Origin of the sequence: Mycobacteroides sp. H003 (genome assembly GCF_001440135.1) — a bacterium.
Classification (GTDB): Bacteria; Actinomycetota; Actinomycetes; order Mycobacteriales; family Mycobacteriaceae; genus Mycobacterium; species Mycobacterium gwanakae.
The window spans coordinates 222,488-273,199 of sequence record NZ_LJYL01000019.1 but is presented as its reverse complement, the minus strand read 5'-3'; the positions used below and the strand labels follow the sequence as shown (position 1 = coordinate 273,199).

Below are 50,712 nucleotides of genomic sequence, written 5' to 3'. Positions count from 1 at the left end.
GGTTTCAGCATCCACCCGCGTCGCCAAATGCACCGGAATACCGTGCTCACGCGCAAGCTCATCAACCGGCGCCGACCAAATCGCCTTATACGCTTCCTCACTAGAGGGATGCGTAACCGCCAGCACCACCTCATGCCCCAGATCGATCAACGCCTGCAAAGTCCGGTAACCCCAGACCTGATACCCGAACGACACGACACGCACTACACGACCCCTTAGCTTTTAAGCGCTGGTCAGGGGCTTGAGCCCACAATTGAACACCACTGGCAGATCAGCTTAAGGGTTTTCTCAGGTTATGCAAGCCTTCCCTAAGCCGCGCAAGGACCCTAGCATCCCGTCGCTGGCCGCCCAATTGCCCGCGGGTGAACAAGAAGCGCCGCACACCTCAGTGGTTGATATTTACCACCACTGCCCGCGGTAGAAAAATCGCCGGGATAACGGTAACTACCGCTAATGCGACGGCGACAAGAAATACCGTTGTGTACGCATGTGACAGCAATTGAGATGCATCACCCGCAAAATCTGAATACGAGTTCATCGGTGAGCCATCCGCCATTCCGGCGGCACCGGTTTCGCCACCCGATACCGCCGTCGGATCCGGCTCAATTCCGCCCCCGACACGGTTGAACTGAGTGGTCAACAACATTGCCATCAACGCGGCCCCAACCGACCCCCCCACCTGGTCGTTGACACTCAACAGTGTGGTACCCCGCGCCACCCGCGCAGGTGCCAGCGACTGGACGCACGCCGCTGAAAGCGGCGTCGACGTGCAGCCAACACCCATGCCCATGATCAGTAATCCGATCAGCAATATCGCCGAGTGAGCCTCGGGCCGCGCGACTCCGTAGGTGAATACCCCCAGGCCCACCGCGATCAGGGGCAGCCCGATCAAGACGATCGTGCCCGGACCGCGCTTGTCCATGAACACCCCTGCCAGGGGCACGGTCAGTACGAGACCGATTCCCATGGCCACCATGGACATCCCCGACTGCATCGGCGTCTGATGCAGAGCCACCTGAAAGTAGCTCGGCACAAGCAACCCGGCCCCCACAAATGTGGCGGCGAAGGCGAACTGGGTGATGTTGGCCCACCGCACCACCGGGTTTTCGAACAGCCCCAGGTCGATGAGCGGGTGGGACGCACGGTTTCTGGTGTGCACCACGAAGGCGAAAATCAATGCGGCGCCGATAGCTATAGGTAGCAGGACATGCGGGTCGGCGAGGCTGTCGCGCCCGGGTATCGCCAACATGCCGGCAAGCAACGTGGCCACGCCAGGTGAGAGCAACAGCGCGCCGACGACGTCGAGTTTCTCGGAAGGCTCGGGACGGTCTTTCGGGAACATGAGCGCCGCCAACAGAAAAGCGCTCAATCCGATCGGCAGATTGATCAGGAAGATCCATTCCCAGCCATAGGTGCCGATCAGCCATCCCCCCAGGATCGGCCCACCGATCGGGCCGAGCAAGAAGGGAACAGCCCCTATCGCGATAACGCGTCCAAGACGTTTCGGGCCCGCTTCTCGGGTCAGGATCATGAAGCTCAACGGCATCAACATGCCGCCGCCAACTCCCTGGATTACACGGAAGATGATGAGCAGCAATATATTCGGCGCTACTGCGCACAGCAGCGAGCCAACCGTGAACACCAGGACCGCGGCCAGGAACAGCCGCTTGGTGCCGTATCTGTCGGCTGCCCAGCCACTCATCGGGATCACCGTCGCGAAGGCAAGCATGTAGCCGGCGATGGTCCAGGAGACCATGGCCTGACTGGCCCCGAATTGGGTGACGAACGTGCGTTGGGCGACGGTGACGGCCGTGCTGTCCAAGAAGGCCATCACACTGGCCAGACCGCATATGCCGGCGATCCGGAGCAGCGAGGCGTCCAGCTTGTCGGGATGGGCGGGCGCCTCTACATCTGGCCGCTCGGCAGGCCCGCTCGGCGCACCGAGGGTCGTAGGCACGCTGTCCATAAGTCGGCGAGTATATCGACGCGGCGGACTCAGTTGGGGTCTACCGCCAACGCGCCCGATACCACTTCGGCAGAGATATCCGCCCTCCTGCCACCACCGGAATACCAACGGTAGTAATCGCTCTGCACCCGGCTGACGATCCCGGGCAGAATTCGGTACGAATCCCGGTACAAGACGCCCAGCGGGTTGTTCACCTCGCGGCTCCGCCGCCGGATCGCATCGACGACCATGTCGACGCCCTCCTCCAAAGTCAGCGACGCGTATTGACTCCAGTCGGTCGGAGCGATCATGTCCGTTGCGACAAGCGGTAGGTGGATGTTGGTGACCCGCACTCCGTCGGCCCGGCTTTCGATGCCCGCGATGCGCAGCACCGCGTCCATGGCCGCCTTCGATCCGACATAAGCGGAGAATTCAGGGAGATTACCTAGCACGCCGATCGACGAGCTGTGCACGATATGCCCTGAGCCACGGGCGCGCATGCCCGGCATCAGGCGCAGCACCAGGCCCACACCGCCGAGGTAGTTGATCGCCACCGTCCGCTCGTAGTCGTGCAGCCGGTGTTCGGACTCCGCGAGCGACCGCATGATCGACCGCCCGGCATTCAGCACCAAGATATCCGGCGCCCCAAAGCGTTCCAGCACCTCGGTGGCCACCGCTCCCGCGCCCTCGCCCGTCGACAAATCGCCGGATACGGCGTAGGCGGCCCCGCCTCGCGCGGTGATTCCCCGCACGACGGCGTCGAGCTCGTCGGCCCGGCGTGCGGTGACAATCGCAGTCCCCCCGGCATCTGCGACCCTTTCCGCCAGTCGCCGCCCGATCCCGCTGGAGGCGCCGGTGATCAACACCGTCCGGCCGCTCACACGCTCGGTCAGCGAGGGAGTCCACGGGTAGCTGACCCTGACGGGCTTAGTAAGAACATTGATGACATGCCTGACCGCCCGCATCGGGTCTCCCATAACTCGTGTGCTGCTGACTGTTTCGCGTTACGCCAAGAGACCGCGGCGTTTCGGCCCAGGGCAATGATCATGTTGACATCGTCCGTTGTCAAGATTGCCTCCGCCTGGCCAGTTTCGGCATCCCGCCGTCGTATTGTTTGCTATCGTTTCTGATAGGTGCCAGCCCTAGGGGTCGTATGCGATTCAGCGCGACAGTCTTTCTCCTCGCGGCACTCCTGTGCGCCTGCGTGTCCCCCAGTAGCTCAGCCCGGCACGACCAATGGTCCTCACTCGTGGCGATGCTCGCCGACCAGCAGAAGGCCCTGCACGAGAAGGACCCTCTATACGGCCTTCCTGGCCCGCTCCAGCCGGCAACACGCAAGGACATCCGCGCGCAGGAACGCCAGCGGGGCCTGTATCTCGACGCCGATCACCGGGAACTGCTCCAGATTTCCGACGGCCTGCGCTTCTTCTGCGGCTTCGATGACTTGTTCTCATTCGCGGACTCGATGCCCGGCTCGAAGAACTGGGAGGGCATGAAGGCGTACATCGAGGGCGCGTCGCTGACTCCCGAATACTTCGGTGCCCACTCCTTCAACCAACTGATTCCCGTCCTCGGCACTGAGGACGATTACGTCATGACCATCGCCGTTGCCCACTCATACTTCAGCGACGAACCCGGCACCGTCTTCGAACTTGGCGGTGACGGCCCCAACGGGATCGGCCAGTACCCGACGTTGATGGACGCAGTGAGAAGTAAGTCGGAGTGGTACCAGAAAGAGCTGCGGAGCATGAACGAATAGGACGGCGGGAACCAAAACGAATGCGCAATCGTCTGACCTAACAAGAAGCACATCCGGGGGGGACACATGACATCGGCACCGGCGTTGCCTGCGCGGCATCCGCTAACAGCTGCTGCGTATCCTGATCTCGCCGGTTCCGCGCGCTCAACAAGGTAACCAGATAGGTTGAATGTCATGTCCGATCTGCCCACTCGTACCTATATCGAGTTTCCCGGAATTAGCACCCGCGCCTGGGAGCACCCCGCGGACCGGGCCGCTCTGCAAACACTGCGTAGTCTCAAGGGCTTCGACACCGTCCTCAAGGCGCTGGCCGCACTGTTGCGCGAACGCCAGCATCGGCTGATGTACCTGGCCACCGCCATCCGCGTCGACGACCGTCAGTTCAGCTCGCTCAACGACACCCTCAATGATTGCGCCCGCATCCTCGACGCCCCCGAAATCCCCGAGCTGTACGTCATTCAAGGGCCGTACGCCAACGCGTTCACCATCGGGATGGACCGGCCGTTCATCGTGCTCACCTCCGGCCTATTGGACCTGATGAATGAACAGGAGCTGCGCTTCGTCGTCGGCCACGAACTCGGGCACGCACTGTCCGGGCATGCCGTGTATCGCACAATGCTGCTGCACCTGATGCGGCTGGCCGGGAATCTCGGCTGGATGCCGATCGGCGGGTGGGCGCTGCGCGCCGTCGTCGCCGCGCTCATGGAATGGCAGCGCAAGTCCGAACTCTCCGGCGACCGCGCCGGAATGCTCTGCGGGCAGGACGTGGATACCGCCATCCGCGTGGAGATGAAGCTGGCCGGCGGGTCACGCCTCGACGAGATGGATACGCAACGCTTCCTGGCGCAGGCCGCCGAGTACGAGCGCACCGGGGACATGCGTGACGGCGTGCTCAAATTGCTGAACCTGGAATTGCAATCGCACCCCTTCTCGGTGCTGCGGGCCGCCGAACTGAGCAAGTGGATCGACCGCGGCGAATATGGCGCGATACTCGGCGGAAACTACCCGCGGCGCGAAGACGACGCACAGTCCGATTTGGGTTCTGATTTCCGTTCCGCGGCAAGGTCATACAAAGACAATTTCGACTCCTCGACCGATCCGCTGATCTCCGCACTACGCAACTTCGGGTCCACCCTTGACGGCGTCGTGAACGTCGTCGGACAAGGGGTCACCGATGTCGCCAGCGACGTGCGCCGCCGATTTTCGGAGTGGCGCAACAACTCCGACGACGAGCCACGCGATGGCGACGCCTGACCTCGGGCATCAACCGTGAACGACCCGAGCTACATGAACTTTTTCGCGGAGCGAGCCGCATCTGATGCGGCGGTGGTGGCGGCCTGCACCAGGGCAAGCGGATGTGCACTGGAGTCAGACGGCCATACCATCGATGACCCGCAGGGATACGTGCAGATCACCGAGTACACGGATGGATTCAGGATGGGGCTGTGCATCATCGCGGCGCCCGATGTGCCGGTGACTCGGTCTCACGAGGCGGTGGCGCAGGCCATCGCTCGTGAACTACGTCAGCGGGTGCTCTTCGACATCGAGGATCCCAGCACCGCTTCGGGTGAACGATGGATCCTGGCGATGCCCGATGGCGCGGTCTCGACAGTCGACATCGTGGAGTACGAGGACGGTGTCGGCCTCGCTTGACCACAGTGGCGCCGCCGGTTATTCGGTGGCCGATACCGTTCGCCACCCCATAGGCTCCAGACCTCATGACATCGACCCACGACCCCTACGTGCTGCGCGCGACCATGCGCGCAGATCTCTCCGTAGCGATGAAGACCCGCGACAGCCTGGCCGTCAGCGCACTGCGGACGGCGATCGCCGCGATCGACAACGCCGAGTCGGTGGACGGTGCCACACAGACAGTGCAGAACAACACTCATATCGCCGGCGCGGCAAGCGGTCTCGGATCAGCGGAGGCGGCCCGTAGGGTGCTCTCCCCCGCAGATGTTCGCGCGATTCTGCACTCACAGATCGAAGACCGGGCCACCGAAGCCGCACGCTACGAGATGCTCGGCCAGGCCGGGGCAGCGGAGCAACTGCGTGAGGAAGCCGCCGTTATCGCCGGCTATCTGTAGCCGATGCGTAGCGCCTGGCAATGCCGTCGCACAGGATCTCGACACCCTTGACGATCACCTCGCGCGGATTGGTCACCTGCGGCAGGTCACCCACCCCCACCAGCGCGGCCAGTCGCGGGGACTCCGGCACACCGACGTTGCCATCGATCAGCTCCGACAAACCCGAAAAGTCCGTACGGGCGCCCGGGGAGACAAGCTGCCCGCCAACCGCGCCCAGGCCGACACCCTGCGAATAGCTCCACACCTGAAACGCCAATTCCGCCGCCTCGGGCACGGGGACCCCGAGGTGGCTGAAGGTCTCCAGCAACCAATCGAAACACACCAGAGTTTCGGGTTGCATGCCGTTGCGCGGCACCGCGTACGCCAACAGCACCCAGGGGTGAGTGCTGTACAGATTGAAGTCGTACTCGACGGCGACGCGTACCCGTGTACGCCAGTCCGGGTCGCCCATCATCTCCTGGGGATAGGCGAATCGCCGGGTGACCTCAGCGGTCATCTCGACCAGCAGCGCATCCTTGTCGGCCACGTGACGGTATAGCGACATCGCCCCCACCCCGAGGGCATCGGCGATCTTGCGCATGGAGACACCGGCCAAGCCATCCGAGTCGGCGATCGTAATAGCCTGGGCAACAATCGATTCCAGCGTTAGACGCGGATCGGTCACGGCACTCCTGTCATAACTCGATTGACCACCTTCGCCAATTTGCGTACAGTGTACCCAGTCTACTGCGTACGCCGTACGCACACAAATATCATCCGGAGCGATACCCCATGACCAGCTGCAAGAGCACAGCGACCGAAAACGCGACGCCTGAAGGCGCCCGCGCTGGACGCCGTACCTGGTTCGGGCTCGCGACCCTGCTACTACCGGTCTTCCTGGTCTCCATGGATGTCTCGGTGCTGTTCCTGGCGATGCCACGGCTGTCCGAGTCACTCAACCCGACCGCGGCCGAGCAGCTCTGGATCCTGGACGTGTACGGATTCCTGCTCGCAGGTCTGCTGATCACCATGGGCAATCTGGGTGACCGGTGGGGCCGGCGGCGCCTCATGCTGTGGGGGGCGACGCTTTTTGGTCTCGCATCGGTGATCGCGGCGTTCGCACCCACACCGCTGACCCTGATCGCGGCCCGCGCCCTGATGGGTATCGGCGGAGCCACCCTGCTGCCTGCCAGCCTGGCGCTCATCGGTGTCATGTTCCCCAATGCGCGCCAGAAGGCGCTCGCGGTCGGCATCTGGGCCGCAGCGTTCTCCTTCGGTGCGGCGGTCGGCCCCGTCATCGGTGGCCTGCTGTTGCATCACTACTGGTGGGGCTCGGTATTCCTCATCAACGTCCCGGTGCTGATCGTGCTGCTGCTCACCGCGAACGCACTCATTCCCGAATACCGAAACCCTGTGCTGGAGCCGTTCGACCTCGCCGGCGTCGCGTTGTCCATGGTTGGCATCATGGCCTTTGTCTACGCCGTGAAAGTCATGGCCACACATGGCTTTTCACCTGCGGTGGCGATCACCGGAGCTATCGGCGTACTGACGCTCGCGGCATTCGTCCGCCAGCAGATGCGGAATCCTCATCCCCTGTTGGCACTCGACTTGTTCCGCAATCGGACCTTCACCGTGGCAATCGTCGGCACCATCGCCGCGATGGCCACCTTCGGTGCGACCACCTACCTCACCGGGCTCTACCTGCAGTCGGTGCTCGGTTTCGACGTGCTGGCCGCCGCGTTCCTGGGACTGCCGATGGCGCTGACCGTCGCCTACTTCTCGATGGACGCCGCACGCATCGAGCGGCTACTCGGCGAGCGTTGGACATTCGTGACGTCTCTGCTGGCCATGGCCGTGGGCAACGCGGTACTGCTCGCGCTGGGCCCCCATGGGCCGGTCGGCGTCTACATCGCGGCAACGGTGATCGTCGGCGCCGGAGCCGGCGTCATGTTCACCTTCGTTTCGGCGGTGGCGCTGAATGCCGCCCCGACCGAGCGCGCCGGGCAGGCCACGGGCATCTCGGAGATGAGCTTTGAACTCGGGACCGCCTTCGGGCTCGCGCTGTTCGGCGCCCTCGCCTCGGCGATATTCGCCGCACGCACCCACATGCACGAGACACTCGGGCAGGCCATGGCGCGCGCCAAGGATCTCGGCGGCGAGGCCGGCGCCACCGCGGCCGAACTCGCCAGAACCGGATGGACGGACGGAATCCATGCGGTCGCCGGGGTGTCGACGCTGCTCCTGGTCGCCACCGCGCTCGCGGCAGCCCTCGTGATGCGTCACACCGACACCTGATCGGGAACCTTCGGCGCCCCGGGCTCGTAGAACACATATGACCCGCGAGATCCGAGACATCGACTCCACCAATGAAGCCGTTGCCCACCGCGTGATCGCCACGGCATTCGCAGAGGATCCCGTGGTCCGATGGGTGAACTCCGACCCCCGACGAGACGTGGCCATCTTCCGTGGCATCTCACTGGCGCTGCACGGCTCCGGTCAGGGCGAGTACCTGCTCTACGAAGACGGCGTGGCGGTCGGAGCTGCCCATTGGGACCCTCCCAGCTGGGAGCCGCCCGCCGCACAGCGGATGCGGGCCATCCCGCTGCTGCTCGGAGCGATCCGGCTGGGCGTGGTGCGTGGTGTTGCCCTCGCGCGCGCCGCTGCCGCCGTCCGTCCCACACACCCGCACTGGTATCTGGCGACCATCGGCGCCGCCATCCCCGGCAAAGGCATTGGGTCCGAACTCCTCAAACACCAGATCGACCAGCTCGAGGGGCCCGCGTATCTGGAGAGCTCGAACATCCGCAACAACCCGCTCTACGAACGCTTCGGATTCAAGGTCGTCGATGAGATCAAACCGGTGTCCGACGGCCCCACCCTGTGGGCGATGTACCGAGACTGATTGCGTCCCAACATCGCTGACGGCAGACATGCAGTACTACTGAGAATCGGTAACGACCATGACTACCCTGGCGATGGAATACCTAGAGTTCGGTATCTATTAGTGCTGATAGTTGTCCCTGCCCGACGTGACAGGGACGCCGGTAGTGCAGAGGGTTGACATGACGATTGTTCCGCCTCCCGTCGAGGACACGGCGATGCGGGCTTGGGAGAACCCCGAGGAACATCCCGAACCGGACGACCGGTGGGGCAAGTACGTGCCCGGCGAACCACAGCTGCGCGCGGCAGCCTTCGGGACACTGATCGGCCTGCTGGTCGCGGTGCTTATGGGCGCGGCCTACGGCGCCGAGCCCGGCGATTCACTGTGGGCGCTGAACAAAACCGTCTTCACCGGCCACTCCCAAGACGTCGCGATACGTGCCGTGGTCGCCCCACTCAAGAACGCTCAGGACATCCTGAGCACCGGCAAGCAACCCTCGCCCGATCAACTCACCGACGCCCGAACCTCGCTCAACGAGGCCAAACAGGGAATGGAATTCATCTCCGCCTCCAATGAGCGCACCACTCTGCAGAACCTCTATCTGCAACTGACGCAGCAGCTACGCCAGTACACCCCCGAACAGGCCCAGCAGCTTCCCGCGCTGCCCGCGCCTCCGGAGGTGAACACCGACGCGAATCTGGCCGCCAACGTGGGACCCGCCGCACCGGCATCATCGCCGCCGAGTTGGGGATATGCGGCCGCAGCGAGCGCACCCGTTCCCAATGCGCCGCAGTCTTACTCCACTCCGCCGCCTCCCGGGATTCCGGTCGATCCCGTCGCCGACTGGCCGGCTCCCGTCGCCCCGCCCCTGACTCCCAACCTGCTCGATCTGGGCGGCTACGACCCATCGTGGTCGCTGCTGTACGGATACAACGTCCTGGACTGGTTCAACTGGGGGCTATCCGGCTTCAACCGATACGGATATGACTTCATGGGGTTCGACCGTTGGGGTTATGACCGGTGGGGCTATGACCGATGGGGGTATGACCGAGCGGGCTACAACTGGGATGGCTACAACTGGTCGGGCTACAACCGTGACGGTCGCGATCGTGACGGGCGCAACGAGTGGGGTCAGTTCCGCGACGACGACCCCCGTGACCAGGCTTGGTACGACAGGTACCACCCGTATCGGCAGTACTACGACTGGAAATTCCAGAACACCAACCCGGTGTACAGCCGCAATCTCTGGGACCAGTCCCATGGAATCAACCCCGCTGAGTACCGCGATTGGAATCTCAATCGCGGCTGGGACAACCCCTTGGAGCGTGACTGGTCGCCCGTTGCCCGCATCACCGATCGCCCGGCCCTGGCCGAGCCCGTGGTGAACCTCGATGCGTCCCTGGCGCAATTCCTGACCGAGGACAAGTCCGCCCGCCCGTCGCAAGATCTCATCAAGGACCTCTCGACCAAGTCGGTCCGAAACTTCAGTAAGGAGCTCGCAGCCCCGGCGCCGGCTCCCGAGAAGTCACCGACATCGACATCACCCGTCGACGTAAAGCCTTCCGCTCCACCGGTACTGACGGTGCCCGCACCTACCGCACCACCCAAGCTGGTGCCCGAGGACTTCACTCCCCCGTCGCTGCCTACGGTCCCGCCCCTGACTCCTGCACCCTCCTCGGAGCCGCGTGCGACCTCCGGTACGACGAGCCCGGCACCCTCGACCGAACCGTCACACGAACCGACGCCGACATCGGGGCCCCCGGGCGGCGCCACGACCAGTGCACCGGCCCCCTCCACCACATCTGTGGCTCCGGCGCCCACCACCCCGAAGGACGAGACCTCCGCACCGGCGAGCACGCCGGCCACTCCGACCCACGAGACACCGGCGACTTCTACGCCACGCCAAACCGTCTCGACACCGCAACCATCGGCGACGGCCGAACCGTCCGCCGCGCCCGAGCCCACCAAGCAACGCAGCACGCCGACGTACGAAGCTCCATCGTCCGAGGCACCTGCCCCGCGGACGACAGAGCCCGCCCCGCAGCCAACCGCCGAGGCGCCGGCGAAGCAGACACCCGTCGAGCGCGAAACGCAGCCGTCGCGCGCATCGGCCCCAGAAACCGTGGCACCCACCCGCGAAGCGCCCACACGGGAGGCACCGACCTACAGCACTCCAACGCAAGCACCCAGTGCGGGTGGCGGATACGGCGGTGGCAGTAGCAGTGGCAGCGGTAGTGGCCACCACTAGCGAGAGCCCCATCGCCACCTAAGTAAGGGTACCCTTAGTTCATGCCTACGACATGGATGGACACCGTGGTACGCCAGGTGCGCCGGGTTGGCGACTTTCCGTTTCCGCACCAGGCGGCATTCATTCTCGACAATCCGATTCATCGCAAGTTCGTCAATCCGGCAGCCGTGGCCGAGCGGCTGGCACTACGGGGCGACGAACGGGTGCTGGAGATCGGCCCTGGTCCGGGGATCTTCAGTGTGCAGATAGCCCCGCGACTCCCCGCCGGCCACCTCGACCTGTTCGACGTACAGCCCGAGATGCTCGACAAGGTCAAACACAAACTCGACCGGGCCGGGTACCGGAACGCGGAATTTCACTCGGGCGATGCCAGCAATGGACTTCCTTTCCCGGACAAGTCTTTTGACGTTGCGTTCCTCGCCAGCGTGATCGGCGAAGTCCCCGACAAGACGGCGTGCATCCGCTCACTGCACAAGGCACTCAAACCCGGCGGGCGGCTGATCTTCCAGGAAATCTTCCTCGACCCCGATCGCCTCGGCATCTCCGAGCTGCGGGCCCTGGCCGAACCGGAGGGCTTCGACTTCGCCTCGGCTACCGGAAGCCGGTGGCGCGACATCGTGGAGTTCACCCGTACCGAGCGCTAGCAGTCGCCTCCGCACGCTTCTCTGGCAGCAACCACCATCCGCGCCACCATGCCACCTTCCCTGGCAGGTAGCGCACGGTCATGCCACGCATCGCACACTTCCCGTGCAACCGCCTCACGGTCAACTCATCTGACGAGTTTGCGCCCCCGACGATGGCGGACGATTGTGAGGAATACCATATCTGGATATATCGTTAGTTTAGGTAATCTACTTTTTAGACTTCCTAAGAACACTCTGTTGATGTGAGGCTGCCCATGACCGTGAACAACGACATCGACCCGCAGCTGGAGCAGCTGACCCGTCGTATCGAGAATCTGCGCGAGAGCGATCCCCAGTTCCGCGACACCCTGCCCGACCCCGCGGTCGCCCAGCAGGTGTTGCGCCCAGGCCTACACCTCTCCGAGGCCATCGCAACCTTGATGACCGGATATGCCGCGCGCCCCGCACTGGGCGAGCGGGCACGTGAATTGGTCACCGACCATGACGGCCGGACCATCCAGCGTCTGCTCCCCCGTTTCGAAACCACCACATACGGTGAATTATGGTCCCGGACAAAATCTGTCGCCGCGTCGTGGCACCATGACCCAGCCCACCCGGTCAAGGGTGGCGATCTGGTGGCGACCCTGGGATTCACCAGCATCGACTACACCGTGCTGGATCTGGCGATCATGATTCTCGGCGGAGTGGCAGTGCCACTGCAGACCAGCGCGCCGGCTTCACAGTGGACCACCATCCTTGCCGAGGCCGAACCCAACACCCTCGCCGTCAGCGTCGAATTGATCGGCGTGGCACTGGAATCCGTACTCGCGACCCCCTCGATCAAACAGGTCGTGGTGTTCGATTACACCCCTGAAATCGATGCGCAACGCGAGGCCTACGAGGCCGCCGGGGCACGGCTTGCGGGAACCGGTATCGCCATCGAAACACTCGATGCGGTGATCGCCCGCGGCTCCGATCTTCCCGCGGCCCCGCTCTACGCGCCATCCCCCGGCGACGATCCGCTGGCACTGCTCATTTACACCTCCGGAAGCACCGGGGCCCCGAAGGGCGCCATGCACAGTGAAAACATCGTGCGCCGCTGGTGGATTCGCGAAGACGTCATGGCTGGCACCGAAAACCTGCCCATGATCGGCCTGAACTTCATGCCGATGAGTCACATCATGGGCCGCGGAACACTTACCTCCACCCTGTCCACCGGTGGCCTCGGCTATTTCGCCGCATCCAGCGACATGTCAACACTTTTCGAAGACATGGAGCTGATTCGTCCCACCGCTCTTGCCCTGGTCCCCCGGGTCTGCGACATGGTCTTCCAGCGGTTCCAGACAGAGGTGGACCGTCGCCTGGCCGGTGATCGCACCGCCGATGCGGATGCGGTGGCCGCCGAGGTCAAGGCCGAGATCCGCAACGGCCTCTTTGGTGGCCGCGTGCTGGCGGTCATGGTGGGCTCTGCGCCACTGTCCGATGAGCTGGGCGAGTTCATCGAGTCCTGCTTCGAACTTCATCTGACCGACGGTTATGGATCCACCGAAGCCGGCATGGTGTTCCGCGATGGAATTGTGCAGCGGCCCCCGGTCATCGAGTACAAGCTCGTCGATGTGCCCGAGCTGGGCTACTTCTCCACCGACCAGCCGCATCCACGGGGCGAGCTGCTGCTGAAGACGGACGGCATGTTCCTCGGGTACTACAAGCGCCCCGAGGTCACCGCGGGCGTCTTCGACGAGAACGGTTTCTACATGACCGGCGATATCGTCACCGAGCTCGCACATGACAACATCCGGATTGTCGATCGCCGCAACAACGTTCTCAAGCTGTCCCAGGGCGAGTTCGTCGCGGTCGCGACCCTGGAAGCCGAGTACGCCAACAGTCCAGTGGTGCATCAGATCTACGTGTACGGCAGCAGCGAGCGGTCCTACCTGCTGGCGGTCGTCGTACCGACACCTCAGGCCGTCGCCGCCGCCAAGGGTGACGAGACGGCACTCAAGGCGACCATCGCCGAATCCCTGCAGGACATCGCCAGAGAGCTGCAGTTGCAGTCCTACGAGATCCCGCGCGACTTCATCATCGAGCCGCAGCCGTTCACCCAGGGCAACGGACTGCTGACCGGTATCGCCAAGCTGGCTCGCCCGAACCTCAAGGCACACTACGGCGATCGTCTGGAACAGATGTACGCCGACATCGCCGAACAGCAGGCCGCCGAGTTGCGCGAGCTGCACAGCGTCGATCCCGACAAGCCTGCGCTGGAAACAGTACTCAAGGCCGCGCAGGCCTTGCTCGGCGTCTCGTCGGCCGAGCTGGCCGCGGACGCGCATTTCACCGATCTGGGTGGCGATTCGCTCTCGGCGCTGTCCTTCTCAGATCTACTGCGGGACATCTTCGGTGTCGAGGTTCCCGTCGGCGTCATCGTCAGTGCCGCCAACGACCTCGGCAGTGTCGCGCAATTCATTGACGAACAACGTCATTCAGGCGGTACACGTCCCACCGCCGACACGGTGCACGGTGCCGGGCACACTGAGATCCGCGCCGCCGACCTGACCCTGGACAAGTTCATCGACGAGGCCACCCTGCGTGCCGCCCCCGCGCTCCCGAGGGCGACCGGAACCCCACAGACCGTGCTGCTCACCGGCTCGAACGGTTACCTGGGCCACTATCTGGCCCTGGAATGGCTTGAGCGCCTGGACAAAACAGACGGCAAGCTGATCGTCATCGTTCGCGGAAAGGATTCCGACGCCGCGTACCGCCGCCTGGAAGAAGCGTTCGACACCGGCGACGCCGGACTGCTGACGCATTTCCGCGCACTGGCCGACAAGCACCTGGAGGTGCTCGCCGGCGATATCGGTGACCCGAACCTGGGACTGGATGCCGACACCTGGCAACGCCTGGCCGACACGGTCGACGTCATCGTGCATCCGGCAGCTCTGGTGAACCACGTGCTGCCCTACCGGCAGCTGTTCGGCCCCAATGTCGTTGGCACCGCTGAAATCATCAAACTGGCACTGACCACCAAGATCAAACCCGTCACCTACCTGTCGACGGTGGCGGTCGCGGCGTACGTCGATCCGAGCACCTTCGATGAAGAGTCCGACATCCGGCTCATCAGCGCGGTGCGCCCCGTGGACGAGCTGTATGCGAACGGATACGGCAACAGCAAGTGGGCCGGTGAGGTACTGCTCCGGGAGGCACACGACCTGTGCGGTCTGCCGGTCGCGGTGTTCCGCTCCGACATGATCCTGGCCCACAGCCACTACACCGGCCAGCTCAACGTCCCCGACCAATTCACCCGACTGATCCTGAGCCTGATCGCCACCGGCATCGCACCCGGCTCGTTCTACCAAGCACAGGCAACGGGCGATCGCCCACGCGCCCACTATGACGGGCTACCGGGTGATTTCACTGCCGAGGCGATCACCACGCTGGGCACTCAGGTGCCGGAGGGCCCGGAGGCGTATGTGACCTACGACTGCGTCAATCCGCATTCCGACGGTATCTCGCTGGACAACTTCGTCGACTGGCTCATCGACGCCGGATATCCCATCCAGCGCATCGACAACTACGGCGACTGGTTCGACCGCTTCGACACCGCCATCCGCGGCCTGCCCGAAAAGCAAAAGCAGCACTCCCTGCTGCCACTACTGCACGCGTTCGAGCAGCCCTCCGGTGCCGAAGACCACGGCGTGGTTCCGGCCAAGCGTTTCCAGCACGCGGTGCAAGCCGCCGGAATCGGTCCGGTCGGGCAAGACGGCACCACGGATATTCCGCATCTGTCGCAGCAGTTGATCGTCAAGTACGCCACGGACCTGGAACAGCTCGGGCTCCTGTAGGTCCAGGTGAGCCCGCGCACTTACAGAATCCAGGGTTTCGTAAGCTGCCCGATATGACGATCGAAGCCACCGCTGCCAATACCAAGGAAGCACGTCGTCAGCGGTTGGTTGACCGTGTCAGGCGGCTCTTCACCGAGGATCCACAGTTCCGGGCCGCCAAACCCGATACTGCGGTAGACGCCGCGGTCGCCGCGCCCGGTCTGCGGCTCGCTCAGGTAGTCGCCACCATCATGGATGGATACGCCGATCGGCCGGCCCTCGGGCACCGGGTGCAGGAACTCATCACCGATGAGACAGGTCGGTCGGCACTTCGTCCCCTACCTGAGTTCGAGACCATCACCTACGGGGAACTGTGGGGCATGGCCCGCGCGCTGGCTTCGGCGTGGCATCACGACCCGAGTACTCCGGTGTGCGCGGGCGACTTCGTCGCGATGCTCGGCTTCACGAGCGTCGACTACACCGCGGTCGATCTCGCGTGCATCCATCTTGGCGCGGTGGCGGTACCGCTGCAGACCAGCTCGGCCGCATCGAACTGGACCGCAATCCTCGCCGAATCAGAGCCTTCGGTACTGGCGGTGAGCGCCGAGTTATTGGATGCGGCAATAGAATCAGCGCTCGTCACGCCGTCGCTGCGGCATATCACGGTCTTCGATTACCACCCCGGTGTCGATGCGCAGCGCGACAGTGTCGAGTCGGCGCAACACCGGATAGCCGAGGCCGGCCTACCGATCTCGGTCGAGGTGATGTCCGCGGTGATCGGGCACGGTCGTGCCCTTCCCGAGGCGCCGTTGTTCACCGCCGAGGACGGCACCGACCCGTTGGCGCTGGTGATCTATACCTCTGGAAGCACGGGCACCCCCAAGGGCGCGACGTACACCGAGAAGATGGTCGCCAAACCATGGCTAAGGGCCGACACCCTGAGCTCCAAGGCCGAGATTCCGTTGATCAACCTCAACTTCATGCCGATGAGCCATGTGATGGGACGCGGCAGCCTGGTCACGGCCCTGGCCTGTGGTGGTCTGGCGTACTTCGCGGCATCCAGCGATATGTCCACCCTGTTCGAAGACATCACCCTCACCCGGCCCACGGTGGTGACGCTCGTTCCCCGCGTGTGCGACATGCTCTTTCAGCGATACCGCAACGAAGTCGAACGCCGTGCGGGGCTGGACTCCGCGGCCGACCTGGCCGCCCTCGATGCCGAAGTCAAGAGCGATATCCGTGAAAACCTTTTCGGCGGACGCGTTTTGACAATCGTCTGCGGATCGGCACCACTATCCGAAGAACTGGCGGCATTCATCGAATCCTGCCTGGACGCCCGCATCACCGACGGCTACGGCTCCACCGAGGCCGGGGTCATCGTCCGGAACGGACGCATCCAGCGTCCCCCCGTCATCGACTACAAGCTGGTCGATGTGCCCGAGCTGGGCTACTTCTCCACCGACAAGCCGTACCCGCGAGGTGAGCTGCTGGTGAAGGCCGAGTCCGTGTTCGGTGGCTATTTCAAGCGTCCCGACGTCACCGCCGATGTGTTTGACCCGGACGGTTACTACAAGACCGGGGATATTGTCGCCGAGCTGGAACCCGACAAGATCCAGATCGTCGACCGGCGCAACAACGTGATCAAGCTTTCCCAAGGCGAGTTCGTCGCGATCGCCAACCTCGAAGCCGAGTATGCCAACAGTCCACTGGTGCAACAGATTTGTGTCTACGGAAGTAGCGAACGGTCCTACCTGCTGGCCGTGGTGGTACCTACCGCCGAGGCTTTCGAGCAAAGTCATGGAGATGACGAACTACTCAAACGCCTGATTGCCGAGTCGCTACAGCAGGTCGCCCGCGAAGCCGAGCTGCAACCGTACGAGGTACCGCGCGACTTCCTGGTGGAGACCGAACCATTCACCGCCGCCAACGGCCTATTGACCGGTATCGCCAAGCTGGCCCGGCCGAAGTTGCACGAGAAGTACGGCGCCCGTCTGGAACAGCTGTATTCCGATATCGCGAGTGCCCAGGCGCTCGAACTACAAGCCCTTCACGCCGCCGGACACGAGGGCAAGCCGGTCCTTGAGACCGTGCAACGTGCGGTGACAGCATTGCTGGGCCTATCCGTAGCCGAGGTGGGCCCGGACTCGCACTTCATCGATCTCGGCGGCGATTCCCTTTCGGCGCTCTCCTTCTCAGATCTACTGCGGGACATCTTCGGTGTCGAGGTTCCCGTCGGCGTCATCGTCAGTGCCGCCAACGATGTGGCGGCCATCGCGAACATCGTCGAAAGGCACCGCGACTCGGGATCACTCCGGCCCACCGCCGAGTCCGTGCACGGCGCCGGGCACACTGAGATCCGTGCCGCTGACCTGACCCTGGACAAGTTCATCGACGAGGCCACCCTGCGTGCCGCCCCCGCACTCCCGAGGTCGACCGGGACCCCACAGACCGTGTTACTGACCGGAGCCAATGGCTATCTAGGACGGTTCCTGGCCCTGGAATGGCTTGAGCGCCTGGGCAAAACCGGCGGCAAGCTCATCGCTGTCATCCGCGGCAAGGACTCCGACGCCGCCTACCGGCGCCTGGAAGAAGCATTCGATAGTGGCGACGCCGGACTGCTGACGCATTTCCGCGCACTGGCCGACAAGCACCTGGAGGTGCTCGCCGGCGATATCGGTGACCCGAACCTGGGACTGGATGCCGACACCTGGCAACGCCTGGCCGACACGGTCGACGTCATCGTGCATCCGGCGGCCCTGGTGAACCACGTGCTCCCCTACAACCAGCTGTTCGGCCCCAATGTCGTTGGCACCGCGGAAATCATCAAACTGGCACTGACCACCAAGATCAAACCCGTCACCTACCTGTCCACCGTCGCCGTGGCGATCTCGGTGGACCCCAAGGTGTTCGACGAGGACTCCGACATCCGCACCATCAGTGCGATCAGGCCCCTCGACGACGGATACGCCAACGGATACGGCAATGCCAAGTGGGCCGGCGAGGTACTACTGCGGGAAGCACACGACCTGTGTGGCCTGCCGGTCGCGGTATTCCGCTCCGACATGATCCTGGCCCACAGCCACTACACCGGCCAGCTCAACGTCCCCGACCAATTCACCCGACTGATCCTGAGCCTGATCGCCACCGGCATCGCACCCGGCTCCTTCTATCAGCCACAGGCGACGGGCGATCGCCCACTTGCCCACTATGACGGGCTACCCGCCGATTTCACGGCATCGGCGATTACCTTCCTCGGCATCGCGGTCGCCGCGTCGGAAAGCTTCCACACGTACGACTCGGTGAACCCACACTCCGACGGCATCTCGCTGGACAACTTCGTCGACTGGCTCATCGACGCCGGATACCCCATCCAGCGCATCGACAACTACAGCGACTGGTTCGACCGCTTCGACACCGCCATCCGCGGCCTGCCCGAAAAACAGAAACAGCACTCCCTGCTGCCGCTACTGCACGCGTACCGGTATCCGCAGCACGCACACAACGGTGCATTCCTCCCCGCCATTAGGTTCCGCGAGGGTGTTCAGGCCACCCAGAACACCGACATTCCCCACCTCACCCGGGATCTCATCGTCAAGTACGCCACGGATCTGCGGCAGCTCGGACTGCTGTAGACGCACGAATTTCTGTGCGCCGCTTTCAATTCCGGCTTGATACCGCCGAAAGCCCGGATCCAGAATGAACCGCGGTGTTAGGGTCCCGCCATGGGACAGTGGTCACGCGACGAGCTGCAGAACATGTTCGACCATCACCTTCGGGTGGTCGATGAGATCGGCCCCAAGGGCGAGTGGGCCAAGTACGCGGATCTTTTCGCCGAGGACGCCAGTTACATCGAACCGACCTACGGCACCTTCGAGGGCCGGGAGGCCATCCGCGAGTCCATGGTCAAGACCATGTCGGAGTTCCCCGGGGCTGAGATGCCGCACTACTTCTCCAACTGGCATGTCGTCGACGAGGAACACGGCTGGGTCATCTGTGAGCTGGTCAACCGGATGAAAGACCCCGGCGACGGAAGTATCTGGGAAGCAACGAATATCAGCATCTTTCGCTATGCCGGCGACAACCATTGGGCCAACGAGGAAGATGTCTACAACCCCATGCAGTTCATGACAGCGATCCAGGGTTACGTGCAGCGCAGCAGCGAGCTGGGTTCGTTGTCCCCCGCCGCCCAGACCTTCGGGAAGAACATGGGCTGGCTCGGCTAACTCGCGGCCAGGAACCTGCCCGCCTTGACCGTACTGCCGAAGCCGTCTACGAACGTGCCGTAGGAGTACACCCGCTGGCCACCGACAACCGTGGCCGCGATCGCCTTGTCGTTGCGGCACACCTGCCGGGACACTCCGAACTCCTCCATGTACTGCTCATGGTAATCCTCCAGCGAATCATCAAGGCCCGCAGGATCAATCACCGCGATATCGGCGGTGTCGCCGATACGCAGCCGCCCGGCGTCCAGTCCATACCATTCACCGAGTTCGCCGGTAAGCCGATGCACCGCGGCTTCCAGCGGCATGAACGGAGCACCCGCCTCTCGGGCCTCTTTGACACGCTTGAGTAACCGCAGCCCCGCGTTGTAAAAGGACATGTTGCGCAGGTGTGCCCCGGAGTCGTTGTTACCCAGCTGGAAATAGCGGTATTTGATGGCCTCGTTGAGCACATCGGTTCGGTCATTGGCGATCGTGGTGTGCCAGCGCACCTTTCCGGGGTACTCGGACACCAGGTCCAGGAAGGCGTCGACCGGCTGCACCCCGCGCGCGTCGGCCACCTGACCGAACGACTTGCCCACCACAGATTCATCGGGGCACCCGACGATCTCGGTGTCGTACATGTCGCGGTTCCAGGCCACCACTCCGTATTTCTGGGCCATCTCCTTGCGGAACCGGCGACGATATCCCTCATCCTTGATCAGGTCGACCCGCTGGAGCTGATCACGAATATCCAATGCCGCCGTGCCCGAGGCGAACTCCTCAAAGATCACCAAATCCATACCGTCGGAATACAGATGGAAAGGCACCGCCAGGAGCTGGAAGTTCACCTGGGAGCGCAGCAGCGGGTTGAGGCCACCGGTGGCCGCCTTGAGAAGCTTGATCACCGACCTGTTGCTCTTCAGATCGAAGGCCGCCAGCAGCGTGGTCTTGAGCGAACGACGCCACGGGCGCGCACCGCTGAGCAGGAAGTGCATGACGGTCTCGGGGCGCTTCTCCACGTCGAGATTCGACTGCACCACGGCGCCACGCCGGCGCACCACGTCATACAGTGCGCCGTACTCGCGCCAGGTCGCGTAGGTAGACGGCAATTGCCGACCAGCAAACCGGGTGCCCTCCAGCTTGGAGAAGCGCAGCCGGTCGGTGGACAGGCCGACGAAACCCGCGTCGAGCGCATCGGTCACCATCGTGCGCATCCGCGCCAGTTCCTCGGATGTGGGGCGCTCGTCGTAATCGGTTGCCCGCGCAAGTCCCATCACCGCGGCACGGATATCAGAGTGTCCGATCAGCGTTGCGACATTGGCGCCCAACGGAAGTGACTCGATGAACGTGCGGTAGCCGCGTGGCCCGTCCCAATCCTTGTGCTCCTTGAGCGCCGAGTGAACCGCGTCCCACGGCAGGGCCTCCACCCGGGCGAATAGATCTGCGACATCCTCGGGATCGGCGTACACCGCGGACATGGAGCAGTTGCCGTAGATGACAGAGGTGACACCGTGCCGCACCGACTCGCCCAGTCCCGGACTGACCAGCACCTCGGCGTCGTAGTGGGTGTGCACGTCGACCATGCCGGGAATGACCCACTTGCCGTTGGCATCGATGACCTCGCCGGCCTCGGCACTCGAAAGATCTGGTGCCATGGCCACCACTTTGCCGCCGCGCACCCCGACGTCCAGCACTTGGCCAGGCGCACCCGTCCCGTCGAACACCAGGCCCCCGCGTACCAGCAGGTCAAATGTCGCCATAGTCGATCCACCTCATCCGATCAGCAGGTCCTCAGCTTATCCCTGCTGATTCATGCCCACCCGTGAAGGCCCGGCTGCGCCTTCGCGGGTGCGCCACAACGCGCGAGGTCCTTGCTCACGCATCGAAGAAGATGTGCACCCGATCGGATTCCGGGAGCGTCTGGCACGCCAGCGTGAACCCCTCGGCCACCTCGCTGTCGATGAGAGACTCGTTCATCAGCATCCTCGTCTTGCCCGATCGCACCGAGCACATGCAGGTGGCGCAGGCGGATTCGCGACACACGTACGGCGCGTCGATGCCCGCATCCAGCAACACGTCGAGCAGCTTCTTACCCGGCGGCCAGTCCAGAACGTGTGTACTGCCGTAGATTTCGACCTCCAGGACGGTGCTCCCGGCGACATCGCTACTGGCGACTCGGATCGCTTCGGCCGTCACTGGCCCACCGCGCGACGACCCGGCAGTCGATCATTCAGCTCACCCTCAGAACCGAAAAGGATTCCCTGCCACTTTTCGAGCAGCTCCTCGGTATCCACATCGTCCGGATGGAATCCAGGCCGCATGTATTCGGCAATATCCCGCATCAAGCCCTTGACCAGCGGGCCGCGGTACACATCGATGGTCTGCCGCAGCACCGCCAACGGCTTCCATCCACTCGGATCGGTGAGGATCGATGCCAGAACGGCCAGCGTCATCAAGGGCAGCGTGCCCGCCCAGATCAGTGACATCACACCGATGCGTACCGACTCCGGGCCACCCACCGAGCGATACACATCGAAGGCGACCGACTTATGCTCCATCTCCTCCATGGCGTGCCAGTTCAGCAGGTGGTGAATCTCTTCGGACATCGGAATCTCTTGTAGCTCAGCACTGGAAAGCACCCGCTGAGCCAATACCGCCGTGTAGTGCTCGGCGGCCGCCGTCATGGCCAGGTGCGCAATTTTGGGTGCGCGTTTCTCCAGCGCGATGAGGAACTTCTCGCGCCGGCTGCCCTCCTCGAAATTCATGATCCGGACCAAGGGGTAGCCCATATCGATGATCTTCTCGTTGAGCTTGCGATGTTCACGGCCGTGCATGGCCTCCTGCCCGATGAAGCCCGCGACCCGCTTCTTCAACACCGGGTCGGTGATCTGATCGGCGTAGTTGCGCACGGACCTGATGAAGGATTCCTCGCCGGGAGGAAACGCACCGGAAAGCAGCGAAACCAAGTGACTGAAGACGATGTCGCCCTCGACATAGTGCTTCTTCATGGGAACCGGCTCACCGAACCGGAAGTTCATCCGGCGCACCTTGGGCAACTCGCGTGCCGCGACACCTCGCCGGCCCTGCTCGACAACAGCCATGACGGAACTCCTTCCTGAGACGTCTCCATTGACGTCTGACCTGGCGATTCACGATAGTACTCTGAGTACTACTGGTAGTATCCATATCGCACCGCGTGAGCACAATAGGCAGCAGACGTGTGTCGTCCGAACCGGCGAACCACGGGCCTGGCACACGTACCATCACTGGTGATGAGAGGCGTGGAGAGTGTGAGTACAGCCATCGCGTCGAAAGTCGGCCCCGGCGCCGCGCGGCGTGGCGACCGCCGCAAGGTTGCCCGAGAAGAATTGTTAGACGCCGCTTTTCGCGCCATCGACGCGACCGGCTCCACCGTCAGCATGGACGATATCGCCCGCGAGGCCGGAGTCGCCAAACCCAAGCTGTATCGGTACTTCGAAGACAAGGCCGATCTGCACAGCGCCGTACTGGAACGCGTGCAGGACATGGTGTGGAACGCGGCCATGGACCGGATCAATCTGATGACCGACTCGGCTCGCGAGTTGGTTGAGCATGGTGCCAACGAGTACGCCCGAATGATCTCCGATCACCCGAACGTGTTGCGCTTCATCGTGCATGGTCACTTCGTCAATTCCAGTGACGGCACCGAGCGTCTGGTGGAGACCGCGCAGCAGATGACGCACGACATCGCGGAGATACTGTCGAACGCGATCGACGACGAGACGGTGGACATCGACGATGCCGACCTTGCAGTCACCTCTGCCGCGGGCGCCATCGGCACCGCCACCGAATGGTTCCTGGGCCCCAATCAGCAACGTGCCGAACCAATGCCTATCGAGAGGTTCGTGGAGTACCTGACCACCGTGCTGTCCGGACTGGCCGCCTCCATCGCCGAGTTCAACGGCCTGACGCTTGATCCGGACCAGCCGCTACATCTGGCATTCACCAGCACACGCGGGGGCACCGCATGACCGACGGGGTACCCCTGGCACGCATCACCCGCGGCCGGGCGCTGGGCAAGCTGGCGGCCGGGCAGGCGGTGCGTACCGCAAGCAATCGCATCTCCATGATCGGGCGATCCGAAAAGGCGCGCGCGCTGCTCGCGGAACGATCCACCCTGCAGGCTGCCGATCAGCTCGTAACCGTGCTCGGCAGCCTCAAAGGTTCGGCGATGAAGCTCGGCCAGCTGCTTTCGATGCTGGAAGTCGACATGGTGCCGGAGGCCCATCGCGAACGCTTCCGGCAGAAATTGGCCCGGCTGCGCGATCAGGCTCCACGTGAGCCCTTCACGGTGATGCTGCCGATCATCGAGTCCAATCTGGGCAAGCTGAACAAGAACTTCCGCGATTTCGACGAGACTCCGGTCGCCGCGGCGTCCATCGGCCAGGTATACCGGGCAGTGCTGCACGACAACCGCGAGGTCGCGGTGAAAGTCAAGTACCCTGGCGTGGACGACGCGGTACGCGCAGACATGCAGAATCTTGCACTCTTTACCAAGTTCTGGCGCAAAGCGGTACCGACGCTGTCGAATTCGGCCTTCATGGAAGAGATCTCCATGAATTTGGAAAGCGAACTCGATTACCTGCGAGAGGCACGCACGCAACACGAGATCGCCGAACGCTATCGCGGGCACCCCTTCATCGTGATCCCCGACTGTGTCTCCGAATTGTGCACATCACAGGTTCTCGTGACGGAGTTCCTGGACGGCCAGTCGTTCCCTGTCATGCAGACGCTCCCCGACGACGAGCGCAACCGGATCGGTGAGCTGATTTTCCGGTTCTATATCGGATCGCTGTTCCAGGACAACGACTTCTGTGGCGACCCGCACCCGGGGAACATCCTGCGGGCGGCCAACGGCACCCTGGGATTTGTGGACTTCGGCTTGTACAACCGGATGAACCCCGAACACGTTGACTTCGAACGACACATCATGCGCGCCGCCACCGAGGGCCGCGCCGAGGACATGTATCAGGCGATGGTGGCGCGCGGGATCATCGACCCGCATGCAGACGTCAGCCCTCAGGACTGTCTGGAGTACTGCCACGCGGCTTCGGGGTGGAACCTCGTCGACGAGGAGATGACCATTACCCCGGAAATTGCCTCCAGTGCAATGATTCTCGCCGTCGACCCGCGTTCCGGCGAGTTCTCCGGAATGCGCCGCCAAAACCTGCCTCCCGAGCACATCTTCTCGCGCCGTGCGGATTTCTACACCTTCGGCGTACTCGGACAGCTCAATGTCACCGGCAACTGGCATCGCATCGCCCGCGAATGGATCTACGGCGAGCCACCCGCCACGGAGATCGGAACCGCCATCGCCAAGTGGCGCGCCGAGCGTTAGCGCAACAATCCGTCGATCGCGCGGCCGAACATCCACTGCCCGCCCATCTTCGCCAATCGGTCGAAGACCCGGGGCAGACCTCGAATGTTCACATCCTCGGTCCAGATCACGCGTGCACCACTGCCCTGGGCACGTACCTCGATCTCGGCCCACCCCAGGATAAGGCTCCCCGTCTTCTCCAATCGGCAACGGCCGGGACTCCCCGATCGCGGCGGCTCCCATCGGGTAACTGTCATCGGGTCGTCAAAACCTATGGCCCCTAGCCCTGTTCGCCCCACAAATGTGGTGCCGACCCGCGCCGGCGGATCGCTCGTCACCGACACCGTTGTCAGGGGGATGTGCTCGCTATGCCGCGGCCAGTCGGTGATACGCGCGAACGCTTCGGCGACGGGCAGCGCGGTGGTGCGCTCTATTCGGAGAAGGGCCATAAGCCAAACAACTTCGAGGTGGCCTTCTGTCTGCGCAACGCAATGATGGTGTCCGCCAAAGTTTCTCCCGGATCGCGGTAGGTTATCCCGAGTTCACGCTCGCTGGGCGAGTCGTCAGACGCGGGCATCTGTGTGTAGTACTGCATGCCTGCCTCGGTCATCGGGGTACCCAGCGGCACATACCGGCCGAGCTGATCCATCACCGTTCCCGCCACACGCAGCACGGAATCAGGCACCGGAACGGCCAGCACCGTGCTGCCCGCCGCCTCGGTCAACAGATTCACCAGCTCATCCACCTCCAGCCGATAGCCCCCCGCGGTGTAGCGCCGGGGGCCGTGCCCGGTCTCCAACAGAGCGGCGTGCAACGCGGCCAGGTCCCGGACGTCGACCACCAACCATGCCGCACTGCGTCCCGGGACCGACCTCATCAACAGGGCCCAGCGCACGCCCTCGGCCGCCTCGCCGAACTGATCCCCGGCGGGAGGGCCGAGCACCATGCCCGGGTAGGTGATGGTCACCGGTGCGCCAGCGGCCTGCAGCTCGCGCACATAGAGCTCGACCCGCGCCTTGGACTGCCCGTATCCGTCGCTGCCTCCCGCCGCGGGCAGGTCGGCCGCGAACGTCCGCAGACCGGGCCGGAACAGCGCGGTGATGCTCGAAACGTGCACTATCGGGTCCAGACCACGATCAACAGCCGTGCCAAGAACGTTCTGGGTGCCCTCCAGATTGATGGCCATCATCCGATCGGCCTCGGTGGGATCGGTGCTGACCATGGCCGCGCTGTGCAGCACCGCATCGCACCCGTCGAGCGCGGTCTCGACCGACTCCCGGTCGGTGATATCGCCGACGGTGTAGTCGGATACGTCGACCCCCAGCGTCGCCACCGTGGTGTGCAACCGGGCTTCCTTACGCACCAGAAAACGGACCTGATGCCCGGCATCGGCAATAGCCTTCGCCGTCCATCCGCCCACGAATCCGGTACCGCCCGTGACCAATACGCGCATCCTCACGTCCCCTCATGGCTTGGCGGACCGCTCCAATCAGGACATGGTAGGTCGTCGGCGACTTCCTACCGGGCGAATACGGAAGAGCCATGTGGCACCGTCCCCGGTACGGCGTGTGCCAAGATCGCTGGGTGCGTCTACGCCCCGCTCTCCAGCTCCTCGCCGTCCTCGCCGCCATCGCCATGGCCTGGGCACCGGCCGCGACTGCGCAACCCGAGCGCGTGGCGCCCATCGGGCACATCGGCGAGACGCTGCATTTCGATTACGGCACCATCGGCGCCGACGTCACCGTGCACAACATCGAACCCACCGGTATTCCTGCCGGAATGGCTCCCCCGCGCGGCATCATCTGGAAGGCGTACGTCACCATCCGGCCGACCAAGGTGCCCAACGCGTACGCGTTGCTGATGGCACTCAAGCTGGGCGGCATCTCACCGGAGACCGGCGATGCCTACGAGCCCCAGCGCACCGATGAGCCTGACGATCTGAACTACGCGCTGCGCAACGCCCCGCAGGGTTCGACCGTGAGCGGAGCGGTGTACTGGGATGTCTACCGCGGGCCGGTGCGCCACATCGTGCTGCGGTCGGCTCAAACCCAGGTTCACCTGGCCCAGTGGGACCTCTGAGACATCGCGCGCGAGCTGCTCAGCGGGGCTGGAACAGGTAATTCCGGAAGGTCTCAGTGACCTTGTCCACGGGCCGCCAGGAGTCGGCGCTCCACACAGACATCCGGTAATCCCGCGCCGTGAACCACGCGACAATGTCCTCGGCGGTGCGCCCGAACCGCTCCATGTGGCGATCTTCGACCTCCAGCATCATTGCCGGTCGGGTGCGCTCAAGGGTCTTCTCGCCGCTGACCAGAACGTCGAGTTCGGCGCCCTCGACATCGATCTTCACGAAATCGATCCGCTTGATGCTCAGCCGGTCACAGAACCCGTCGAACGTCTCGGTGTCGACAACCACCCGGATGTGCTCATCGAACTCGGCGTTTGAGCCCAGCCCGTCGGCCCCGGCATCGACAAAGGACCGGCCGGTAATGGGCTTGCCGTTGCGCAGCGGAACGCTCATGACCTGTTCACCAGGATTGGTACCCAGCGCCACGGCGTGCCGACGCACGTTCTGCGCACTGCGCAGACCCAGGGCCGCCGACGAGGTGGCGTGGGCAAACCGCAGCGGCTCCAGGCTGTACACCAGACCGTCGGCACCCACCAGACGCGCCAGCTCCGCCGTATAGAAACCGGCAGCCGCACCCACGTCCAGGCACACATCCGCGGGCTTGACCACCTGCGCGATACCCACCAGCTCGGTTTCCACCCAGGGTGTGGTGCGGGCGAGTGTGCGCAGGCCCTGCCCCACCACGGCGTCACGAATCTCGCCGAAGGCCGTCACGCGCCGCGTCATATGGTGCTCCTCAGGGTTGGTCATCAACATGGGTCGCAGTCTCGGAACCGCGCCAAGTATAGGTAGCGTGCCGGTCATGCCGATTCAGGTCAGCACCGCGACGGCTGCCGACAGCGCAGAAGTCGCGGCCGTCGCCGCCCGCACCTTCCCACTCGCATGTCCACCCTCCTCAACGCCGGAGGACATCGCGGCATTCATCGCCGCCAACCTCAGCACGAGCAACTTCGACGAGTACATCCGAGAGCACCGGGTACTGGCAGCACGTGAGAACGGCGTCATCGTCGGGTACGCGATGCTCGTGGACGGCGTCGCCGAGGATCCCGACGTGCAGCGGGCCGTCACCCTGCGGCCCGCGATGCAGCTCTCCAAGATGTATGTGCTGCCCGAATTCCATCAGGCAGGGGTGGCGGGCGCGCTGATGGACGCGGCCCTTGCCGAAGCCGCCGCGCGCGGCGCGACGGGAGTCTGGCTGGGCGTCAACCAGGAAAATGAACGCGCACAGCGCTTTTACGCCAAGCACGGCTTCAACCGCAGCGGTACCAAAACATTCCAGGTGGGCGAGCGTCTGGAGAACGACTACGTGATGCAGCGGGTCATAGAGAACTCGGTAGCGGCGCCGCGCTGAGCGCCAGTAGCCGTGAGGTGGCGCGCAAGTATTTCTTGCGGAAACCGCCGGCCACCATCTCGTCATCGAAGATCGTGTCCAGCTTCGCCCCCGAGGCCTCGACCGGGATGCCCGCGTCGTACAGGCGATCCGTCAGGGCAACGATCCGCAGCGCCACCGCCTGATCGTGCACCTGCTCCACGCCCGCGATGAACACCGCTGTCACCCCTTCGATCAGCGTCAGATACCGCGACGGATGCATGCTCGCCAAGTGCCGGCATAGATCGTCGAACTGGTCGAAGGTAGCGCCATCAATAGATGCCGCCAGCCCACGAAGCTCGTCATCGGTGTGCGGCTCGGGAGCCGGTGGTAGGTCGCGGTGCCGGTAATCGGGCCCCTCGACCCGCACGGTGTTGAAGATCGCCGACAGCGTGTTGATCTCGCGCAGGAAGTCCTGTGCCGCGAAGCGACCCTCACCGAGCTGCTCGGGCAGCGTGTTGGAGGTCGCGGCAATCGACACTCCGCGCGCCACCAGCTCCGAGAGCAGCCGCGACACCAGCGTGGTGTTGCCCGGGTCATCCAGCTCGAACTCGTCGATGCACACCACCGTGTAGTCCGACAGCAGCTCGATGCACTCCAGGAAGCCGAAGACTCCTGCTACCTGCGTCAATTCTCCGAAGCTCGCGAACGCCTTGGGGCCGGGAACGGTGTGATAGATCGACGCCAAAAGGTGCGTCTTACCGACACCGAACCCGCCGTCGAGATAGATCCCGACCCCGGGCAGTACCTCGCGCTTGCCGAACAGCTTCTTCTTACCCGCACGGCGGGTCGTCGCCTCCTGAGCGAAAGCGCGGCACGATTCCACCGCCGCGGCCTGCGTCGGCTCGTTGGGGTCGGGCCGGTACGAGTCGAAACTCACCGAAGTGAACGTCGGAGGCGGCACCAGCTGGGCAATCAGCCGCTCGTTGGAGACGGTGGGGTGCCGGTCAGCAAGGTGCTGGGGGTTCCCGGGCGAGCGAAGCGACGGGAAATGGCCCGGAGCGGCACCGGATTGCGGATCAGTCACACGGGCAGCGTAACGGCGTGTTGAGATCTCTTTGTGGCCGACAGTGACGGTGAAGAGGCGATTCGGGGCCCAGCTGGGATACAGCTCACACAGCTGACCACCGGTACACCCGCGGATCCCAGCGAGCTGGCCAACCTGTACGACTACCCCAACGGCAATGCACTTTGCGTGCGCGCCAGCATGATTGGCAGCCTGGACGGCGCGGCGACGGTGACCGGATTGTCCGGTGGACTTGGCGGCGACGGCGATCGCGCGGTGTTCGCGGCCATGCGCGCCAACGCCGATGTGATTCTCGTCGGGGCGGGCACCGTGCGGGCCGAGCGCTATCACGGCGCGCATCTGCCGGTCGGGCTGCGCCAGCGCCGCCAGGCCCGTGGACAGGGTGAGGTTCCGGTGATTGCCGTGGTCACGGGGTCGGGAACGGTAGACCCAAGCACTCCCCTGTTCACCGAGTCGGAGGTCGCGCCCATCGTGGTGACCACAGCGGCCGGGGCAGCGAACGTCGCCTCCCGCGTGTCCGATGCACAGGTCCTCGTCGCCGAGCATGCCGGGAAGGTCGATCTGCGCGCCGCGTTGGCAGAGCTGCACCGTCGCGGTCTGTCCCGGGTGCTGTGTGAGGGCGGCCCGTCATTGCTCGGCACCCTGCTCGCGGCCGATCTCGTCGACGAGCTGTGCCTGACGGTGGCGCCCACCACGGTCGGCGGCGGTGGGGCCCGGATCGTGTCCAGCCCCACCGAAGTACTCACGTCATGGCGGCGGGTGTTGCTGCTCGCGGATGCGGACGGCTACCTCTTCACGCGGCACGTCCGGGCTTGAGGAACATTCACCCGATACTGTGGTCGGCATGCGTGCACGGCTGACGGGGGCGATGGCGGTTGCCGTGATACTGGCTGGGTGTGCTCCCGGCCCCTCGGCGGGACCGCATTTCGCCATGGACGAGGGCCACGGAAATGTCGGCCCCGCCACCACAGCACCGCCGGACGGCCCGCCGTCCATCGACAAACCGAAGGTCGACCTGTCCTGGCAGGACTGCACCCGTGAGGTGCTCGGCAGCGCCAACATCACCACGTCGCCGACATTCACGCTCGAATGCGCCGAGTACAAGGCCCCGCTGGATCCGATCAACGGCGCACCGGGCAGCGTGACCCTGGGCGCGGTGCGTGCCAAGACCTCGCAGACACCTGCCGACGCGGGCCCGCTGGTGTTCACCACCGGCTCGGATCTCCCCTCCTCGGTGCAGCTGGCGACATGGCTCAACGGGCCCGGCGCACAGGTGCTCAGGCAACGTCCCGTCGTCGCGGTCGATCGCCGCGGTATCGGACGATCCGATGCCATCACGTGCCGTGACACCTGGGATCTGCGGGATATGCGGGACTTGGCGCAAAACCGTGGCGGAGACGATCCGGTAGCGAGCCTGGGCAAGATCGTCGAGACCGCGACCACCAACTGCACCGACACCATCTCCCCCGGCGACTCCGCCTACAACGACGCGCACGCCGCAGAAGACCTGGAGGCGCTCCGCGCCCAATGGGATGTGCCCAACCTGGCGCTCCTCGGCATCGGCAGCGGTGCCCGAGTCGCACTGGCGTACGCGGGATCCCATCCCAACAAGGTCGCCCGGCTGATGCTCGACTCGCCGGTGGCCGCCGACATCACCGCCGAGGCCGCCGCCGAGCAGCGACTCAAGGGCCAGCAATCCGCATTCGACGCATTCGCGGCCCAGTGTGTGGCGAACAACTGCCCACTGGGACCCGATCCCGCGGGTGCCGTCGGCGACCTGCTGAACCGCGCTCAGAACGGCGGACTGCCGTGGTCGCGGGCGACGGTTGTCAGGGCGATCACCACCGCGCTGGCATATCCGGTCGGCGACGGCACCGCCGTCGTGCAGAACCTCGCGAATGCGCTGAACGCGGCGCGCGGTCCCGATAGCGGCGCGCTCACCCCGCTGGTGGACCGGGCCAACGCGCTGCGCGATTCCGACGGACAGTTCGTGAACTCGTGCAGTGACTCGCTGGCACGGCCCACCCCCGACCGGGTACGCGAGCTGGTGGTGGCCTGGGGCAAGCAGTACCCGCTGTTCGGGCGCACGTCCGCCCTAGAACTGGTGAACTGCCTGCAATGGCCCAGCGGATCCAAGCCGAACCCTCCGCAGGACCTGAAGATCAACGTGCTCATCCTGGGCGGACAACACGACCCGATCTCCGGCAGCGAGGGCGTCTCGGCGACCGCCGCGGTGATCATCAACGCCAAGGCGGCCAGCAAGCGCGTCATGTGGCAGGGCATCGGCCACGGCGCGATTGTCTACACCGGATGCGCGCAGCCACCCGCCCTGGCATATCTCAACGACGGAAAGCTCCCCGAGACCGACACGTTCTGCCCGGCCTAGTCGTACTTGCCGGAACTGCACCGGGCGCTCAAGGTACGGTGCCTGCGTGGTGTCAGTCGATACGTTCATTTCGGGCTTCAAGAACTCGTTGAAACCTCCGACCGCACCGCCATCGGTCGCGACGATCCTGCGGTCGGTGCTGTGGCCCGTCGCGATCATGTCGATCATTCACCGCGCCTACGTGCTGGGCACCAACGGCTACATCACCGACGACTTCGGGCCGGTGTACCGGGCCGTCATCGCCTTCAAACGGCACCAGCCGGTGTACAACGAGAACTTCAGCTACGTCGATCCGCATTACATCTATCCGCCCGGCGGCACGCTGCTGCTCTCCCCGTTCGGGTATCTGCCCGTTGACGCGTCGCGGTACTGGTTCATCAGCATCAACGCCGTCGCCATCGTGATCGCGGCCTACTTCCTGCTGCGGCTGTTCAACTTCACACTGACCTCGGTCGCCGCGCCCGCGCTGCTGCTGGCCATGTTCTGCACCGAGAGTGTCACTAACACACTGGTTTTCACCAACATCAACGGTGTGATGCTGCTGCTCGAGGTGCTGTTCTTCCGCTGGCTGCTCAATGGGAACGCGAAGTCCGATTGGCTGGCCGGTGTCGCGATCGGGCTGACACTGGTGATCAAACCGCTGCTGTTACCGCTGTTGTTGTTGCCGCTACTCAACCGGCAGTGGCGGGTGTTCGTCGCCGCTTTCGGCATCCCCGCGTTCTTCAACGCGGTCGCGATGTTCGGCCCGCACAAGGTCAGGATCGTCGACGGCTGGGACTACTTGCGGCGCACCGTGAAATACCTGGGCGAAACCCGCGATTACTTCAACAGCTCCATCGCCGGAAACGCCGTGTACTACGGGCTTCCCGCACCATTGACCGCCGTGCTGCGCATCGCGTTCCTACTGATCGCCCTGGCGAGTGTGTGGCTCCTCTACAAGTACTACCGCCGCCGCGACCCCCGGTTCTGGGCGCTGACCACCGGTGGTGTGGTGCTGACGGCCTCGTTCCTGCTGCTGGGGCTGGGACAGGGCTACTACTCGATGGCGCTGTTCCCGTTCGTGATGACGATCGTGCTGCCCAATTCGGTGTTGCGGAATTGGCCGGCCTGGCTGGCGATCTACGGGTTCTTCTCCATGGACCGCTGGCTGCTGGTGCATTGGCCCACCACGGGTCGCGCCCTGGAGTATCTGAAGATCACCTACGGATGGTGCCTGCTGCTCATCGTCGTGATGATGGTGCTGGTGCTTCGGTATCGGGATGCCAAGGCCGCTGGCACACTGGATAGCGGGCTAGATCCAGACTGGATGGGCGCGGCGATAGGCACTAAGGAGTCAGCGGACGATGACGACATCGAACGACCCGAAGGTGAATCTGACCGACGAACAGTGGCGGGAGCGACTGACTCCTGACGAGTTCGCGGTGCTGCGCCGGGCCGGCACCGAACGCCCTTTCGTCGGTGAGTACACCGACACCAAGACCGAGGGCGTGTACGCCTGCCGAGCATGCGGGGCCGAACTGTTCCGCAGCACCGAGAAGTTCGAATCCCATTGCGGCTGGCCGTCGTTCTTCGACCCGGCCAACTCGGATGCGGTGATCCTGAAGCCGGACAAGTCGCTGGGCATGCGCCGGGTCGAGGTGCTGTGCGCCAACTGCCACAGCCACCTAGGGCACGTGTTCGAGGGCGAGGGCTATCCCACGCCTACCGATCAGCGCTACTGCATTAACTCGATCTCTCTGCGCCTGCAGCCCGCCGAAACCTAGGTTGTGGCGGTTTCGTCTCGCACAAATTCGCCATAACCTCGGTCTCGGCGAAATGGTCTAGGGAAGCCGGGCGACGAGTTCCTCGGCAGAGACCCGCGGGCCGGTAAAGAACGGCGTCTCCTCGCGCACGTGCAACCGGGCCTCGGTGGCACGCAAATCGCGCATCAGGTCGACGATGCGATACAGCTCGGGTGCCTCGAAGGCCAGCAGCCACTCGTAGTCGCCGAGCGCGAAGGCGGGCACGGTGTTGGCACGCACATCCTTGTAAGCACGCGCGGCGATACCGTGATCGGCGAGCATCTTGCGCCGCTCCTCATCGGGCAGCAGGTACCAATCGTAGGACCGCACAAAGGGATACACGCAGATGTAGGCGCCGGGCTCCTCCCCCGCGAGAAACGCCGGGATGTGGCTCTTGTTGAACTCGGCCGGACGGTGCAGGGCCGCATTGCTCCACACCGGGGTGCTGGCCCGGCCCAGGGCGGTGGTGCGACGGAAATCGCTGTACAGCGCCTGCAGCTTCTCGATGGACTCGGCGTGCGACCAGATCATGAAGTCGGCGTCGGCGCGCAGGCCTGCCACGTCGTAGATGCCGCGAACCACGACACCATCGTCCTCATGCCGTTTGATCAGGGTGGCCACCTCGTCGGCGGCGCCGTCGCGATCCTCGCCCAATCCTCCTTCGCGCACCTGGAACACCGAGAACATCAGGTAGCGAATGGTCGAGTTGAGGGTGTCGAAATCGAGGCTAGCCATGCCCCCATCGTGCCACGCTGTCCTGTGCCGCTCGAGAGGCGGAGGACACACAAGCCGGTACTCCAATTCCGTCCAGGTACGAGCCAGCCACGGCGATCCCCGGCGGCAACCCGCCGCGGATGGCGTCGGCGACGTCAGCGTGGCCGGGTCCGTACTGGGGCATGGCGTCGATCCAGCGGGCCAGCGCCGTATCGATGGGCGTCACCGACGCGCCCAGCACGGTTTCGAGGTCGGTGACGGCCCAGTGCAGCAGCTGCTCGTCGCTGGTGGCTCGCGCCACGGTGTCGCCGAAACGCCCGTAGGACAAACGCACCACCTGGGTGCTTCGTCCGCGCATCCCCCACTTGCCGGTCGAGAACGTCAAGGCCTTGGTGTGTAAAGCTTCTCCGGATGCGACGAGCACGCCGGAGTTGGCCGGAATGGGGGCGTCGCCGGGCAACGTCAGTGCGACGACCACCGAGGACGCCACCGGGACGGCGCGCGCAGCCTCCGCCGATTCGGGTGCCACCGCATCGAGGATGTCCGCGGCGCGAGGCGCGGGGACCGCGACAACGACCACGTCCGCGTGCTCAGATGCGCCGACGCCGGTGACCGCCCAGCTCTCACCGTCACGCGCGATGCCGGTCACCGCGAGCCGCCGGTGTTCGGCGCGGGCGCGGCGCCAGAGTTCTTCCACCAGCACCGTGTAGCCGCCGTCGATGGCACCGAAGATGCCGGTGGCCGATATCGGCGGCAATGCTTGCCGGGTGGCGACCAGCAGGCTGCTGGCCCCCTCGTCGAGGGCCCGGGCTATCCCGGGCGCGGCGGTCCGCAGGCCAGTCGTCGCGGCCGAACCCGCGTACACCCCACCGAGCAGGGGGTCGACGAGCCGCGCGACCACCTGCGGCCCGAATCGCAGCGAGACCAGGTCGGCAACGGTGGGATCGGCGCCCACGGTCCAGTGCATATCGCGCTCAGGCTCGCTGTCGATGCGCACCACGGTCTCCTCGTCGACGAGGCCCACCACCGAAGACCCCGAGGCCGGGATGCCGTTCACCGTTCGCGCGGGCAGCGGGTGCAGACTGCCGCCGGCGTAGATGAGCGGCCGCGCACCGGTGGTATCGATCCGGCGGTCCGCCAGTCCCAGTTCATCCAGGAGATCCAGTACCTCGGGGCGCCGGGTGATAAATGCCTCGGCGCCGATATCAACTCGATGCTCACCCAGGGTGATGGTGCGAAGGATTCCACCCAGCTGCTCGGCGGGGTCGTACACGGTGATGCGCGGACCATCGCCGAGTTCACACCGCAGCCGATATGCCGCCGTCAACCCCGAAATACCGCCCCCCACAACGGCAATGGAGGGTGAGGACGGCCGTGCCGCTGAGGTCACAACGAATGCACCAGCGCCACCGCATCGGTGAGGACTACCGGATCGGTATCCGGCAGCACGCCGTGTCCCAGATTGAAGATATGTCCCGCGGCACCGTCAGCCACTGCCTGGCGGCCCTCGGCGACAATCCGGCGCACCTCGCGCTCCACCACCGGCCACCCGGCCAGCAGTACTGCTGGATCGAGGTTGCCCTGCAAGGCTTTTCCAGCGCCGACCCGACCCGCCGCCACATCCAGCGGGGTGCGCCAGTCCACACCGACCACGGTAGCGCCGGCCTCTCCCATGGCGCCCAATAGCTCGGCGGTGCCCACTCCGAAGTGCGTCATGGGTACGCCCTCATGCGCGAATTCACCGAAAATCCTTGTGCTGTGCGGCAATACAGCTGAACGGTAGTCGGCCAGCGATAACGCACCGGCCCACGAGTCGAACAGTTGCAGCGCGTCCACACCGGCGTCGAGCTGTGCACGCAGGAAGGCGATGGTGACATCGGTCAACGCGGTCATCAGCGCATGCCAGGTCTGCGGGTCGCCCTGCAGCAGCGCCTTGGTGCGCTGATGGTGACGACTCGGGCCGCCCTCGACCAGATAGGAGGCCAGCGTGAAGGGGGCACCGGCAAAACCGATCAGTGGCGTCGCGCCCAGTTCGGCGACCAGCAGTCGCACGGCATCACTGACGGCCTCGACCTGTCCGGGCTCCAGGCGCGGCAGCTTCGCCACATCGGCGGTGGTGCGCACCGGGTTGGCGATCACGGGCCCCACATCCGGAACGATGTCCAGATCGATACCGGCCGCCTTGAGCGGGACCACGATGTCGGAGAACAAGATGGCGGCATCAACCTGGTGCCGGCGGATCGGCTGGAGCGTGATCTCGCAAACCAGTTCAGGATTAAAACAAGCGTCCAGCATGGCGTGGTCGGCGCGCACCGCGCGGTACTCGGGCAGCGAACGCCCGGCCTGCCGCATGAACCACACCGGGGGGCGGCTGGGGGCTCTTCCGGCGGCAGCCGCCAGATAGGGAGAAAGCGGCAGCTCACGACGGGTTTTTGCCTGCGTCGCGCGATCTTCATTCAATCCGGTCATCACTGCCCATGCTGCCATGGCAACCTTGCACGGCGCGCCTGCGGGAGCATGTCGGCCCAGCGCGCTACCGTCCATTGCTGTGACGTCTGCCGAACCAGCCCCGTTCCGCGCGGCGGTCGACGCGATGAACTCCGTGACCGTGCGTCCGGAGATCGAGCTGGGCACTATTCGTCCCCCGCAACGATTGGCTCCGTTCAGCTATGCGCTCGGCGCGGAAATCAAGCACCTCGACACCGATAACGTGCCCGAACAATCCGAAGGTGATGCGTTTGGCAGGCTAATCCTGCTGCACGACCCGGAGGGTGATGAGGCGTGGAACGGCACCATGCGGCTGGTCGCCTACATCCAGGCCGATCTGGACGCCACCGAGGCCGTGGACCCGTTGCTACCGGAAGTTGCGTGGAGCTGGCTCGTGGACGCCCTGAACACCCGCACCACAGATCTGACGGCGTTGGGTGGAACCGTGACCGCAACCACCTCGGTCCGTTACGGCGATATCGCCGGCCCCGGGCGCGCTCACCAGTTGGAGCTGCGGGCGTCCTGGACCGCCACCGGTACCGATATCGAAACCCACGTCGAGGCATTCTGCGAGGTGTTGGAGCATGCGGCGGGCCTACCACCGGTAGGTGTGACCGACCTGGGGTCGCGCCACCGCGCTTAGCGCCTACGCTGCTGACTCAGATATGGACAACGACTCCGAGCTTCCCGAACCGACACCACTGCTTCGCCCCGCCGAAGGGGTGCCGCCAATCACCGCGTCAACGGATGAGATCCGTATGGCGGCTAAACGTTTGGCATCCGGGACGGGCGCATTTGCGGTCGACGCGGAGCGGGCTTCGGGATTCCGGTACTCCAACCGGGCCTACCTGATCCAGATTCGCCGACGCGGAGCCGGAACCGTGCTGCTGGATCCGACCAACGTTCCGGACGCACTCGGGCCAATCATCGAGGTGCTGGGTGCCGACGAGTGGATCTTGCACGCCGCCGACCAGGATCTGCCCTGCCTGGCCGAACTGGAGATGAGACCGCCGTCGCTCTATGACACTGAATTGGCCGGGCGGCTGGCCGGTTTCGAGAAGGTGAACCTGGCCGCGATGGTCCATCGACTGCTGGGGCTGGGCCTGGCCAAGGGACATGGCGCCGCCGACTGGTCTAAACGTCCGCTACCGGACGATTGGCTCAACTACGCGGCGCTGGACGTCGAGGTGCTCGTCGAGCTACGCGAGAAGATCGCCGAGGTTCTGGCCGAACAAGACAAGACCGAGTGGGCCCGGCAGGAATTCGAGTACCTGGCGCACACACCGGCCTCGGCGACCCGACGGGACAACTGGCGTCGCACCTCCGGAATCCACAAGATTCGCAAGCCCGGACAGTTGGCGGCGGTACGCGAATTATGGCTCAGCCGTGACGAACTGGCCCGGGCACGCGATGTGGCCCCTGGACGTACACTGCCCGATTCGGCAATCGTGGAAGCTGCCATGGCAGATCCGAAGACACGCAACGAACTGATCGCTCTCCCGGTCTTCGGCGGCCCCCGACAGAAACAGCAGGCCGACCGATGGCTCGCAGCGCTGGCGAAGGCACGCAACGCAGACGCCCCGCCGCCGGTCAATGAACCCACCACCGGGCCACCGCCGGTGTCGCGGTGGTCGCGACGCAAGCCCGAGGCCTACGCCCGCCTGGAAGCCGCGCGCACGGCCCTGTCGGCGCTCTCCGAGCAGATCTCGGTACCCGTGGAGAACATCGTCACCCCGGAAATCGTGCGGCGGCTCTGCTGGGACTGGGACGGCAACGGAGACGTCGAGGAACTACTCGCCGGCCACGGCGCCCGCCCATGGCAGCGGGAACTGACCGTCCCGGTACTGACCGAAGCGCTGACCGGCTGAGCAGGCGATTCATGCCAGGCTCGTCGATGTGCCAGCTCCGAACTTTCATGGAACCAAATAACCCCGGGGCCCGTCGTAGTAAGTAATCAACGACTTATGTCCCGGCCAGGAGAACACCCATGACTCTGCGCACGAACCCGGAGAGCTTGCGCGATCTGGCAACACGGTTCGATGAGATCGCCGGCAACATCACCTACATCGCTGGGCAGTACGACGCTTCCGGCGCCACCGGCGCCCTACCAGGCAGTAAAGCTGGTGTAACGGCAGCAGCGACGACACAACCCGTACGAGAGGCGTACGAAGGCATCGCGAAGAAACTGCAATCAATGGCCACGACCACACGTGCAAACGCCACCAACTTCGAAAGCTTGGAAGGTGCCAACACCGCGGCAATACGCGGGGCAGCACAACGATGAGCCTTACCGTTTCGCAAGCGCGCGCATGGGACCCGTCGTTTCTGGACAAGTTAGCCACCGGACTCGAAAACGGAAACACCAGCTACGAAGGCCAACTCGATAAGGCCCTGCGCGAAGCCGAGGAAGAGCACAGCCGAGGCAGTGGCAAGGAGGCCGACGCCCGTCTGGCGGCCGCACAAAAAGAACACTCAATGGGCATGCGGATCGCCAAGGCGATTGATGCCGGTGTCGCGTCGTTACGGGCGGGGGCGACCCGCATGGGCGATGCCCGCAACGTGGCTTTGGCCCGCGTGGATGACGCGCTACACGAGCAGTTCGAGGTTTCCGATGCGTGGAAGGTTTCCCTGTCAGCGGCGCAGGCCAATGACAAGAACGCGCCCGCACGCCGCGATCATCATCAAGCACTCGTTGAGGACGGACGGCACAAACTCGTCGAGGCGGACGAAGCCGTGTCCTTCGACCTCGATGCCAAGTTCGACGAGATCAAGGCTTGGTCAAAAGACGAGGCCCAGGGTGATGACTACGAACCTCCTTCCCTGCAAGGAAAGTCGCGGGAGGAAGTCGCCCAGATCGTCAAATCCGCAGAGTTCCAGGAGTGGATGAAGGAGCATCCGGATGCGGCCAAACCAATCCTCGATGCCGCATTCGATGCGGGACAACTGGACCCCAACGACCCCATGTATAAGAATTTCCTTCAGGGATACTGGCAACGAGAGGCGTTAGAAGCGGCGGGAATTGACCCGTCGACATGGGATCCTTCCAAGGGCGCCCAAGCGAATGCGGACACCATCCGCAAGGTGTACGAGTACTACGGCAAGTTGTTCCTAGACCATCCGGAGCTTCAGTGGGCGGGCATGGCCAACATGATCGGCCCGTCCTTCGCCGGGGCGTTCTACGACTTAGATCAAATGCAGCAAGTGGCCAAGCAGATAGAAGCGAACCTCCCGAACATCCCAGGGATTCCGGACCAGATCAAAGATAGAATCCACCAGCTCGCGAACATGCCTGCAAGCGAGCTGCAGTTCTACCAAACAACCCTGCTGTCCATGCAGAAGGAAATCTTCATGGACCAAGCCGCCATGCATGAGGCGTATCTGAACGGCGGCACCGCCGAGACGGACAGATTGTTCAGAGCAGGTTTGTTGGACCCGCCCACCCAAAAAGCCTGGCATGAAATCGCCGATGGAGCAGCAACAGGGAATCCAGAGCTCATTGCCAAGGGAAACACGCAACTTCTACATCGTGAGCAGTGGGACATAATCGCCGATGACTACGACCGCATGCGCAACCATCCGGGCACAGGCGGCGTGGTCACTTGGGGTATGACCATGCTGGGAGCCCCATCGATACCGGGTGCGCATTCATACGCCGAATTGTTCCCGGAGACATTCAAATTCGACCCGCCGGGCCCCGGCTCGATCGAAGTGAAGACACCATTCCCCAACGGAAACATCTCGTACGCCGACCAACGCTGGAACCTCATCACTCAGGACACCCTGCCCGCTTATCAGAACCTGCTGCGTGACAATCCGGACCTCGCGCGCCAAATCATTGAGTCGAACTTTAATCAACGCATGGAAAGTCAGCGGCTTGGCAACCAAATCGATGACATCGTGAAGCGCTTCATCGACGGCTGGAAAGTTGAGATCCACCGATGAGGAAGTTGCAGTGCCTCCTACTCATCACAACGATGCTGGTCAGTGGTTGCGCTGGCTGGATCCGAGAAGGGAAAGAAGTGACCGGACCTACTGTCAATGACCAGGGATTTTCACTGCTTACCGAGGCCGGTATCGCCGAAATCGAACGCAGTAAACACGCCCGGTTTGACTTAAGAAACCGGGAACTCACCAGACAAGCCGTGGGACTCGCGGGTTCAAAAAGCGAGCCGATGATTGGCACCCCCGGCGGCGCCGAACTCACATTCACCTTCTTGGGGCCCTCCGCCGAGGAGAACGTTGTCACACAGAACATAACGTTCGCATCCACCGATCTAGCAGACACACTTGACCTCATCGTTTGGTTCAGCGCGCCAGCCACTATCGAGGATGCCCACGCCGAGCTGCGCTCTGGGATCTACCGCTGGGGATTCCGACCAGAAGATGTTCAGCGCTGGATCACAAACTCGACCAAACGCGACGACGATAAGGAGTTTCTAGGCATGGGAGTCGGCCTCGCGGGACTAATCGTCGGTGTCACCGCAAGGAGAAAGAACGGCAACGATGTTTACGAGTACCAGCTCTACCTCGACCCGGCGTTGTACACGGCCAATGCGATAGACGCCATCAAGAAGACCGGCAAGCACATTTGACAGAATCTCGATAGCTCGCTGAACGCGCCGAAAGGCGGGACTCAGAGTTAGTCGACCTGCTGCGTGGCCGGGTTCACGGTGCTCTCCCCGATCTCGCGGCTCATGGCAGCCACCCAACCGGTGATCTTGCGGGCAATGTGCTGATCGGTCAAACCGAGCTGCTCAAGGACCTGGCCGCGCGATGCGTGATCCAGGAACTGTTGCGGCACACCAATATTGCGGGCCGGAATATCCACATCGGCATCCTGCATTGCCGCAGTCACCGCGCTACCCGCTCCGCCGTGCACGCCGCTGTCTTCCAGCGTCACCACCAACCGGTGCTGGCGAGCCAGCTCGATCACATGGCCGGGCACCGGAAGCACCCAGCGCGGATCGACGACGGTCACGCCGATTCCCTGCTTGCCGAGCCTCTCGGCCGTCGCCAACGCTGTCGAGGCGAACGAGCCGACCGCCACCAACAGCACATCGGCATGCAATCCGCTAAGCGGCCGCGCAAGTATGTCGACACCATCGCGTCGCTCGACCGCCGGGATATCCTCCGCGACTTCGCCTTTCGGGAACCGCAGTGCGGTCGGTCCGTCATCGACCGCCAGCGCCTCGGTCAGCTCCTCACGCAGCCGCGACGCATCACGCGGCGCCGCGACCCGCATGCCGGGCACCACGTTCAGGATCGACAGGTCCCACATGCCGTTGTGGCTGGCCCCGTCGCTTCCCGTGATACCGGCCCGGTCCAGTACGAAGGTCACCGGAAGCTTGTGCAGCGCAACGTCCATCATCACCTGATCGAACGCACGGTTCAGGAAGGTGGAGTAGATCGCGACCACGGGGTGCAGACCGCCCATCGCGAGCCCGGCGGCGGAGGTGACGGCGTGCTGCTCGGCGATACCGACGTCGAACAGCCGATCGGGAAACCGCTCACCGAACTTGCTGAGCCCGGTCGGGCCCGGCATGGCCGCGGTGATCGCCACGATGTTGCGGTGTTCGCTCGCCACCTCGATGAGTGAGTCGGAGAACACCGATGTCCAGCCCGGCGCCGACGCCTTGATGGAGCGGCCGGTTTTCGGGTCGATGATGCCGGTGGAGTGCATCTGCTCGGCCTCGTCGTCCTCGGCCGGCGCGTACCCCATCCCCTTGCGGGTGATCACGTGCACGATGACCGGGCCACCGTATCCACGGGCGCGGCGCAGCGCGTCCTCCACCGCCTGCTCGTCGTGGCCATCAACGGGCCCAACGTATTTGATGCCCAGATCGGTGAACATCACCTGCGGTGACACCGCGTCCTTGACCCCGACCTTGAGGCTGTGCATCAACGCATACGCCAGCGGTCCGACCACCGGCATGCCGCGCAGCAGCTTCTTACTCTCGTCGAGCACCTTCTCGTACGAGGGGGTGAGCCGCAGCCCCGCCAGGTGCGAGGCGAGCCCACCGATGGTCGGCGCATAACTGCGCCCGTTGTCGTTGACGACGATGATGATGCGCCGATGCGCGGCGGCGGCGATGTTGTTCAGGGCCTCCCAGCACATGCCGCCGGTGAGCGCGCCGTCGCCGACCACCGCGACCACATGTCGGCGGCGCTGGCCGGTCAGTTCGAATGCCTTCGCGAGTCCATCGGCGTACGACAGCGCGGTCGAGGCGTGGCTGGATTCCACCCAGTCGTGCTCGCTTTCGGCACGCGATGGATATCCGGACAAGCCGTCCTTCTGCCGCAGCGTGTCGAAGTCACCAGAACGCCCGGTGAGGATCTTGTGCACGTACGCCTGATGACCGGTGTCGAAGACAATCGGGTCATACGGGGACTCGAAGACGCGATGCAGGGCCAGAGTCAGCTCGACGACGCCCAGGTTGGGTCCAAGGTGGCCGCCGGTCGCGGCGACCTTATGGATCAGGAACTCGCGGATCTCGTCGGCGAGTAAGTCCAGCTCTCGCTTCGAGAGACCCTGCAGGTCACCCGGTCCTCTGATGTCGTCAAGCATCAGGACAGTCTACGCAGCGATTCAGATTCGGTCGCTTGGAGCGGAGCCAAAAACATCGGGTACTCCATCGTGATCTGCGTCAAGGGTCTCCTTGGCCTCGATCCGCCGATACGCGCGGTTACGCAGCCGCAGCACCACGGAGGCGACTGCCGCCGAGGTCAACGATCCGGCTAATACACCGACCTTGACGTGCTCGGCAGCCGACCCGGTGCCGAACGCCAGTTCGCCGATGAGCAGGGACACCGTGAATCCGATGCCCGCGAGCAGCGCCACGCCGGCGATGTCGAGCCAGCTGAGGTCGTCGTCGAGACTCGCGCGCGTGAACCGCGCCAGCAGGTAGGTGGTGAGGAAGATGCCAATAGGTTTACCCACCACCAGGCCCAGCACCACGCCCAGCGCCACCGGATCCCGCAGCGCCTGCCACAGCCCGGCGAAGCCGCCCAGGGTGACACCCGCGGCAAAGAATGCGAACACCGGCACCGCCACACCCGCGGACACCGGTCGCATCCGATGCTCGAATCGCTCGGCCATCCCATGTACATCGGTACGGCCATCACGCCTGAGGACAGGAACGGTGAATCCCAAGAGCACACCCGCCACCGTCGCGTGCACCCCCGAGGCGTGTACCAGCGCCCAGGTCGCAAGCGCCAGCGGTACCAGCAGCCACCATTCCCGGCGGCGGCGCTGCACCGCCACCGCGAACAGCGCGAGCGGGATGAGCGCCAGGCCTAGTGGCGCCCAGTGCAGCTCATCGGTGTAGAACACCGCGATCACGATGACGGCCAGCAGGTCGTCAACCACCGCCAGGGTGAGCAAGAAGGTGCGCAGCGCCGAGGGCAGATGGGTAGAAATCACGGCGAGCACAGCGAGCGCGAAGGCGATATCGGTGGCGGTCGGTATAGCCCAGCCACGCACGGCCTCTCCACCGCCCGGTGCGTTGACCGCCAGATAGATGGCGGCCGGAACGAGCATGCCGCCGACCGCCGCGACGATCGGCAAGGCCGCTCGTCCCGGGTCGCGTAGATCGCCCGCCACGAACTCGCGTTTGAGTTCGACCCCCACAACGAAGAAGAAAATGGCCAACAGCCCGTCGGTCGCCCAGCCCGCCAGGGTGAGATTCAGGTGCAAGCGCTCCGGCCCGACCGTGATGGCCCCCAGCCGGTAGTACCAGGAGCTCCACGGCGAGTTGGCCCACAGCAGTGCGGTCATCGCGGCCACCACCAGCAGCACACCGCCGACGGTTTCCTTGCGCAGGATCTCCGCGGCCCGAGAGGACTCCGCCCACGATCCGCGGGTGAAGACGCGTTGGCGCAGGCGCATGGCTCGGTGTCCGTTCCTCGTGGCAGGGCAAAGTTCCGCCGACCAGACTTCCCGGCACACCTAGGGACCTACTTTATAAGATCTTTACACCTGCCGCTGTCTCAGCGGGTGAGCAGCGCAAAGCTTTCGATGTGGTGAGTCAGTGGGAACGCATCGAACAGCCGCAACTCACGCACCTGATATCCACGCTCCAGGTACAAACCCACATCGCGCGCGAATGCCGCTGCCTCACAACCGATATGGATAACCCTGGGTACGCCCGCCTCGGCAATTCGCCCGATGACGTCACGGCCGGCGCCCGCCCGGGGCGGGTCCAGCACCGCGACATCGGCCTTACCCAGGTCACGCAGGGCGTGGCGTACCGATCCGCAGATCATGCTGACCTGTCGCAGATCTCCCAAAGCGTTCTTGGCGCTGCGAAATGCCGGCCGGGAGGTGTCGACGCTGACCACACGCCCCTTGGTTCCCACTGCTTCTCCCAGTGCCGCGGCGAAAACCCCGACGCCACCGTACAAATCCCAAGCGGTCATGCCCGGTTCCAGCTCGGCCCATTCCGAGACCAGCCGGCTGTAGGTGTTCGCCGCGTCGCGGTGCGCCTGCCAGAAAGCCGTCACCGGCACCAACCAGTGCCGGTCCCCCACTTTCTGAACCGCGACGTCTTCACCCTCGACCACCGAACGCCCACGCAGAACATGCCGGCGCCCCTGATCGTCCATCACCGCGTGCAGCGGCCCCTCCGCGCCGAGAGCCGGTTCATCGAGCCCATCGAGCAACCCCGACACAACCTGGGCACAGCGCAGGTCGGTCACCAGCTCGTCGCTGTGATACCGGTGAAAACCGGGCTGGCCCAGGGCATTCACATCCAAACGCACCCGAGTCCGCCACCCGGTGGAATCTCCATCTCCCAGCTGTTCGGCCACGCCTTGCCACTCGTACTTGCCAAGCCGCGCCAGCTGCTGGCTCACCACATCGCCCTTGAGTTCACGCAGATACACCGGGTCGACGAAAGATAGGTCACAGCAACCAGATTCGCCACTACCGTGCGCGATGGGACATATCGGGTCGATGCGGTGCGGTGACGGGTCGAGGACCTCAATGGCGGCGCCATGCCAGAAGCTGGCTTGCCGATCATCGGTGATCTGGACACGTACCCGCTCGCCCGGTAACGCGTATCTGACGAAGATGACGCGCCCGTCGTGCCGAGCCACCACGCTGCCCCCGTTAGCAGGCCCGCCGGTCTGGACTTCGAGAATTTCGCCGATTGCCATCTAGGAGTCGAACCCTCGCCGCGAGTCGCCGGGTGCGGACTGCCTGTCGAGTTCGCGGCGACGTTCGGACGAGTCAAGCTGCCACGGAACGGATGTCACCATGACATTGGGGACGAACAGCAAGCGGCCCTTGAGTCGTAGCGCACTTTGGTTATGCAGCACCTGCTCCCACCAGTGCCCCACCACATACTCGGGGATGAAGATGCAGACAACAGTGCGCGGCGCTTCCTTGCTGATGCGCTTGACGTAGTCCAGGATCGGCCGGGTGATTTCGCGGTACGGGGACGCGATCACTTTCAGCGGGGTGCTGATATCGCTTGTCTCCCAATCCCTGACAAGCTCCCGGGTATCTCGATCATCGACGCTGACGGTGACCGCTTCCAGTACGTCGGGACGAGTGGCCCGCGCGTAGGCCAGGGCGCGCAGCGTCGGCTGATGCACCTTGGAGACGAGGACGACGGCATGGGTGCGGCTGGGCAGCACCACCTCACCCGCGTGATTGTCCAGCTCGCGCGCCACCGTGTTGTAGTGCTTGTGGATCATCTTCATGAGCACGAACAGCAGACCCATCGCCAGGATGGCGATCCATGCTCCGGCAAGGAATTTGGTGACCAGGACAACCAGCAGCACCGCCCCGGTCATGATGAAACCGATGGTGTTGATGATGCGCGAGCGGATCATCTTGCCGCGCACCGCCGGGTCGGTCTCGGTCTTGAGCAACCGGGTCCAGTGCCGCACCATGCCAATTTGGCTGAGCGTGAAGGACACGAAGACACCGACGATGTAGAGCTGGATGAGGGCGGTCACCTCGGCCTTGAACGCCACCACGAACAGGATGGCGACGGCCGACAAAAAGATGATGCCGTTGGAGAACGCCAACCGGTCACCGCGCGTGTGCAGCTGGCGCGGCAGGTAACGGTCCTGCGCCAGAATCGATCCGAGCACCGGGAAACCGTTGAATGCGGTGTTGGCGGCCAGCACCAAGATGAGCGCCGTCACCACGGTGATGAACAAGAAGCCGATCCGGAAGTCACCGAACACCGCCTCAGCCAGCTGGGCGACCAGGGTCTTTTGGTGGTAGTTGGCTGGCGCACCCACCAATTGCGTGGCAGGGTCCTCGGCGATCTTGGCTCCGGTGCGCTCGGCCAACAGGATGATGCCCATAAACAGGGTGATGGCGATGCCGCCGAGGAGCAACAGCGTCGTGGCCGCGTTGCGTGACTTGGGTTTCCGGAAGGCGGGCACGCCATTGCTGATCGCTTCCACACCCGTCAGTGCCGCGCAACCCGACGAGAAAGCCCGCGCGACAAGGAAGACCAGCGCGAAGCCCAGGATGCCGCTGCCTTCGCCATGCATCTCAAAGGATGCCGACTCCGCCTTCAGCGGAGTGCCGAGTACGTAGATCTGGAACAGCCCCCAGCCCAACATGAGGTACATGCTGACCATGAAGGCGTATGTGGGAATCGCGAACGCGGCGCCTGATTCGCGGACTCCGCGCAGATTCATCGACATCAGGATCACGATGGCGACCACTGCGAAAGCGACCTTGTGCTGCGCGACAAGCGGAATGGCCGAACCGATGTTCGACATCGCCGAGGACATGGAAACGGCAACGGTCAACACGTAATCCACCAGTAGGGCGCTGCCGACTGTCAGGCCCGCGGTAGGCCCCAGATTGGTGGTGACCACCTCATAGTCACCACCACCGGACGGGTAGGCGTGCACGTTCTGCCGGTAACTCGCCACCACCACCATCATGACGGCGGCGACCGCGAGCCCGATCCACGGCGTCATCGCATAGGCGGACATCCCCGCGACCGACAACACCAGGAAGATTTCCTCGGGCGCGTACGCCACCGAGGACAGCGCGTCGGAGGCGAAAACCGGTAGCGCGATGCGCTTCGGCAGCAGGGTATGGCCAAGGCTGTCGCTACGAAACGGTCGGCCGATTAGCAGGCGCCGAGCCGCCGTCGACAGCTTGGAAAGCGTAGACACGAACGCCAACATTAGGCCACGCGAGCAATCGCGGTACGGTCTCACTTGACATCGCTGTGTCGGGTGCCGTGACGCGGCGTTCAGTATTGCGACTGGTACTAAGACGAACGCCTACCCAGAAAGGTCTTCCGGTGCGAGTAGTGGTGATGGGCTGCGGGCGCGTGGGCGCCGCGCTGGCCGGAGGCCTGGCCAGAATCGGCCACGAGGTGGCGATCATCGACAAGGAAGCCTCCGCCTTCAACCGGCTCAGCCCCGAATTCACCGGCGAACGCATCGTCGGCATGGGTTTTGATCGCGACGTTCTATTACGGGCAGGGATCGAGCGGGCACAGGCCTTCGCCGCGGTCTCCTCCGGTGACAACTCGAACATCATCTCGGCCCGGGCGGCCCGTGAGACCTTCGGTGTCGAGCGTGTGGTGGCCCGTATCTACGACGCCAAGCGTGCCGCCGTCTACGAGCGGCTAGGCATCCCCACCGTCGCCACCGTGCCGTGGACGACCGATCGTCTGCTGCACGCCCTCACCAGGGAAAGCGACACCACCAAGTGGCGTGATCCGTCCGGTTCGGTCGTGGTCACCGAACTGGCTCTGCATGAAGAATGGATCGGTAAGCGCATCACGGCGCTGGAGACTGCCACCGGTGCGCGCGCGGCCTTCATCATCCGGTTCGGCACGGGCCTGCTTCCCGACGCCAAGACGGTCATCCAGGACAGCGACGAGGTGTACGTCTCTGCGGTGTCGGGACGGGCCGCCGAGGCGATGGCGATCGCGGCGCAGCCACCCGGCGAGGATGCCGACGACGACCACGGGGGTGCCCGATGAAGGTCGCTATCGGAGGCGCAGGGGCCGTCGGGCGCTCGATCGCGCGTGAGCTCATCGAGAGCCGGCACGAGGTCACCCTGCTGGAACGTAACCCCGAGCACATCGACCCCGAGGCGGTACCCGAGGCCCATTGGCGGCTCGGTGACGCCTGCGAGATCAGCCTGCTGGAAGCCGAAGAGCTGCACACCTTTGATGTGGTGATCGCCGCGACCGGTGACGACAAGGCCAATCTGGTGCTGAGCCTGCTCGCCAAGACCGAGTTCGCGGTACCGCGCGTGGTGGCCCGCGTGAACGATCCACGCAACGAGTGGCTCTTCGACGATGCCTGGGGCGTCGATGTCGCGGTGTCCACCCCGCGCATGCTGGCCTCCCTGGTCGAGGAGGCCGTCGCCGTGGGTGACGTGGTGCGCCTCATGGAGTTCCGGCGCGGGCAGGCCAATCTGGTGGAGATCACCCTTCCCGATGACACCCCGTGGGCCGGTAAGCCGGTGCGAAAACTGGAACTCCCCCGCGACGCGGTGCTGGTGGCGATTCTGCGCGGGTCACGGGTCATTCCGGTACAGCCCGACGAGCCCCTCGAAGGCGGCGATGAGCTGATCCTGGTCGCTACCGCGGATATCGAGGACGAGCTCCACCGCGTCGTACTCGGTTAGGGGCTGCTCGGGGATTCCTCGAGCGCGTTGTCGGTGTGGCGGCGCACATAACGGATCACCAACAGCGTGATCAATGCGCCGACGGCCGTCAGTGGCCAGCCCATCGCGATCTTGGTGCCGCCCAGCCAGGCCGTGTTACCCGCGAGGTACAGCCACTGCTGCACCACAAATCGAGTGGCGAACAACACGATCCACGACACCGTGGCGATATCGAAAGCCATCACGATGCGCCGGTTGGCGCGCCACGACATGTCACCGCCGGTCGCCCAGCTGTACGCATAGCCGACGATCGGTCGGCGAATGATGACCGACACCAGGAAGACCGTGCCCCAGAAGAAGTTGGCCCAGATCCCAATGAGGAAGTAGCCCTTTGCTTCTCCGAGCAGGTAGGCGATCAGCGCGCTGATACCAACGCTGATGAACCCGGAGAACGCCGGTTGCAGTGACTCGCGCCGGATCAGGCGCCAGATCAGGATCAGGGTCGCCGCGACCAGGGCCGAGACGATCGCGGGCATCAGCGAGGAGACGCTGACCGCGACAACGAAAACGATGACCGGAATCGACGAGTAGACGATTCCCTGCCAACCCCCGGCCTGATGCCACATTTCGTGTAGCGGTGAGCTTCCCGGCTCCTCGGGCTTGGTCCCGGGCACGCTGATCCTCAGATGCGGGCCCTCGTGCGCGTCGGAATCAGCCGAGCCTTCCTCAGGCTCGTGTGATGGGGTCTCCGGCACTTAGCGCTGAATCTCGTAGTACGGGTTGTGAATCACCTTGCCGCCGTTCTCGAGCTTGCCGAGCCGGCCGCGCACCAGCAGGGTGCGGCCCGACTCGATCCCCGGAATGCGGCGCTGGCCCAGCCAGACCAGCGTCACGGTGTCGGTGCCGTCGAACAGCTCGGCCTTTACGCCGGCCACGCAGCCCTTGGAGTTGGTTTCCACCGTGCGCAACGTCCCACACATGGTGACCTCTTGGCCCCGCTGACAATCGATGACGCGCTGAGCACCGGTGGCGGCGGCGTCGTCACCGATTTTCTCGGCGTCTACTTGCTCCAGGTCCTCTGTCAGCCGACGAGTTAGTCGACGCAGATAACCGCCTGTGGTAGCCACTTCTCGTCCTGGCCTCTCAACATGCCCGATCGTGTGATCGCTCGTGGAGCCGCTTTGGCGCAAGCAGCTCATCGGTGCAACCGCCACGGTAGACCTTTGCACGCCCCGATGCCAGGCGGCCCCCGGGGTGTCCCGCACACCGGGCAAGATCAGGTGCGTGACGCCCATCAACGGTATTGCCGCACGCGGCCTAT

45 protein-coding genes and 1 pseudogene are annotated in these 50,712 nt (G+C 64.2%); 26 read left to right on the top strand and 20 right to left on the bottom strand.

Annotated features, from left to right (window positions below; translation table 11 throughout):
- The 3 genes and pseudogenes from AOT87_RS14050 to AOT87_RS14040 all read right to left on the bottom strand — a co-directional run.
- Positions 1–204 (bottom strand): annotated as a pseudogene (locus tag AOT87_RS14050) (methionyl-tRNA formyltransferase); the annotation flags it as partial.
- Between the two features lie 181 nt (positions 205–385).
- Entirely contained in the window at positions 386–1,966 is a 1,581-nt protein-coding gene (locus tag AOT87_RS14045; protein ID WP_057968165.1) for a DHA2 family efflux MFS transporter permease subunit, read from the bottom strand.
- Between the two features lie 29 nt (positions 1,967–1,995).
- Positions 1,996–2,910 (bottom strand): SDR family NAD(P)-dependent oxidoreductase, encoded by a 915-nt coding sequence (locus AOT87_RS14040; protein WP_057968174.1) that lies wholly within the window; start codon positions 2,908–2,910, stop codon positions 1,996–1,998.
- 284 nt (positions 2,911–3,194) lie between these two features.
- On the opposite strand from AOT87_RS14040, the gene AOT87_RS14035 reads away from it, so the two are divergent.
- The 4 genes from AOT87_RS14035 to AOT87_RS14020 all read left to right on the top strand — a co-directional run bounded on the left by AOT87_RS14035 (position 3,195) and on the right by AOT87_RS14020 (position 5,791).
- The gene (locus AOT87_RS14035; RefSeq protein ID WP_198528395.1) at positions 3,195–3,704 is read left to right on the top strand and encodes an SMI1/KNR4 family protein; all 510 of its coding nucleotides are present in this window, start codon (positions 3,195–3,197) and stop codon (positions 3,702–3,704) included.
- Positions 3,705–3,878: 174 nt separating this feature from the next.
- The gene (locus AOT87_RS14030; RefSeq protein ID WP_057968164.1) at positions 3,879–4,958 is read left to right on the top strand and encodes a M48 family metallopeptidase; all 1,080 of its coding nucleotides are present in this window, start codon (positions 3,879–3,881) and stop codon (positions 4,956–4,958) included.
- Between the two features lie 15 nt (positions 4,959–4,973).
- Complete coding sequence (locus tag AOT87_RS14025) at positions 4,974–5,357, top strand: hypothetical protein (protein WP_057969617.1); 384 nt, start codon at positions 4,974–4,976, stop codon at positions 5,355–5,357.
- 65 nt (positions 5,358–5,422) lie between these two features.
- Entirely contained in the window at positions 5,423–5,791 is a 369-nt protein-coding gene (locus tag AOT87_RS14020; protein ID WP_057966701.1) for a hypothetical protein, read from the top strand.
- Here AOT87_RS14020 and AOT87_RS14015 read toward each other — a convergent pair.
- Positions 5,772–6,455, bottom strand: a complete 684-nt coding sequence (locus AOT87_RS14015) for a TetR/AcrR family transcriptional regulator (RefSeq protein ID WP_030093737.1) — start codon at positions 6,453–6,455, stop codon at positions 5,772–5,774. The genes AOT87_RS14020 and AOT87_RS14015 overlap by 20 nt on opposite strands.
- 107 nt (positions 6,456–6,562) lie before the next feature.
- On the opposite strand from AOT87_RS14015, the gene AOT87_RS14010 reads away from it, so the two are divergent.
- The 7 genes from AOT87_RS14010 (at position 6,563) to AOT87_RS13980 (ending at position 19,563) form a co-directional block, all read left to right on the top strand.
- The gene (locus tag AOT87_RS14010) at positions 6,563–8,065 is read left to right on the top strand and encodes an MFS transporter (protein ID WP_057966702.1); all 1,503 of its coding nucleotides are present in this window, start codon (positions 6,563–6,565) and stop codon (positions 8,063–8,065) included.
- 37 nt (positions 8,066–8,102) lie between these two features.
- Entirely contained in the window at positions 8,103–8,672 is a 570-nt protein-coding gene (locus AOT87_RS14005; RefSeq protein WP_030093739.1) for a GNAT family N-acetyltransferase, read from the top strand.
- A 160-nt stretch (positions 8,673–8,832) separates the two neighbouring features.
- Complete coding sequence (locus tag AOT87_RS14000; RefSeq protein ID WP_057966703.1) at positions 8,833–10,899, top strand: hypothetical protein; 2,067 nt, start codon at positions 8,833–8,835, stop codon at positions 10,897–10,899.
- Positions 10,900–10,955: 56 nt separating this feature from the next.
- On the top strand, positions 10,956–11,543 hold the full coding sequence (locus AOT87_RS13995) for a class I SAM-dependent methyltransferase (RefSeq protein ID WP_057966704.1): 588 nt from the start codon (positions 10,956–10,958) through the stop codon (positions 11,541–11,543).
- A 254-nt stretch (positions 11,544–11,797) separates the two neighbouring features.
- Complete coding sequence (gene car / locus AOT87_RS13990; protein ID WP_057966705.1) at positions 11,798–15,361, top strand: carboxylic acid reductase; 3,564 nt, start codon at positions 11,798–11,800, stop codon at positions 15,359–15,361.
- Positions 15,362–15,414: 53 nt separating this feature from the next.
- Positions 15,415–18,972 (top strand): carboxylic acid reductase, encoded by a 3,558-nt coding sequence (car, locus tag AOT87_RS13985; protein ID WP_057966706.1) that lies wholly within the window; start codon positions 15,415–15,417, stop codon positions 18,970–18,972.
- 90 nt (positions 18,973–19,062) lie between these two features.
- Positions 19,063–19,563 carry a nuclear transport factor 2 family protein gene (locus tag AOT87_RS13980; RefSeq protein WP_057966707.1) on the top strand — a complete coding sequence of 167 codons (501 nt, stop codon included), beginning with the start codon at positions 19,063–19,065 and terminating at the stop codon, positions 19,561–19,563.
- On the opposite strand, the gene AOT87_RS13975 is transcribed toward AOT87_RS13980, so the two are convergent.
- The 3 genes from AOT87_RS13975 to AOT87_RS13965 all read right to left on the bottom strand — a co-directional run bounded on the left by AOT87_RS13975 (position 19,560) and on the right by AOT87_RS13965 (position 22,643).
- Positions 19,560–21,302, bottom strand: coding sequence for an amidohydrolase family protein (locus AOT87_RS13975; RefSeq protein ID WP_057966708.1), 1,743 nt, complete (start codon positions 21,300–21,302; stop codon positions 19,560–19,562). The genes AOT87_RS13980 and AOT87_RS13975 overlap by 4 nt on opposite strands.
- 115 nt (positions 21,303–21,417) lie before the next feature.
- Positions 21,418–21,738 (bottom strand): 2Fe-2S iron-sulfur cluster binding domain-containing protein, encoded by a 321-nt coding sequence (locus AOT87_RS13970; RefSeq protein ID WP_030093746.1) that lies wholly within the window; start codon positions 21,736–21,738, stop codon positions 21,418–21,420.
- Entirely contained in the window at positions 21,735–22,643 is a 909-nt protein-coding gene (locus AOT87_RS13965; protein WP_030093747.1) for a metal-dependent hydrolase, read from the bottom strand. Before AOT87_RS13965 ends, AOT87_RS13970 begins: the two co-directional genes overlap by 4 nt.
- A gap of 180 nt (positions 22,644–22,823) precedes the next feature.
- Here AOT87_RS13965 and AOT87_RS13960 point away from each other — a divergent pair, with 180 nt between their 5' ends.
- Both AOT87_RS13960 and AOT87_RS13955 read left to right on the top strand, forming a co-directional pair.
- Positions 22,824–23,552: a TetR/AcrR family transcriptional regulator gene (locus AOT87_RS13960; protein WP_030093748.1), complete on the top strand. Its 729-nt coding sequence runs from the start codon at positions 22,824–22,826 to the stop codon at positions 23,550–23,552.
- Positions 23,549–24,919 (top strand): AarF/ABC1/UbiB kinase family protein, encoded by a 1,371-nt coding sequence (locus tag AOT87_RS13955; RefSeq protein WP_057966709.1) that lies wholly within the window; start codon positions 23,549–23,551, stop codon positions 24,917–24,919. Before AOT87_RS13960 ends, AOT87_RS13955 begins: the two co-directional genes overlap by 4 nt.
- Here the strand turns inward: AOT87_RS13955 and AOT87_RS13950 are convergent.
- Together AOT87_RS13950 and AOT87_RS13945 are read right to left on the bottom strand one after the other, a co-directional pair.
- A complete protein-coding gene (locus AOT87_RS13950; RefSeq protein ID WP_057966710.1) occupies positions 24,916–25,347 on the bottom strand; it encodes an Immediate-early protein 2 in 432 nt (143 codons plus the stop codon). The genes AOT87_RS13955 and AOT87_RS13950 overlap by 4 nt on opposite strands.
- On the bottom strand, positions 25,329–26,351 hold the full coding sequence (locus tag AOT87_RS13945) for an SDR family NAD(P)-dependent oxidoreductase (RefSeq protein ID WP_057966711.1): 1,023 nt from the start codon (positions 26,349–26,351) through the stop codon (positions 25,329–25,331). Before AOT87_RS13945 ends, AOT87_RS13950 begins: the two co-directional genes overlap by 19 nt.
- A gap of 131 nt (positions 26,352–26,482) precedes the next feature.
- Between AOT87_RS13945 and AOT87_RS13940 the strand changes: the two genes are divergently transcribed.
- Positions 26,483–26,977, top strand: coding sequence for a DUF1942 domain-containing protein (locus AOT87_RS13940; RefSeq protein WP_109398783.1), 495 nt, complete (start codon positions 26,483–26,485; stop codon positions 26,975–26,977).
- 19 nt (positions 26,978–26,996) lie between these two features.
- On the opposite strand, the gene AOT87_RS13935 is transcribed toward AOT87_RS13940, so the two are convergent.
- On the bottom strand, positions 26,997–27,752 hold the full coding sequence (locus AOT87_RS13935) for an FkbM family methyltransferase (protein ID WP_057966720.1): 756 nt from the start codon (positions 27,750–27,752) through the stop codon (positions 26,997–26,999).
- A 76-nt stretch (positions 27,753–27,828) separates the two neighbouring features.
- Here AOT87_RS13935 and AOT87_RS13930 point away from each other — a divergent pair, with 76 nt between their 5' ends.
- Positions 27,829–28,377 (top strand): GNAT family N-acetyltransferase, encoded by a 549-nt coding sequence (locus AOT87_RS13930; protein ID WP_057966713.1) that lies wholly within the window; start codon positions 27,829–27,831, stop codon positions 28,375–28,377.
- Here AOT87_RS13930 and zapE read toward each other — a convergent pair.
- Positions 28,346–29,422, bottom strand: a complete 1,077-nt coding sequence (gene zapE, locus AOT87_RS13925) for a cell division protein ZapE (RefSeq protein WP_057966714.1) — start codon at positions 29,420–29,422, stop codon at positions 28,346–28,348. The genes AOT87_RS13930 and zapE overlap by 32 nt on opposite strands.
- A gap of 33 nt (positions 29,423–29,455) precedes the next feature.
- Between zapE and AOT87_RS13920 the strand changes: the two genes are divergently transcribed.
- Genes AOT87_RS13920 through msrB form a run of 4 tightly spaced genes read left to right on the top strand, consistent with a single transcriptional unit; the run spans position 29,456 to position 33,571 of the window.
- Positions 29,456–30,238: a pyrimidine reductase family protein gene (locus AOT87_RS13920; RefSeq protein ID WP_057966715.1), complete on the top strand. Its 783-nt coding sequence runs from the start codon at positions 29,456–29,458 to the stop codon at positions 30,236–30,238.
- 28 nt (positions 30,239–30,266) lie between these two features.
- A complete protein-coding gene (locus AOT87_RS13915) occupies positions 30,267–31,808 on the top strand; it encodes an alpha/beta hydrolase (RefSeq protein ID WP_057966721.1) in 1,542 nt (513 codons plus the stop codon).
- Between the two features lie 46 nt (positions 31,809–31,854).
- Complete coding sequence (locus AOT87_RS13910) at positions 31,855–33,219, top strand: glycosyltransferase family 87 protein (protein WP_057966716.1); 1,365 nt, start codon at positions 31,855–31,857, stop codon at positions 33,217–33,219.
- Positions 33,176–33,571 carry a peptide-methionine (R)-S-oxide reductase MsrB gene (gene msrB, locus AOT87_RS13905; RefSeq protein ID WP_198528396.1) on the top strand — a complete coding sequence of 132 codons (396 nt, stop codon included), beginning with the start codon at positions 33,176–33,178 and terminating at the stop codon, positions 33,569–33,571. Before AOT87_RS13910 ends, msrB begins: the two co-directional genes overlap by 44 nt.
- 57 nt (positions 33,572–33,628) lie before the next feature.
- Here the strand turns inward: msrB and hemQ are convergent, their stop codons facing one another.
- From hemQ to hemE, 3 genes are read right to left on the bottom strand one after another with little or no spacing between them, the layout of a single operon-like run.
- Positions 33,629–34,324 carry a hydrogen peroxide-dependent heme synthase gene (gene hemQ, locus AOT87_RS13900; RefSeq protein ID WP_030093762.1) on the bottom strand — a complete coding sequence of 232 codons (696 nt, stop codon included), beginning with the start codon at positions 34,322–34,324 and terminating at the stop codon, positions 33,629–33,631.
- Positions 34,317–35,693, bottom strand: coding sequence for a protoporphyrinogen oxidase (locus AOT87_RS13895; protein WP_057966718.1), 1,377 nt, complete (start codon positions 35,691–35,693; stop codon positions 34,317–34,319). Before AOT87_RS13895 ends, hemQ begins: the two co-directional genes overlap by 8 nt.
- Positions 35,690–36,790 carry a uroporphyrinogen decarboxylase gene (gene hemE / locus AOT87_RS13890; RefSeq protein WP_165589974.1) on the bottom strand — a complete coding sequence of 367 codons (1,101 nt, stop codon included), beginning with the start codon at positions 36,788–36,790 and terminating at the stop codon, positions 35,690–35,692. The genes AOT87_RS13895 and hemE overlap by 4 nt, the downstream gene beginning before the upstream one ends.
- A 61-nt stretch (positions 36,791–36,851) precedes the next feature.
- Here hemE and AOT87_RS13885 point away from each other — a divergent pair, with 61 nt between their 5' ends.
- From AOT87_RS13885 to AOT87_RS13865, 5 genes are all read left to right on the top strand, one after another.
- Positions 36,852–37,433, top strand: coding sequence for a DUF3000 domain-containing protein (locus AOT87_RS13885; RefSeq protein ID WP_044103959.1), 582 nt, complete (start codon positions 36,852–36,854; stop codon positions 37,431–37,433).
- Positions 37,434–37,455: 22 nt separating this feature from the next.
- Positions 37,456–38,658, top strand: a complete 1,203-nt coding sequence (locus tag AOT87_RS13880; RefSeq protein ID WP_057966719.1) for a ribonuclease D — start codon at positions 37,456–37,458, stop codon at positions 38,656–38,658.
- A 119-nt stretch (positions 38,659–38,777) separates the two neighbouring features.
- Positions 38,778–39,074: a hypothetical protein gene (locus AOT87_RS13875; RefSeq protein WP_057969616.1), complete on the top strand. Its 297-nt coding sequence runs from the start codon at positions 38,778–38,780 to the stop codon at positions 39,072–39,074.
- Complete coding sequence (locus AOT87_RS13870; RefSeq protein WP_052740243.1) at positions 39,071–40,732, top strand: hypothetical protein; 1,662 nt, start codon at positions 39,071–39,073, stop codon at positions 40,730–40,732. Before AOT87_RS13875 ends, AOT87_RS13870 begins: the two co-directional genes overlap by 4 nt.
- On the top strand, positions 40,729–41,382 hold the full coding sequence (locus AOT87_RS13865; RefSeq protein ID WP_057969615.1) for a hypothetical protein: 654 nt from the start codon (positions 40,729–40,731) through the stop codon (positions 41,380–41,382). The genes AOT87_RS13870 and AOT87_RS13865 overlap by 4 nt, the downstream gene beginning before the upstream one ends.
- Positions 41,383–41,429: 47 nt before the next feature.
- Here the strand turns inward: AOT87_RS13865 and dxs are convergent, their stop codons facing one another.
- The 4 genes from dxs to AOT87_RS13845 all read right to left on the bottom strand — a co-directional run bounded on the left by dxs (position 41,430) and on the right by AOT87_RS13845 (position 47,938).
- Positions 41,430–43,355: a 1-deoxy-D-xylulose-5-phosphate synthase gene (gene dxs / locus AOT87_RS13860; RefSeq protein WP_057966723.1), complete on the bottom strand. Its 1,926-nt coding sequence runs from the start codon at positions 43,353–43,355 to the stop codon at positions 41,430–41,432.
- Positions 43,356–43,376: 21 nt separating this feature from the next.
- Positions 43,377–44,675, bottom strand: a complete 1,299-nt coding sequence (gene nhaA / locus AOT87_RS13855) for a Na+/H+ antiporter NhaA (protein WP_057966724.1) — start codon at positions 44,673–44,675, stop codon at positions 43,377–43,379.
- 101 nt (positions 44,676–44,776) lie between these two features.
- On the bottom strand, positions 44,777–45,943 hold the full coding sequence (locus AOT87_RS13850; RefSeq protein ID WP_057966725.1) for a TRAM domain-containing protein: 1,167 nt from the start codon (positions 45,941–45,943) through the stop codon (positions 44,777–44,779).
- Entirely contained in the window at positions 45,944–47,938 is a 1,995-nt protein-coding gene (locus AOT87_RS13845; protein WP_198528394.1) for an APC family permease, read from the bottom strand.
- A 131-nt stretch (positions 47,939–48,069) separates the two neighbouring features.
- On the opposite strand from AOT87_RS13845, the gene AOT87_RS13840 reads away from it, so the two are divergent.
- A complete protein-coding gene (locus tag AOT87_RS13840) occupies positions 48,070–48,759 on the top strand; it encodes a TrkA family potassium uptake protein (protein ID WP_030093771.1) in 690 nt (229 codons plus the stop codon).
- Entirely contained in the window at positions 48,756–49,412 is a 657-nt protein-coding gene (locus AOT87_RS13835; protein ID WP_030093772.1) for a TrkA family potassium uptake protein, read from the top strand. Before AOT87_RS13840 ends, AOT87_RS13835 begins: the two co-directional genes overlap by 4 nt.
- Here AOT87_RS13835 and AOT87_RS13830 read toward each other — a convergent pair.
- Positions 49,409–50,146 (bottom strand): DUF3159 domain-containing protein, encoded by a 738-nt coding sequence (locus AOT87_RS13830; protein WP_057966727.1) that lies wholly within the window; start codon positions 50,144–50,146, stop codon positions 49,409–49,411. The genes AOT87_RS13835 and AOT87_RS13830 overlap by 4 nt on opposite strands.
- Entirely contained in the window at positions 50,147–50,518 is a 372-nt protein-coding gene (locus AOT87_RS13825) for an OB-fold nucleic acid binding domain-containing protein (RefSeq protein ID WP_030093774.1), read from the bottom strand.
- Positions 50,519–50,712 lie beyond the last annotated feature (194 nt).

What these genes read in the sequence shown, in the direction of transcription:
- AOT87_RS13995 (WP_057966704.1), top strand. Translation starts at nt 10,956, where the DNA reads ATGGACACCGTGGTACGCCAGGTGCGCCGGGTTGGCGACTTTCCGTTT.
- AOT87_RS13935 (WP_057966720.1), bottom strand. Translation starts at nt 27,752, where the DNA reads ATGACGCGGCGCGTGACGGCCTTCGGCGAGATTCGTGACGCCGTGGTG.
- AOT87_RS13930 (WP_057966713.1), top strand. Translation starts at nt 27,829, where the DNA reads ATGCCGATTCAGGTCAGCACCGCGACGGCTGCCGACAGCGCAGAAGTC.
- AOT87_RS14005 (WP_030093739.1), top strand. Translation starts at nt 8,103, where the DNA reads ATGACCCGCGAGATCCGAGACATCGACTCCACCAATGAAGCCGTTGCC.
- AOT87_RS13875 (WP_057969616.1), top strand. Translation starts at nt 38,778, where the DNA reads ATGACTCTGCGCACGAACCCGGAGAGCTTGCGCGATCTGGCAACACGG.
- AOT87_RS13915 (WP_057966721.1), top strand. Translation starts at nt 30,267, where the DNA reads ATGCGTGCACGGCTGACGGGGGCGATGGCGGTTGCCGTGATACTGGCT.
- car (WP_057966705.1), top strand. Translation starts at nt 11,798, where the DNA reads ATGACCGTGAACAACGACATCGACCCGCAGCTGGAGCAGCTGACCCGT.
- AOT87_RS13835 (WP_030093772.1), top strand. Translation starts at nt 48,756, where the DNA reads ATGAAGGTCGCTATCGGAGGCGCAGGGGCCGTCGGGCGCTCGATCGCG.
- dxs (WP_057966723.1), bottom strand. Translation starts at nt 43,355, where the DNA reads ATGCTTGACGACATCAGAGGACCGGGTGACCTGCAGGGTCTCTCGAAG.
- AOT87_RS14045 (WP_057968165.1), bottom strand. Translation starts at nt 1,966, where the DNA reads ATGGACAGCGTGCCTACGACCCTCGGTGCGCCGAGCGGGCCTGCCGAG.
- AOT87_RS13975 (WP_057966708.1), bottom strand. Translation starts at nt 21,302, where the DNA reads ATGGCGACATTTGACCTGCTGGTACGCGGGGGCCTGGTGTTCGACGGG.
- nhaA (WP_057966724.1), bottom strand. Translation starts at nt 44,675, where the DNA reads ATGCGCCTGCGCCAACGCGTCTTCACCCGCGGATCGTGGGCGGAGTCC.
- AOT87_RS13980 (WP_057966707.1), top strand. Translation starts at nt 19,063, where the DNA reads ATGGGACAGTGGTCACGCGACGAGCTGCAGAACATGTTCGACCATCAC.
- AOT87_RS14030 (WP_057968164.1), top strand. Translation starts at nt 3,879, where the DNA reads ATGTCCGATCTGCCCACTCGTACCTATATCGAGTTTCCCGGAATTAGC.
- AOT87_RS13965 (WP_030093747.1), bottom strand. Translation starts at nt 22,643, where the DNA reads ATGGCTGTTGTCGAGCAGGGCCGGCGAGGTGTCGCGGCACGCGAGTTG.
- AOT87_RS14010 (WP_057966702.1), top strand. Translation starts at nt 6,563, where the DNA reads ATGACCAGCTGCAAGAGCACAGCGACCGAAAACGCGACGCCTGAAGGC.
- AOT87_RS13880 (WP_057966719.1), top strand. Translation starts at nt 37,456, where the DNA reads ATGGACAACGACTCCGAGCTTCCCGAACCGACACCACTGCTTCGCCCC.
- AOT87_RS14000 (WP_057966703.1), top strand. Translation starts at nt 8,833, where the DNA reads ATGACGATTGTTCCGCCTCCCGTCGAGGACACGGCGATGCGGGCTTGG.
- AOT87_RS13850 (WP_057966725.1), bottom strand. Translation starts at nt 45,943, where the DNA reads ATGGCAATCGGCGAAATTCTCGAAGTCCAGACCGGCGGGCCTGCTAAC.
- AOT87_RS14040 (WP_057968174.1), bottom strand. Translation starts at nt 2,910, where the DNA reads ATGCGGGCGGTCAGGCATGTCATCAATGTTCTTACTAAGCCCGTCAGG.
- AOT87_RS13865 (WP_057969615.1), top strand. Translation starts at nt 40,729, where the DNA reads ATGAGGAAGTTGCAGTGCCTCCTACTCATCACAACGATGCTGGTCAGT.
- hemQ (WP_030093762.1), bottom strand. Translation starts at nt 34,324, where the DNA reads ATGGCTAGCCTCGATTTCGACACCCTCAACTCGACCATTCGCTACCTG.
- AOT87_RS14020 (WP_057966701.1), top strand. Translation starts at nt 5,423, where the DNA reads ATGACATCGACCCACGACCCCTACGTGCTGCGCGCGACCATGCGCGCA.
- AOT87_RS13870 (WP_052740243.1), top strand. Translation starts at nt 39,071, where the DNA reads ATGAGCCTTACCGTTTCGCAAGCGCGCGCATGGGACCCGTCGTTTCTG.
- AOT87_RS13945 (WP_057966711.1), bottom strand. Translation starts at nt 26,351, where the DNA reads ATGCGCGTATTGGTCACGGGCGGTACCGGATTCGTGGGCGGATGGACG.
- hemE (WP_165589974.1), bottom strand. Translation starts at nt 36,790, where the DNA reads ATGGCAGCATGGGCAGTGATGACCGGATTGAATGAAGATCGCGCGACG.
- AOT87_RS13950 (WP_057966710.1), bottom strand. Translation starts at nt 25,347, where the DNA reads ATGGCCCTTCTCCGAATAGAGCGCACCACCGCGCTGCCCGTCGCCGAA.
- AOT87_RS13955 (WP_057966709.1), top strand. Translation starts at nt 23,549, where the DNA reads ATGACCGACGGGGTACCCCTGGCACGCATCACCCGCGGCCGGGCGCTG.
- car (WP_057966706.1), top strand. Translation starts at nt 15,415, where the DNA reads ATGACGATCGAAGCCACCGCTGCCAATACCAAGGAAGCACGTCGTCAG.